The sequence below is a fragment of the Streptomyces sp. NPDC028907 genome (genome assembly GCF_055564995.1).
In genome coordinates this window covers 173,014-227,151 of the sequence record NZ_JBVHVE010000016.1, presented here as the reverse complement: position 1 = coordinate 227,151, position 54,138 = coordinate 173,014, and the positions used below count along the sequence as shown (strand labels likewise).

Annotated in this window: 51 protein-coding genes and 3 pseudogenes (1 of these 54 only partly in view); 22 read left to right on the top strand and 32 right to left on the bottom strand. The window is 72.0% G+C overall.

Annotated features, from left to right (window positions below):
* A pseudogene (locus tag ACZ4UU_RS37570) lies at nucleotides 1-126 on the top strand (sugar ABC transporter substrate-binding protein); the annotation flags it as partial.
* 72 nt (nucleotides 127-198) lie between these two features.
* On the opposite strand, the gene ACZ4UU_RS37565 reads toward ACZ4UU_RS37570, so the two are convergent.
* Complete coding sequence (locus ACZ4UU_RS37565; RefSeq protein ID WP_471907904.1) at nucleotides 199-1,200, bottom strand: LacI family DNA-binding transcriptional regulator; 1,002 nt, start codon at nucleotides 1,198-1,200, stop codon at nucleotides 199-201.
* Nucleotides 1,201-1,415: 215 nt separating this feature from the next.
* On the opposite strand from ACZ4UU_RS37565, the gene ACZ4UU_RS37560 reads away from it, so the two are divergent.
* Genes ACZ4UU_RS37560 through ACZ4UU_RS37545 form a run of 4 tightly spaced genes read left to right on the top strand, consistent with a single transcriptional unit; the run spans nucleotide 1,416 to nucleotide 5,748 of the window.
* Nucleotides 1,416-2,375, top strand: a complete 960-nt coding sequence (locus ACZ4UU_RS37560) for a TIM barrel protein (RefSeq protein ID WP_471907892.1) — start codon at nucleotides 1,416-1,418, stop codon at nucleotides 2,373-2,375.
* 11 nt (nucleotides 2,376-2,386) lie between these two features.
* The gene (locus tag ACZ4UU_RS37555; protein ID WP_471907891.1) at nucleotides 2,387-3,811 is read left to right on the top strand and encodes a sugar porter family MFS transporter; all 1,425 of its coding nucleotides are present in this window, start codon (nucleotides 2,387-2,389) and stop codon (nucleotides 3,809-3,811) included.
* A gap of 57 nt (nucleotides 3,812-3,868) precedes the next feature.
* Nucleotides 3,869-4,885 carry a Gfo/Idh/MocA family oxidoreductase gene (locus ACZ4UU_RS37550; protein ID WP_471907890.1) on the top strand — a complete coding sequence of 339 codons (1,017 nt, stop codon included), beginning with the start codon at nucleotides 3,869-3,871 and terminating at the stop codon, nucleotides 4,883-4,885.
* Nucleotides 4,882-5,748: a sugar phosphate isomerase/epimerase family protein gene (locus ACZ4UU_RS37545; protein WP_471907889.1), complete on the top strand. Its 867-nt coding sequence runs from the start codon at nucleotides 4,882-4,884 to the stop codon at nucleotides 5,746-5,748. The genes ACZ4UU_RS37550 and ACZ4UU_RS37545 overlap by 4 nt, the downstream gene beginning before the upstream one ends.
* A gap of 24 nt (nucleotides 5,749-5,772) precedes the next feature.
* On the opposite strand, the gene ACZ4UU_RS37540 is transcribed toward ACZ4UU_RS37545, so the two are convergent.
* Together ACZ4UU_RS37540 and tgmA are read right to left on the bottom strand one after the other, a co-directional pair.
* A complete protein-coding gene (locus tag ACZ4UU_RS37540) occupies nucleotides 5,773-6,717 on the bottom strand; it encodes an MvdC/MvdD family ATP grasp protein (protein WP_471907888.1) in 945 nt (314 codons plus the stop codon).
* 14 nt (nucleotides 6,718-6,731) lie between these two features.
* Nucleotides 6,732-6,923, bottom strand: a complete 192-nt coding sequence (gene tgmA / locus ACZ4UU_RS37535; RefSeq protein ID WP_048580735.1) for a putative ATP-grasp-modified RiPP — start codon at nucleotides 6,921-6,923, stop codon at nucleotides 6,732-6,734.
* 219 nt (nucleotides 6,924-7,142) lie between these two features.
* Between tgmA and ACZ4UU_RS37530 the strand changes: the two genes are divergently transcribed.
* Complete coding sequence (locus tag ACZ4UU_RS37530; RefSeq protein WP_471907887.1) at nucleotides 7,143-9,137, top strand: GDSL-type esterase/lipase family protein; 1,995 nt, start codon at nucleotides 7,143-7,145, stop codon at nucleotides 9,135-9,137.
* 370 nt (nucleotides 9,138-9,507) lie between these two features.
* Here ACZ4UU_RS37530 and ACZ4UU_RS37525 read toward each other — a convergent pair whose 3' ends face one another.
* The 4 genes from ACZ4UU_RS37525 to ACZ4UU_RS37510 form a co-directional block, all read right to left on the bottom strand.
* A complete protein-coding gene (locus ACZ4UU_RS37525) occupies nucleotides 9,508-10,986 on the bottom strand; it encodes an MFS transporter (protein ID WP_471907903.1) in 1,479 nt (492 codons plus the stop codon).
* 196 nt (nucleotides 10,987-11,182) lie between these two features.
* Nucleotides 11,183-12,601: a cytochrome P450 gene (locus ACZ4UU_RS37520; protein ID WP_471907886.1), complete on the bottom strand. Its 1,419-nt coding sequence runs from the start codon at nucleotides 12,599-12,601 to the stop codon at nucleotides 11,183-11,185.
* 116 nt (nucleotides 12,602-12,717) lie between these two features.
* Complete coding sequence (locus ACZ4UU_RS37515; RefSeq protein ID WP_471907885.1) at nucleotides 12,718-14,115, bottom strand: FAD-binding oxidoreductase; 1,398 nt, start codon at nucleotides 14,113-14,115, stop codon at nucleotides 12,718-12,720.
* A gap of 250 nt (nucleotides 14,116-14,365) precedes the next feature.
* Complete coding sequence (locus ACZ4UU_RS37510) at nucleotides 14,366-15,091, bottom strand: ankyrin repeat domain-containing protein (protein ID WP_471907884.1); 726 nt, start codon at nucleotides 15,089-15,091, stop codon at nucleotides 14,366-14,368.
* Nucleotides 15,092-15,499: 408 nt separating this feature from the next.
* Between ACZ4UU_RS37510 and ACZ4UU_RS37505 the strand changes: the two genes are divergently transcribed.
* The 3 genes from ACZ4UU_RS37505 to ACZ4UU_RS37495 are packed head-to-tail and all read left to right on the top strand — an operon-like array spanning nucleotide 15,500 to nucleotide 18,311.
* Complete coding sequence (locus tag ACZ4UU_RS37505; protein ID WP_471907902.1) at nucleotides 15,500-16,522, top strand: FecCD family ABC transporter permease; 1,023 nt, start codon at nucleotides 15,500-15,502, stop codon at nucleotides 16,520-16,522.
* Nucleotides 16,523-16,524: 2 nt separating this feature from the next.
* Nucleotides 16,525-17,307: an ABC transporter ATP-binding protein gene (locus ACZ4UU_RS37500; protein WP_471907883.1), complete on the top strand. Its 783-nt coding sequence runs from the start codon at nucleotides 16,525-16,527 to the stop codon at nucleotides 17,305-17,307.
* Nucleotides 17,292-18,311, top strand: coding sequence for an ABC transporter substrate-binding protein (locus ACZ4UU_RS37495; protein ID WP_471907882.1), 1,020 nt, complete (start codon nucleotides 17,292-17,294; stop codon nucleotides 18,309-18,311). The genes ACZ4UU_RS37500 and ACZ4UU_RS37495 overlap by 16 nt, the downstream gene beginning before the upstream one ends.
* Here ACZ4UU_RS37495 and ACZ4UU_RS37490 read toward each other — a convergent pair.
* The 12 genes and pseudogenes from ACZ4UU_RS37490 to ACZ4UU_RS37435 form a co-directional block, all read right to left on the bottom strand.
* Nucleotides 18,281-18,640: pseudogene (locus tag ACZ4UU_RS37490) on the bottom strand (L-tyrosine/L-tryptophan isonitrile synthase family protein); the annotation flags it as partial. The gene ACZ4UU_RS37495 and the pseudogene ACZ4UU_RS37490 overlap by 31 nt on opposite strands.
* Nucleotides 18,641-18,682: 42 nt before the next feature.
* A pseudogene (locus ACZ4UU_RS37485) lies at nucleotides 18,683-18,955 on the bottom strand (MFS transporter); the annotation flags it as partial.
* Between the two features lie 197 nt (nucleotides 18,956-19,152).
* Nucleotides 19,153-19,377, bottom strand: coding sequence for a hypothetical protein (locus tag ACZ4UU_RS37480; protein WP_471907881.1), 225 nt, complete (start codon nucleotides 19,375-19,377; stop codon nucleotides 19,153-19,155).
* Between the two features lie 29 nt (nucleotides 19,378-19,406).
* Nucleotides 19,407-20,249 carry an ABC transporter ATP-binding protein gene (locus tag ACZ4UU_RS37475; protein WP_471907880.1) on the bottom strand — a complete coding sequence of 281 codons (843 nt, stop codon included), beginning with the start codon at nucleotides 20,247-20,249 and terminating at the stop codon, nucleotides 19,407-19,409.
* Nucleotides 20,246-21,310 carry a FecCD family ABC transporter permease gene (locus ACZ4UU_RS37470; RefSeq protein WP_471907901.1) on the bottom strand — a complete coding sequence of 355 codons (1,065 nt, stop codon included), beginning with the start codon at nucleotides 21,308-21,310 and terminating at the stop codon, nucleotides 20,246-20,248. The genes ACZ4UU_RS37475 and ACZ4UU_RS37470 overlap by 4 nt, the downstream gene beginning before the upstream one ends.
* A 26-nt stretch (nucleotides 21,311-21,336) precedes the next feature.
* A complete protein-coding gene (locus ACZ4UU_RS37465; RefSeq protein WP_471907879.1) occupies nucleotides 21,337-22,413 on the bottom strand; it encodes an ABC transporter substrate-binding protein in 1,077 nt (358 codons plus the stop codon).
* Between the two features lie 112 nt (nucleotides 22,414-22,525).
* Nucleotides 22,526-23,206 carry a sigma-70 family RNA polymerase sigma factor gene (locus tag ACZ4UU_RS37460; RefSeq protein WP_471907878.1) on the bottom strand — a complete coding sequence of 227 codons (681 nt, stop codon included), beginning with the start codon at nucleotides 23,204-23,206 and terminating at the stop codon, nucleotides 22,526-22,528.
* Between the two features lie 235 nt (nucleotides 23,207-23,441).
* Complete coding sequence (locus tag ACZ4UU_RS37455; protein ID WP_471907877.1) at nucleotides 23,442-24,158, bottom strand: hypothetical protein; 717 nt, start codon at nucleotides 24,156-24,158, stop codon at nucleotides 23,442-23,444.
* Nucleotides 24,159-24,340: 182 nt separating this feature from the next.
* Nucleotides 24,341-24,907, bottom strand: coding sequence for a copper chaperone PCu(A)C (locus tag ACZ4UU_RS37450; protein WP_471907876.1), 567 nt, complete (start codon nucleotides 24,905-24,907; stop codon nucleotides 24,341-24,343).
* Entirely contained in the window at nucleotides 24,904-27,273 is a 2,370-nt protein-coding gene (locus ACZ4UU_RS37445; RefSeq protein WP_471907875.1) for a heavy metal translocating P-type ATPase, read from the bottom strand. The genes ACZ4UU_RS37450 and ACZ4UU_RS37445 overlap by 4 nt, the downstream gene beginning before the upstream one ends.
* Complete coding sequence (locus tag ACZ4UU_RS37440; RefSeq protein WP_471907874.1) at nucleotides 27,273-27,491, bottom strand: hypothetical protein; 219 nt, start codon at nucleotides 27,489-27,491, stop codon at nucleotides 27,273-27,275. The genes ACZ4UU_RS37445 and ACZ4UU_RS37440 overlap by 1 nt, the downstream gene beginning before the upstream one ends.
* 70 nt (nucleotides 27,492-27,561) lie before the next feature.
* Nucleotides 27,562-28,203, bottom strand: coding sequence for a DUF998 domain-containing protein (locus tag ACZ4UU_RS37435; protein ID WP_471907873.1), 642 nt, complete (start codon nucleotides 28,201-28,203; stop codon nucleotides 27,562-27,564).
* 218 nt (nucleotides 28,204-28,421) lie between these two features.
* Between ACZ4UU_RS37435 and ACZ4UU_RS37430 the strand changes: the two genes are divergently transcribed.
* Nucleotides 28,422-28,910 carry a hypothetical protein gene (locus ACZ4UU_RS37430; protein WP_471907872.1) on the top strand — a complete coding sequence of 163 codons (489 nt, stop codon included), beginning with the start codon at nucleotides 28,422-28,424 and terminating at the stop codon, nucleotides 28,908-28,910.
* On the opposite strand, the gene ACZ4UU_RS37425 is transcribed toward ACZ4UU_RS37430, so the two are convergent.
* A complete protein-coding gene (locus ACZ4UU_RS37425) occupies nucleotides 28,879-29,283 on the bottom strand; it encodes a hypothetical protein (protein WP_471907871.1) in 405 nt (134 codons plus the stop codon). The two genes, ACZ4UU_RS37430 and ACZ4UU_RS37425, sit on opposite strands and share 32 nt — an antisense overlap.
* Nucleotides 29,284-29,438: 155 nt before the next feature.
* Here ACZ4UU_RS37425 and ACZ4UU_RS37420 point away from each other — a divergent pair, with 155 nt between their 5' ends.
* Nucleotides 29,439-29,594 (top strand): hypothetical protein, encoded by a 156-nt coding sequence (locus ACZ4UU_RS37420; RefSeq protein ID WP_471907870.1) that lies wholly within the window; start codon nucleotides 29,439-29,441, stop codon nucleotides 29,592-29,594.
* Between the two features lie 42 nt (nucleotides 29,595-29,636).
* Here ACZ4UU_RS37420 and ACZ4UU_RS37415 read toward each other — a convergent pair whose 3' ends face one another.
* Together ACZ4UU_RS37415 and ACZ4UU_RS37410 are read right to left on the bottom strand one after the other, a co-directional pair.
* Nucleotides 29,637-30,551: a PP2C family protein-serine/threonine phosphatase gene (locus ACZ4UU_RS37415; protein WP_471907869.1), complete on the bottom strand. Its 915-nt coding sequence runs from the start codon at nucleotides 30,549-30,551 to the stop codon at nucleotides 29,637-29,639.
* The gene (locus ACZ4UU_RS37410; protein WP_471907868.1) at nucleotides 30,482-30,787 is read right to left on the bottom strand and encodes a hypothetical protein; all 306 of its coding nucleotides are present in this window, start codon (nucleotides 30,785-30,787) and stop codon (nucleotides 30,482-30,484) included. The genes ACZ4UU_RS37415 and ACZ4UU_RS37410 overlap by 70 nt, the downstream gene beginning before the upstream one ends.
* Nucleotides 30,788-31,190: 403 nt before the next feature.
* Between ACZ4UU_RS37410 and ACZ4UU_RS37405 the strand changes: the two genes are divergently transcribed.
* The 3 genes from ACZ4UU_RS37405 to ACZ4UU_RS37395 all read left to right on the top strand — a co-directional run bounded on the left by ACZ4UU_RS37405 (nucleotide 31,191) and on the right by ACZ4UU_RS37395 (nucleotide 36,881).
* The gene (locus ACZ4UU_RS37405) at nucleotides 31,191-31,694 is read left to right on the top strand and encodes a hypothetical protein (protein ID WP_471907867.1); all 504 of its coding nucleotides are present in this window, start codon (nucleotides 31,191-31,193) and stop codon (nucleotides 31,692-31,694) included.
* 163 nt (nucleotides 31,695-31,857) lie between these two features.
* Nucleotides 31,858-32,088, top strand: coding sequence for a response regulator transcription factor (locus ACZ4UU_RS37400; RefSeq protein ID WP_062725213.1), 231 nt, complete (start codon nucleotides 31,858-31,860; stop codon nucleotides 32,086-32,088).
* 119 nt (nucleotides 32,089-32,207) lie between these two features.
* Entirely contained in the window at nucleotides 32,208-36,881 is a 4,674-nt protein-coding gene (locus ACZ4UU_RS37395; protein WP_471907866.1) for a type I polyketide synthase, read from the top strand.
* Nucleotides 36,882-36,909: 28 nt separating this feature from the next.
* On the opposite strand, the gene pgm is transcribed toward ACZ4UU_RS37395, so the two are convergent.
* On the bottom strand, nucleotides 36,910-38,550 hold the full coding sequence (gene pgm / locus ACZ4UU_RS37390; RefSeq protein WP_471907865.1) for a phosphoglucomutase (alpha-D-glucose-1,6-bisphosphate-dependent): 1,641 nt from the start codon (nucleotides 38,548-38,550) through the stop codon (nucleotides 36,910-36,912).
* 144 nt (nucleotides 38,551-38,694) lie between these two features.
* On the opposite strand from pgm, the gene ACZ4UU_RS37385 reads away from it, so the two are divergent.
* The gene (locus ACZ4UU_RS37385; RefSeq protein ID WP_471907864.1) at nucleotides 38,695-39,381 is read left to right on the top strand and encodes a class I SAM-dependent methyltransferase; all 687 of its coding nucleotides are present in this window, start codon (nucleotides 38,695-38,697) and stop codon (nucleotides 39,379-39,381) included.
* A 190-nt stretch (nucleotides 39,382-39,571) separates the two neighbouring features.
* Complete coding sequence (locus tag ACZ4UU_RS37380; RefSeq protein ID WP_471907863.1) at nucleotides 39,572-40,471, top strand: S1 family peptidase; 900 nt, start codon at nucleotides 39,572-39,574, stop codon at nucleotides 40,469-40,471.
* On the opposite strand, the gene ACZ4UU_RS37375 is transcribed toward ACZ4UU_RS37380, so the two are convergent.
* The gene (locus tag ACZ4UU_RS37375) at nucleotides 40,465-41,142 is read right to left on the bottom strand and encodes a helix-turn-helix transcriptional regulator (protein WP_471907900.1); all 678 of its coding nucleotides are present in this window, start codon (nucleotides 41,140-41,142) and stop codon (nucleotides 40,465-40,467) included. The genes ACZ4UU_RS37380 and ACZ4UU_RS37375 overlap by 7 nt on opposite strands.
* A 92-nt stretch (nucleotides 41,143-41,234) precedes the next feature.
* Here ACZ4UU_RS37375 and ACZ4UU_RS37370 point away from each other — a divergent pair, with 92 nt between their 5' ends.
* Nucleotides 41,235-41,669, top strand: a complete 435-nt coding sequence (locus ACZ4UU_RS37370; protein ID WP_471907862.1) for a hypothetical protein — start codon at nucleotides 41,235-41,237, stop codon at nucleotides 41,667-41,669.
* 56 nt (nucleotides 41,670-41,725) lie between these two features.
* On the opposite strand, the gene secD is transcribed toward ACZ4UU_RS37370, so the two are convergent.
* The 4 genes from secD to ACZ4UU_RS37350 all read right to left on the bottom strand — a co-directional run bounded on the left by secD (nucleotide 41,726) and on the right by ACZ4UU_RS37350 (nucleotide 46,112).
* Nucleotides 41,726-43,984: a protein translocase subunit SecD gene (gene secD, locus ACZ4UU_RS37365; protein ID WP_471907861.1), complete on the bottom strand. Its 2,259-nt coding sequence runs from the start codon at nucleotides 43,982-43,984 to the stop codon at nucleotides 41,726-41,728.
* 82 nt (nucleotides 43,985-44,066) lie between these two features.
* Entirely contained in the window at nucleotides 44,067-44,471 is a 405-nt protein-coding gene (locus ACZ4UU_RS37360; protein WP_471907860.1) for a hypothetical protein, read from the bottom strand.
* Between the two features lie 4 nt (nucleotides 44,472-44,475).
* Nucleotides 44,476-45,159, bottom strand: a complete 684-nt coding sequence (locus ACZ4UU_RS37355) for a response regulator (protein WP_471907859.1) — start codon at nucleotides 45,157-45,159, stop codon at nucleotides 44,476-44,478.
* A 2-nt stretch (nucleotides 45,160-45,161) separates the two neighbouring features.
* Nucleotides 45,162-46,112 carry a HAMP domain-containing sensor histidine kinase gene (locus ACZ4UU_RS37350; protein ID WP_471907858.1) on the bottom strand — a complete coding sequence of 317 codons (951 nt, stop codon included), beginning with the start codon at nucleotides 46,110-46,112 and terminating at the stop codon, nucleotides 45,162-45,164.
* Nucleotides 46,113-46,439: 327 nt separating this feature from the next.
* Here ACZ4UU_RS37350 and ACZ4UU_RS37345 point away from each other — a divergent pair, with 327 nt between their 5' ends.
* The 3 genes from ACZ4UU_RS37345 to ACZ4UU_RS37335 all read left to right on the top strand — a co-directional run bounded on the left by ACZ4UU_RS37345 (nucleotide 46,440) and on the right by ACZ4UU_RS37335 (nucleotide 48,054).
* Nucleotides 46,440-46,751, top strand: coding sequence for a TraR/DksA C4-type zinc finger protein (locus tag ACZ4UU_RS37345; RefSeq protein WP_471907857.1), 312 nt, complete (start codon nucleotides 46,440-46,442; stop codon nucleotides 46,749-46,751).
* 47 nt (nucleotides 46,752-46,798) lie between these two features.
* Nucleotides 46,799-47,173 (top strand): TraR/DksA family transcriptional regulator, encoded by a 375-nt coding sequence (locus ACZ4UU_RS37340; RefSeq protein ID WP_471907856.1) that lies wholly within the window; start codon nucleotides 46,799-46,801, stop codon nucleotides 47,171-47,173.
* 311 nt (nucleotides 47,174-47,484) lie between these two features.
* The gene (locus ACZ4UU_RS37335; RefSeq protein ID WP_471907855.1) at nucleotides 47,485-48,054 is read left to right on the top strand and encodes an Rv1733c family protein; all 570 of its coding nucleotides are present in this window, start codon (nucleotides 47,485-47,487) and stop codon (nucleotides 48,052-48,054) included.
* Nucleotides 48,055-48,097: 43 nt separating this feature from the next.
* Here the strand turns inward: ACZ4UU_RS37335 and ACZ4UU_RS37330 are convergent, their stop codons facing one another.
* On the bottom strand, nucleotides 48,098-48,865 hold the full coding sequence (locus tag ACZ4UU_RS37330) for a class I SAM-dependent methyltransferase (protein ID WP_471907854.1): 768 nt from the start codon (nucleotides 48,863-48,865) through the stop codon (nucleotides 48,098-48,100).
* A gap of 109 nt (nucleotides 48,866-48,974) precedes the next feature.
* On the bottom strand, nucleotides 48,975-49,397 hold the full coding sequence (locus ACZ4UU_RS37325) for a secondary thiamine-phosphate synthase enzyme YjbQ (protein ID WP_471907853.1): 423 nt from the start codon (nucleotides 49,395-49,397) through the stop codon (nucleotides 48,975-48,977).
* Nucleotides 49,398-49,573: 176 nt separating this feature from the next.
* Between ACZ4UU_RS37325 and ACZ4UU_RS37320 the strand changes: the two genes are divergently transcribed.
* Nucleotides 49,574-50,701: an NAD(P)-binding domain-containing protein gene (locus ACZ4UU_RS37320; protein WP_471907899.1), complete on the top strand. Its 1,128-nt coding sequence runs from the start codon at nucleotides 49,574-49,576 to the stop codon at nucleotides 50,699-50,701.
* Nucleotides 50,702-50,978: 277 nt separating this feature from the next.
* Here ACZ4UU_RS37320 and mltG read toward each other — a convergent pair whose 3' ends face one another.
* Both mltG and ACZ4UU_RS37310 read right to left on the bottom strand, forming a co-directional pair.
* Nucleotides 50,979-51,833: an endolytic transglycosylase MltG gene (gene mltG / locus ACZ4UU_RS37315; RefSeq protein WP_471907852.1), complete on the bottom strand. Its 855-nt coding sequence runs from the start codon at nucleotides 51,831-51,833 to the stop codon at nucleotides 50,979-50,981.
* A 43-nt stretch (nucleotides 51,834-51,876) separates the two neighbouring features.
* Nucleotides 51,877-53,688, bottom strand: coding sequence for an ABC transporter ATP-binding protein (locus tag ACZ4UU_RS37310; RefSeq protein ID WP_471907898.1), 1,812 nt, complete (start codon nucleotides 53,686-53,688; stop codon nucleotides 51,877-51,879).
* A 94-nt stretch (nucleotides 53,689-53,782) separates the two neighbouring features.
* Here ACZ4UU_RS37310 and ACZ4UU_RS37305 point away from each other — a divergent pair, with 94 nt between their 5' ends.
* Nucleotides 53,783-54,138 carry the 5' portion of a MarR family winged helix-turn-helix transcriptional regulator gene (locus tag ACZ4UU_RS37305; protein WP_471907851.1) on the top strand. The gene runs 94 nt beyond the window's last position, so 356 of the gene's 450 nt are visible here — the first part of the coding sequence; it begins with the start codon at nucleotides 53,783-53,785; its stop codon lies off the right edge, out of view.

Below are 54,138 nucleotides of genomic sequence, written 5' to 3'. Positions count from 1 at the left end.
TGGCTCTACAAGACCAACGGCAACTTCAGCGGCGGCGGCACCGCACCCGTCCTCACCGGCCCCGCCTTCATCACCAAGGACAACGTCGACGCCGTCGCCGAATTCGCCGCGAAGGGCACGCGCTAGGCGCGTCCATGGACAGGCGAGGTCGGCCGTGGCCGCGACGGGGCACGGCCGACCTCGCCGCTGTGCCGAACCTCAGGCCCGCTCCTGCGGAGCCGGCCCGCTGGTTCCCCGGACGACGAGCTTGGGGTCCAACACGGCCTCTCGTGGCGCCAGTTCGGGGTTCTCCAGCCGGTCCACGGCGAAGCGGACCGCGTGTTCGGCCATCAGGACGGCGTCCTGACGGACGGTGGTGAGGCCTATCGGCATCAGGTGGGAGAGATGACTGTCGTCGTAGCCGACCACGGACATGTCGCGCGGGACCTCGACGCCCGCCCGGGTCAGGGGCATCAACAGGCCCAGCGCACAACGGTCGTTGCCCGCGAGGACCGCGGTGGGCAGCGGCAGCCCCTGGTCGCGTTCGGCCAGCAGCATGCGGCCCGTCTCGATGCCCGACTCCTCGGTGTGCGCGCCGGGGATGACCCGGACGTGGTCCGCCAGCCCGTGGCGGCGCATCGCGGCCCGGTAAGCGCGCCGCCGCTCGGCCGAGCCGGGTCCGCGGCCGCCGTCGATGTGCACGATCCGGCGGTGGCCCAGTTCCACGAGGTGGTCCATGGCCTGGCGCACGCCCTTGCCCTCGGCGCTGTGCACGAGGTCCACCTGGGCGCCGGGCGCACGCCGGGCGACCGAGACGGTCGCCGCACGGTGTCCGAGCTGGTCGAGGTAGCCGGGCTCGGCGTCGGGGGCGAGCAGGATCAGCCCCTCGCAGCGGTGGCCGAGCAGCGCCTCGACGGCCTTGGCCTCACCGCGGCCCGGGGTCGTCCCGGACAGCAGCACGTCGTACCCGAGCCGCTCGGCCTCCGGGTAGATGCCCGCGATGAGGTCCGTGTGGAAGGTCTGGTGGACCGTGAACATCACACCGAGGGTGCGGCTGCGGCCGCGGGCGAGCAGCCGGGCCGCGTTGTCCGGGCGGTAGCCGATCTCGTCGGCGACGCGCAGCACCCGCTCCCGGGTCTCGCGGCCGGCGCCCGGCAGATCACGGAAGATGATCGAGACGAGCGCTCGGGACACGCCGGCTTTCTCGGCGACGTCCGCCATCGTGGGCCGCTGCCGGCCTGACGCTTCCACCTGTGAACCCACCCTTCGACGCCGTTCACCTTAACGAGCTCTCGAAATCTCCCGGCAACAAGCTATTGACATGACATTTGGACCAGGGTCATCGTACTCGCACTAGAGCGCGCTAGTAGAGCGCGACAGAACATCCGTGGATACGTCCGCCGGCATCCGTCCCCTCCCTCCCCGAAGGACTTGTCATGGCAACGGCGCCAACCTCGCTCCGCACCACCGCGGGCAACCTGTGCCTGGGCTCGGCCCCCGACTCCTGGGGCGTCTGGTTCCCCGAGGACGACCAGCAGGTCCCGTACACCCGCTTCCTCGACGAGCTCGCCGCGGCCGGGTACGAGTGGCTGGAGCTCGGCCCGTACGGGTACCTCCCCACCGACCCTCGGCAGCTCGCGGAGGAGCTCCGGGCGCGTGGGCTCAAGGTCTCCGGCGGCACCGCGTTCGGCGCACTGCACCGGCCCGAGGCCTGGGACGGGATGCTCGCCCACGTCCGGCAGGTCGCGGAGCTGACCGCCGCCGCGGGAGCCCATCACCTGGTCTTCATCCCGCCCATGTACCGGGACGAGAAGACCGGCGCGTTCACCGAGTCGCCGGAGCTGACCGCCGAGCAGTGGGCGGGCTTCGGCAAGGCCGCCGACCGGCTCGGCAGGCTGCTGCTGGACGAGTACGGCGTACGGCTCGTCATCCATCCGCACGCCGACAGTCACATCCAGACCCAGCCGGAGATCGAGCGGCTGCTGAACGAGTCCGACCCGCGCTGGACGAACCTGTGTCTGGACACCGGGCACGTCGCCTACGGCGGCGGCGACAACGTCGACCTGATCCGGCGCTTCGGCGAGCGCGTCGGATACGTGCACATCAAGCAGATGGACCCCGAGATCCTCGCCCAGGTCGCCGCACAGGACCTGTCGTTCGGCGAGGCCGTCAAGCGCGGCGTGTGCGTGTCGCCGCCCGCGGGCGTGCCGAAGCCGGCCGACGTGGTGGCCGAACTCGCCCGGCTGGACGCCGAGTTGTTCGTGATCGTCGAGCAGGACCTGTACCCGTGCGCACCCGACGTGCCGCTCCCCATCGCGGTGAGCACCCGTGAGCACCTGGCGGGCTGCGGTCTGTCGGGTACCCGGCGCCCCACGCTCACGACGCGCGACCAGTGAGGAGACGGCCCATGGACGTCAGGGACGACGCGGCACAGCCCCCCTCCCCCGTCACGGACGACGCCCCGTCGGCGGTGTCCCGCAGGCTGCGGCTCATCACCGTGATCGCCACCTTCGGCGGACTGCTCTTCGGCTACGACACCGGCGTCATCAACGGCGCCCTGCCGTACATGACGGACGATCTCGGTCTGACCGCCGTCACCGAGGGCATGGTCACCAGCTCGCTGCTGCTCGGTGCCGCACTCGGCGCGGTGGTCGGCGGCCGGCTGTCGGACGCGCGGGGACGGCGCCGTACGATCCTCACGCTCGCGGTGCTGTTCTTCATCGGCGCGCTCGGCTGCACCCTGGCGCCCACGACCGCCGTCATGGTCGTCGCCCGGTTCGTGCTCGGCCTCGCGGTGGGCGGTGCCTCCGTCACCGTGCCGGTCTACCTCGCGGAGGTCTCCCCCGCCGAGCGACGCGGCGCGCTGGTCACCCGCAACGAACTCATGATCGTCAGCGGTCAGTTGCTGGCGTTCACGTCGAACGCGATCATCGCCCAGGTGGGCGGCGAGTCCGGCGGGGTGTGGCGCTGGATGCTGGTGATCGCCACGCTCCCGGCCGTCGTGCTCTGGTTCGGCATGCTGGTGATGCCGGAGAGCCCGCGCTGGCTCGCCTCCAAGACCCGCTTCGGCGAGGCCCTGGAGGTGCTCAAGCAGGTCCGGTCCAAGCAGCGTGCCGAGGCCGAGCTCGCCGAGGTGTCCGCGCTCGCCGTCAAGGAGGAGCAGGAGAGACTCGGCGGCTGGCAGGACATGAAGGCGACTCCCTGGATCCGCAAGCTGATGTTCGTCGGCTTCGGCATCGCGATCGTGCAGCAGATCACCGGTGTCAACACGATCATGTACTACGGCACCCAGATCCTCACCGACGCCGGCTTCGCGTCCGACAGCGCGCTGACCGCCAACATCGCCAACGGTGTGATCTCGGTGCTGGCGACCTTCGTCGGCATCTGGCTGCTGGGCCGGGTCAAACGCCGTCCGATGCTGATGGCCGGTCAGATCGGCACCACCGCGGCCCTGCTGCTGATCGGCGTCTTCTCGCTGGTGCTGCCGTCCGGTGACGCCCGTGCCTACGCGGTGCTCGCCATGACCGTCACCTTCCTCGCCTTCCAGCAGGGCGCGATCTCGCCGGTGACCTGGCTGATGCTGTCGGAGATCTTCCCGATGCGGATGCGCGGCTTCGGCATGGGTGTGGCGGCCGTGGTGCTGTGGCTGACCAACTTCGTGATCGGACTGGTCTTCCCGTCGCTGGTCTCCGGCATCGGGATCTCCAACACCTTCTTCCTGTTCGTGGTCGCGGGCGTCTTCTCGCTCGCTTTCGTCAAGCTCTACGTCCCCGAGACGAAGGGCCGCTCGCTCGAGACCCTCGAAGCCGAACTCCGGGCGCGCTACTCCTGAATCACCCCCCGTCCCCGGGTCCGTCGCGGCCGGGGACCGCAGAAAGGACCACCACCCATGACTGTGCGAGTAGGCGTCATCGGCGCCGGCTGGATCGGCAAGGAGCACATCCGGCGGCTGACCGACACCGTCACCGGCGCCCGTGTCACCGCGGTCACCGACATCGACGCCGTGCGCGCCGAGGAGGCGGCGGCACCGGTCGGCGCCCGGGTGCTGCCCGACGGGGCCGCGGTGGTCGCGGCCGACGACGTCGACGCCGTCCTCGTGACGTCCTGGGGCCCGACCCACGCCGAGCACGTGCTGAACGCCGTCGCCGCCGGAAAGCCGGTGTTCTGCGAGAAGCCGCTGGCCACCACCGCCGAGGACTGCCTGAGGATCGTCGAGGCCGAGACCGCCCACGGCCGCCGACTGGTCCAGGTCGGCTTCATGCGCCGCTACGACGCCGGCTACCGGCAGATGAAGCAGGTCATCGACTCGGGCCGGATCGGAGACCCGCTGATCGTGCACTGTGCCCACCGCAACCCCACCGTCCCCGAGTCGTACACCTCCGGCATGGCCGCCCTGGACACGGCCGTGCACGAGGTGGACGTACTGCGCTGGCTGCTGGACGACGAGATCGTCTCCACCCAGGTGATCACCCCGCGCGCCACGAGCAAGCGGTTCGCGCACCTGAAGGACCCGCAGATCATGCTCTTCGAAACCGCGAAGGGCGTCCGTATCGATCTGGAGGTCTTCGTCAACTGCCAGTACGGCTACGACATCCAGTGCGAGGCCGTGGGTGAGGACGGCCTCGTCCGGCTGCCCGACCCGGCCGCCGTCGGCGTGCGCACCGCCGCTCAGCACAGCACCGAGGTGCTCACCGACTGGGTGGGCCGCTTCCGGGACGCCTTCGACACCGAGTTCCGCGAGTGGATCGCGGGCATCGCCGCCGGCGAGGAGCCGACCGGGCCCTCCGCCTGGGACGGCTATGCCGCCACCGTCATCACCGCCGCGACCGTCGAGGCCCTGGAGTCGGGCCGCGTCGTCGCCACCGACCTCAAGCCCCGCCCCGCCTTCTACGGAGGTGCCGCATGAAAATCGCCCTCGACCCGTACATGTTCCGTATGCTCCCCATCGACGAGATGGTGCGCACCGTCGCCGAACTCGGCTACGAGTACATCGAGTTGTCGCCCCGCGACGACTTCATGCCGTTCTTCCTGCACCCGCGGGCCGACGACGAGCGGATCGCCGAGCTGAAGAACTCCCTGCGCGCGCACGGCGTTCAGCTGTCCTCCGTGCTGCCGCTGTACAAGTGGTCCTCGCCGGACGAGACCGAGCGGCAGGCGGCCGTCCGCTACTGGAAGCGGATGATCGAGATCACCTCCGACCTCGGATGTCCGCTCATGAACAGCGAGTTCAACGGCCGCCCCGAGCGTGCCGCCGAGAGCGAGGCGGCCTTCTGGCGCTCGCTGGAGGAACTGCTGCCGGTGTTCGAGCGCGAAGGCATCGCTCTGAACCTGGAGGCCCACCCGGACGACTTCTGCGAGGAGAACACCCCCGCGGTCGACCTGGTCCGCGCGATCAACAAGCCCTGGGTGAACTACCTCTACTGCGCCCCGCACTCCTTCCACCTCTCGGGCGCCGACCCGACGGCGGACATCGCGGCGATGATGCGCTATGCCGGGGACAAGCTCCAGCATGTGCACATCGCGGACTCCTTCAACCACAAGGGTTCGTCCGGTCTGCGCTACATCCTCAACCCGCCCGGCACCCCGGCCCGGATCCACCAGCACCTGGACATCGGGCAGGGCGAGGTCGACTGGGAGGCGTTCTTCGGCACGCTGCGCGAGCTGGACTTCGACGGCGTGGCCACGGCCTGCGTCTTCGCCTGGGAGGAGCGGGCGAAGGAGTCCTCGGCGTTCATGCTCGACCGCATCCGCAAGGAACTGGCCGCGTAGGCCGGCCAGCAGGTTCGAGCCGCTTCAGCGCGAGCGGCGGTCCGCCCTGTGCTGTGCCAGCCACAGGGCGACCTCCGCCGCGATCGGCTGCCCGGTCTCCAGCTCGACGAAGCCGAACTGGCCGCCCTGGTTGCACTCCAGGAACCACCAGATGCCGTCCGTGTCCTCGGCGAAGTCGAAGGCGGCGTACGCCAGTCCGGCCAGAGTGACGTACTCGTACACCGACTTGCCGATGCGGTCGGGTACCGGAACCGGCTGCCAGGCATGCCCGGTGTCGCCGTATCGCCCGTCGACCTGGCCGGGTTCGGCGATCTTGCGGGCGGCGAACAAGCGGGTGCCGACGCAGGTCAGCCGGATGTCCGCCCGTTTGGGGACGTACCGTTGGAGCAGCGCGGGCCCGGCCGCGACCGCCGCGAAGTCGGCGTCGGGACCGATCAGCGTGGTGGGCAGGGCCACCCCGGGGTGGTCGGGCGGCGGCCCCGAGGCGGACTTCACCACGACCTCCCCGTACTCCTCGACGAACTCCCGGGCCAGCCGGGGTGCCGTCGTGAACACCGTCGGCGGCACGGCGAAGCCGCTGAGGTGAGCGACCCTCAACTGCCAGGGCTTCAGCCGGGCCTGGTCGGCGTTGCGCGGATGGTTCATCCACCGTGCGGCGGCGGAGTGGAGCATCCCGTAGAGCGCCTGCCGGGTCTCGGCGGTCAGCCACGGTGAGGGGTCGGCCGCGTGGGCGGCCGGTTCGCCGGGTCTGCGCACCCAGATGGAGCGCAGCCCGCCCATGCTGAGCACATGTCCGTTGACCGACAGGTGCCCGTCGAAGTCGCCGTGTGCGTAGTCGGCGGACAGCACGGCCTTGCCCGGCAGATCGGCGGGGTCCAGACGCAGTACGGGTGTCCCCGTCCCGTGCAGTGCGGCGACCACCATGTCGGCGGTCACGTCCTCCTCGGACGTGAGGATCAGTACGGTCATTCGCGCAACGGTCGTCAGTCGTCGAAGTGGGTCGCGGATCCGGCGGTCGACGTCGTCGTGCCGACCGCGAGCAGCAGGTCCGGGTCACTGACGGCCGGGCGTCCGTCGGGCAGCACGTTCAGCTGGCGGGCCGGGTCGAAGTGATACGGCGTCACGGCGTTGGAAAGCCCTCTGGGAAAGGCGTAGTTGAGGGTGAACGGTCGCATGATGAACCTCCGATGCCATGCGTGTGAATTACCGTCACTTACGCACTAGTTGCGTAAGGAATTCATCACTTTCCGCCACATCGACGTGAAGGTCGTCACACCCTTCACCGGACTCCCCAATTCCGCACGGGGCTCCTTGACGCTGAACCGTTTCATTGCTTCTCTCGAAACACAGTTCTTCATGGGAGCGCTCCCAACCCCCACGTGAAAGGGATCCCCGTGCAGACACCCCCACACCCCAGACGCACCCTTTCCCTCCTCCTCACCGCCGCGCTCGTCGCCTGCCTGCTGTCGCTGTCCTGGGCGAGCGGCTCGCCGGCCCGGGCGGCGGCGGGCGACGGCTCGGTGACCGACCCGAACATCGTCTACGTCGGCCGCTGGGACACGAGTTCGGCCACGGCCGCCGTGCCCCAGTGGTCCAGCGCGTACCTTCAGACGGCTTTCACCGGCACCACGGTGAAGGTCCGGGCGAGGGACACGGTCAACTTCTACGCGAGCGTGGACGGCGGCCCCGACGTCTTCCACGCGGGTGTACGAGGGACGGTGAACCTCACTCCTCAGCCCCTCTCCCCCGGCACCCACACCCTGCGCGTCTCCTACCGGTCGGGCGACACCGTGTTCCAGGGCCTGGTCCTGGACCCGGGCGCGCGCACGGTCGGTCCCACGGTGCCGTCCGGGCTGGTCGAGTTCGTCGGTGACTCCATCACCGCCGGCGCCCTCACCGACCGGCTGGCGCTCGACTCGTACGCCTGGAAGACCGGCGAGCGCCTGGGGATGCGGCACACCCGGATCGCCCGCGCCGGCTACTGTCTGGTCGCCCGGTCCGGTTGCGTCGGCCTGAGCGACCAGTACTTCCGGACCGGCAGCACCGGCGACCAGGCCTGGGACTTCTCCCGCTACCGGGCGAGCGCGGTCGTCGTCAACCTCGGTACCAACGACATCGGCCACGGCGTGTCAGGGCCCGCGTTCCAGGCCGCGTACACCAAGTTCCTGAGCGATCTGCGGGCCAGGCACCCGGAGGCCCGACTCTTCGCCGTCCAGACGCTCAAGAAGCGGTACGTGACGGAGACCAGGGCGGCCGTGAGTGCCCGCACCAGCGCCGGCGACACCAAGGTGCACTACGTCGACACCGCGGGCTGGCTCACCGACGGCGCCGACTACGAGGACGGCAACGGCCATCCCAACGAGGCGGGTCACACCAAGTTCGCCGCCCGTCTGGCACCCGTCATCGCGGGCCGGCTCGGCGGCTCCGCCGAGGTTTCCACCAAGGCGGCGGCTCCCGGCCAACCCGGCGACCCCAACATCAAGTTCGTCGGCCGCTGGGACACCCGCAGCTCCAGCACGCTCTACACGCCGTACTGGGCCGGCGCCTACTACCGCGTCGGCTTCACCGGCCGCACGGTGAAGCTCAAGCAGCGCAACACCATCGACTTCTGGGCGCGCATCGACAACGGGCCCGTGAAGTTCTACGACGACGTCAAGGGCACCGTGAATCTGACGCCGTCGCCCCTGTCCCCCGGCAACCACACGCTCCAGGTCAACTACCAGGTGGTCGCGGGCTCCTATCGCGGCGACGCCGTCTTCCAGGGGCTGGCTCTCGACAGCGGCGCGACGACGTTCGCACCGCCGGCTCCGGCGAAGCTGATCGAGTTCGTCGGCGACTCCATCACGGTCGGCACCACCACCTCGCAGAACGCCCGGACCGCGTACGGCTGGCTGATCGGCGAGCGGCTCGACGCCGAGCACACCCAGGTCGCCCAGGGCGGTGCCTGTCTGGTCGCGACGGCCGACGGATGCGTGGGTCTTGAGCAGCAGTTCGGCAGACTCAACCCCAACTCGGCCACGCCCGACTGGGACTTCTCCCGCTACCAGGCGGACACGGTCGTCATCAACCTGGGCACCAACGACGTGGGCCACGGCGTGAGTTCGACCCAGTTCCAGTCGGCGTACAGCAGTCTGCTGCGCAAGGTGCGCGCCGCCTATCCGCGGGCCTGGATCTTCGCGCTGGAGACCTTCCGCGGCCGCTACGTCCCGCAGACCGAGGCGGCGGTCAAGGCGGCCGTGGCCGGCGGCGACACCCGCCTGTCCTTCGTCGACACGACGGGCTGGCTGGGCTCCGGCGATCTGACGGACTCCGTCCACCCCAACGACCGGGGCCACCGCGTCATCGCCGACCGCCTGGCGCCGATCATCGCGGCGCGCATCGGCGGCTGACCCCGCCGGTCGTCCCGGTCGGCGCCGGCCCGCAGCTCGCGAAGGAAGTGCGGTGCCGCCTCGGTCAGTTGATCCACCTGACTCTCGATCAACGGGAGGTGTTCGCCGAGCGAGCCGGCGGACACCTCCGGGATCTCCGGCAGGTAGCGGTAGCCGCACGGTGAGGCCGCAGCCCGCATGTGCCGGGCGTCCCGCCGTACTTGGCGAACTCACTCCAGCCGATGTGGGGTTGGTGCTCCAGGAACAGGTCGTACGCCAGCCTCCTGAGCCGGCCGGCGGCACTCCACAGGGCGACGGGCAGGCGTCGGGCGTCACGGTCGGCTGCGTCCACACGCCGGTCATGGAGGCGTGCCCTCGGGCCGGCCGCGTGTCAGGCCGTCGGCAGTCCGCCGCCCTGGAGTCGTTCGAGGTCGGAGGGGCGGACCTGGATGACGAGGAGGGCGATCACCGCGGCGATGGCGGTGAAGATCGCGGCCATGATGAAGGCGGCGGAGACCCCTGCGGTGAGGATCTCGTCGGCGTAGGGGGGCGGGAGCTGCCCGGTGCGTTCGAAGCGGAGGCGCTCCAGTGGGGTCGCCTGGGACAGGAAGGCCGGGATCTGTTCGTCGGCCTCGTTGTTGCTCGCCGTGCCGTACATCGTGACGAGGATGGACAGTCCGAGGGAGCCGCCGACCTGCTGGGTGGCGTTCAGCAGCCCGGAGGCGGCGCCGGTCTCCGGGGTCGCCACATTGGACAGGGCCATCAGGGTCAGGGACACGAACTCCATGCCCATGCCGAGGCTGAAGACGAGCATCGGGCCGAGGATGCTGCCGAGGTAGGTGGAGTGGATGTCGGTCAGAGTCAGCCAGGCGAGACCCGCGGCGGCCAGGATCGCACCCACCACCATGAACGGTTTGGGCCCGTACCTGGGCAGGTACTGGGACGCCAGTCCCGCGCCGATCGCGATGACGGCGCTCACCGGGAGGAAGGCCAGCCCGGCTTCGAGGGGGCTGAAGTCCAGCACGTTCTGCACGAAGAGCGTCAGGAAGAAGAACATGCCGAAGATCGCGGCGGCCAGGCTCAGCATCATGCCGTACGTGCCCGCCCGGTTGCGGTCGGCGAACATGTGCAGGGGCGTGATCGGCTGCCGGGAGCGCTGCTCGACCAGGATGAACAGCAGCAGGAAGACCACGGCCGCCCCGAACGCTCCCAGAGTGAGGGGATCCCGCCAGCCGTCCTGCGCGGCCCGGATGAACCCGTAGACCAGCAGCACCATGCCGATGGTCGAGGTCATCGCGCCCAGTACGTCGAAGTGCCCGGCGTGCCGCTCGGACTCCCGGATCCAGCGGGGTGTGGCGAGGACGATGAGCAGTCCGATGGGCACGTTGACGAACAGCACCCAGCGCCAGTTGAGCCATTCGACGAGCATGCCGCCGGCCAGCAGCCCGATCGCGCCGCCGCCGGCCGAGACCGCGGCGAAGACACCGAACGCCCTGTTGCGTTCGGGTCCTTCGGGGAAGGTCGTGCTGATCAGGGCGAGGGAGGTCGGGGAGGCGACGGCGCCGCCGACGCCCTGGAGGGCACGGGCGGCGAGGAGTTGCCACTCGTTCTGGGAGAGTCCGCCGAGCAGGGAGGCGAGGACGAAGAGCAGCACGCCGAAGATGAACACGCGCCGTCTACCGAGGATGTCGCCCATCCTGCCGCCGAGCAGCAGCAGCCCGCCGAAGGTGAGCGTGTAGGCGTTGACCACCCAGGACAGGCTGGTGGTGGAGAAGTCGAGCGAGCGCTGGATGTCCGGCAGGGCGATGTTCACGATGGTGATGTCGAGCACCACCATCAGCTGACAGGACGCGATGACGAGCAGCGCCATACCGCTGCCACGGCTCTCGCTCCGCTCCGTCTTCTGCGGGGTGGTCCGTGCTTCGGGCGTCGGCTCGGGGTTGCTCATGGCACTGTGCCGTGGGCGGGGGTTGGATGCTGGTTCCCGCCACCATTCGACCGTACGCCGGTGCCGTACGGCCCTCCAGTCGATCACCGGACCGCCGGACCGGTGTGTGAGGCGCAGGTCAGCGAGGACCGCGGATCAGTCCCGTCAGATAGCGCCAGAGCGACGAGCGCTGCCGGGCGGAGCGGTCCGGCAGCACCGGATCGGTGCTGTCCTGCGCCGGATCGAGGGTCGGCCGTGGCGCCACTGCCCGCTCGGGCATCGCGGCGAGTTCGTACCGCACGGGCAGCGAGCGCAGGCCGCGCATGAACGGCGAGGAGCGCCAGGGCAGTTGGTCGGCGGGGAGGGCGAGGTCCAGGTGGCTGAACCGCTCGAACAGCCGGCCGACCCCGACCGCGGCGACCGTAGAGGCGAGCTCGCGTGCCGGGCACTGGCGGCGGCCCGCGCCCCAGGACAGATGCGCCCGGGTGCTGATCGTGCTGCCCGGCGCCACGTGGTCGGCGAAGAGCGGGTCGGCGTGTGCGGCGGCGGAGGACACCCACACCGGGTCGCCCGCCCGGATCGTGTAGTTGCCGAGCGGAGTGTCCTCGGCGGCGAACCGCGGGACGAAGTTCACCAGCGGCGGCTTGCGCATGACCACCCGGTTCATGGTCTCCCTGATCATCCCGGCGGACAGGCTGGCGCGCACAGCGCCGTCACCGTCGCCGGAGATGACCTCGACCACCGTGTTGGACATGAGGATGCCGACGTGGTCGGAGGTCATGCCGAGCAGCATGAACAGCTCACGGGCGAGTTCGTCGAGCGAGAGGCCGGGATGGGCGGCGAGCAGGTAGGAGGGGAAGTCGTCGCCCGGCTCCTTGAGCTTCACGGCCGCGAGTTCCGCGAGCGTGGCGAGGAGACGTTCCAGGGCGGGCTCCGCGTCCGGCCCGGCGTCCAGCACACGCCACATGTCCATCAGGGCGTCGTCGCCCTGGGAGCCGGGGAAGCCGAGCAGATGACTGGCCACCATGAGCGGAAGTGGCCGGGAGAACTGGGCGGAGAGGTCGGCCACGCCGGTGCCGCCGCCCTGTCCGACCAGGGTGATCAGGTCGTCGGCGTAGGCGGTCACGGCCGCTTTGAGGCGCTTGGCCTGCGGGTGGCCGGGGTCCTGGAACGGCTTGAGTGCCGCGTCCCAAGCCGCGCGCAGCGAGCCGTATCCCGGGCCGCCCTGGATCAGCACGTGGTTGACCTCGAGGGACGGCCCGAGCGGCCAGTCCGCGGGGACCTCGCCCTCGGTGCGGGCCCGCCAGTTCTCCAGCCCCTTCGGCCAGGCGTCGTCGTCCTGGAGCACCTGGAGGGCCTCGCGGTAGCCGAGGACCAGCCAGGCGGGCACTCCGAGCAGGTCGACCGGGGCGACGGGCCCGTGTTGCTGGCGCAGCCGTTCGTAGACGAGCGAGGGGCGGGTCTCGTAGTCGCGGGTCAGCAGGGGTTGGGGCGTCAGCTCTTCCAAGCGCGTGTCGTCGACGTTCACGGATCCGCTCTCGCCCACCTGGGATTCCACCGTCCTGCCGCCCTCCGACACTCCCCGCACCGGCGCACTACCAGTCAGTAGCCGGCAACGCCGGTGACACTACCCCAGACGGTCCTCGCGGGTGAACGACGGGTGTGGCCGGGACGTCAGCCGGCCGCGGGCGGAATGTTCTGGTTGGCGTGGAAGAAGTTGTCCGGGTCGTAGGTGTGCTTGGTCGCGGCGAGTCGGTCGTAGTGGCCGCGGTAGGTCGACCGGACCCGGTCCGGGCTCTCGGCCTCGCCGAGGAAGTTGATGTAGGAGCCGCCCATGGAGTGCGGGTGCAGGTCGGTCCAGTAGTCGACGCTCCACTGCCGGATCAGGTCGGCGTTGGCGGGGTCCGGGTCGACCCCGGCGATCACGCCGGACCAGACGGCGTCGCGGTACGCCCAGGCCGTGTCGTCGGCGCCGACGTCGTGGGCCGCGGCGTCCACGGGATACAGGTGCATCAGGGACAGGGCGGTAGGGATGTTCTCGCCGTACTTGTGGTGAACCTCGATCGAGGCGTCGGAGATCGTGTCGAAGAAGTCACCGCGCCAGTACCACTGGTAGCCCTTCGGGATCAGAGTGTCGAACATGCTCTGGAGGGCGGGGTAGGGCATGGGAGTGGTGAAGTGGAAGGCGGACGGCGCCGGTTCGTTGACCGCGGTGAGCGTCTGTTCCAGGCGGTCGCCCGCCAGGTCGCCGGTGTAGCACCAGACGACGCCGCACATCTTCTGCCCGTGGATCGGCTCGGGGAACGGCGGTCCGGGCGGGATGACGAAGACGGTGAAGAAGCCGTACAGGTCCCGGGGCGCGGCGGGCAGGAACTCCCGGTACCAGCGCAGCACTTCCGGTGTGCGGTCGATCGGCCACACCGTCACGGCGACGCCGACGGTGTCCACGGGGTGCAGCCCGAACGTGAACGACGTGACGACGCCGAAGTTCCCGCCGCCGCCGCGCAGCGCCCAGAACAGGTCCGGGTGCTCCTCGGCGGAGGCGGTGACGAACGATCCGTCGGCGAGGACGACGTCGGCGGACTGGAGGCTGTCGATGGTCAGGCCGTACCTGCGGGTGAGGTAGCCGTGGCCGCCGCCGAGGGTGAGGCCGCCCACGCCCGTCATCGAGACGATGCCGGCCGGCACGCCCAGGCCGAAGGTGTGGGCCGCGTGGTCCAGGTCGCCGAGCTGCGCGCCGCCGGCGACCTGTGCCGTCCCGGCGCGCGGGTCGACGTGCACCCCGCGCATCGTCGACAGGTCGAGGACGAGGCCGTCGTCGACCAGGCACAGCCCGGGTCCGCTGTGCCCGCCGCCGCGCACGGCGAGCTCGACCCCGGTGTCCCTGGCGAAGGAGAGCACGGTGCGTACGTCCGCCACGTCCACGCACTGCGCGAAGGCCGCGGGGCGCCGGTCGATCATGGCGTTGTAGATGCTGCGGGCCTCGTCGTAGCCCGGGTCCCGCGGGGTGATGACCGGTCCCCGCAGTGTCTCGCGCAAGCCGTCGAGTGCCGTTCCGTCGATGCCGCCCATGGCCGGACCCCTCTGTGTGAAGACGTGAACCGCGGACGGATGACGGCGCCTGACGTCCGGGCGGGCAGCGGGGGCGTGGTGCGCGGATCCGTTCGCACCTCGTATCGATGTTCCGATGTGGTGATGTTCCGATGTGGCGATGTGGTGATGTGTCGATGTCGGCAGGGCGGGGGCGTACGGGCCCGGCCCCGCCACAGCCCAGTCTTCACCGCACGGTCGAGGATCGCACGTCGGGCATGCCGCGGCGGCGTCAGATCAACTCCGTGGCGGATCTCGCCCCCTGATCGCGCAGCCACGCGACCAGCGCGGGGTGCCCCGAGCGGTCGGCGGCGTCCAGTGCCGTCAACCGGTCGTGGCCGATCCAGTTGACGTCGCCGCCGCGTCGCAGCAGGTGGTCGGCCATCTCTCGCTGCCCGCCGTGGCAGGCGCACCACAGCGCGTTGGTGATGTCCTCGGCGGTGGGCGGATCGGTCTCGGAGGTGAGGTGGGCGGCGACGCGGTCGGCTTCGCCGAGGGCGGCCGCCTGCCACAGGGTGGTGCGGGCGCCGCGTTCCACCAGGCGTCGCGCGCACTGCCACTGTCCGAAGGCCACCGCGTCCGCCAGCGGCGTGCCGTCGCCGATGACCGCGCCGTCGGCCTCGATGTCGGCGCCCAGGTCGAGCAGGGCGTCAAGGACGGGGACGTCGTCGGTGCTGGCCGCCCAGTGCAGCGGGGTCTCGCGGTGGGCGCCGGTGAACCGGGCGTTGACGTCCGCGCCCGCGGCGACCAGCGCGGCCACCGTCGCGGGACCGCCCGGCAGGTGGCCGGGCCAGTCGGTGACGAGGTGCAACAGGGTGCGCGCGCTCCTGATGTCGCCGACCCTCGCCGTGGCCAGGCCCGGATGCGCGGTGAGCAGGTCCCGCAACGCCTCCACGTCGCCGCTCCGGATCGCCTCGCTCACGGCTCGGGCCGGCGGAGCGGTCGTGTCGATCAGCATCGGGCCTCCTTGTGTCCTCACCCGGACAGCGTCCTCACCTGGATAACACGGCCCACTGACAACCCCTCCTCCAGCACGGCGCGGCAGCCCTGTCCGGCGGCCGCCGACCCCCGTCTGTTACGCTCCCCGGGCCTCCCGCGGGGGAAGTCCGGTGAGAGTCCGGCGCTGACCCGCAACGGTGTGCGCGGGGACCCTGTGGTCCGTCGCGTGAGCCCGATCGCCCGTGGTGGGTGCGACCCGTTGACTGCTCGCCGTGGACTGCGAGAGGGGACCGCGCGGCCGGCACGGTCGTTCGGGCTGTCTCCTCGATCGAGGTTCACAGGCGGCCCCAGGCGAAGGACCCGCCCGCCCGTGCTCCGAAGCAAGACGCGGATACCGAGACCCGCATCCGTCGCCCCCCGTCTGTCCGTGCCACCGCTCGTCGTCGCGCTGGGGCTGCTCCTGCTCGGGTCCGTCGTGTGCGGGGTCGGGCTGGGAGCGGCCGGGATCGGGTGGGGCGATGTCTTCCGGCTGCTCGGGGCGGGGCTGACCGGCGGCACCATCGACGCCCGGGACGTCGCCGCGTACACCATCGTCTGGGAGATACGGCTGCCGCGCGTCGTGCTCGGGGCCGTCGTCGGGGCCGGGCTCGCGGCCGTCGGGGTGGCCGTGCAGGCCATGGTCCGCAACGCGCTCGCCGATCCGTTCGTGCTGGGCGTCTCCTCGGGCGCGGCGGTGGGCGCCAACGCCGTGATCCTGCTGGGCGCGTTCGCGGGGCTCGGTGTCTGGGCGCTGTCCCTGTCCGCCTTCGTCTCGGCGCTCGCGGCCATGACGCTGGTGTACGCCGTGGCCCGGTCGCCGCACGGGCTCACCCCGCTGCGGCTGGTCCTGACGGGGACGGCGCTGGCGTACGGCTTCGAGGCCGTGACCACCGTGATGGTGTTCGGCGCGGCCCGGGGCGAGGCGGCACGCTCGGCGATGATGTGGCTGCTCGGGAGTCTGGGCGGCGCGACCTGGGCCCAGGTGCCGCTCGCCGCGGTGACCGTGGCGGCCGGGTGGTCCTGGCTGCGGTGGCGGGCCGAGGCGCTGAACGCGCTGGCGATGGGCGACGAGACGTCGGCCGCGCTGGGCGTCCAGCCGGGGCGCCTGCGCAGGGAGTTGTTCCTCGTGACCGCCGCCGTCACCGGGACCGTGGTCGCGGTCAGCGGGGCCATCGGCTTCGTCGGGCTGATGGTGCCGCACGTCGTACGGATGCTGGTGGGCGCCGATCACCGGCGGGTGCTGGCCGTGGCGCCGCTCGTCGGGGCCGTGCTGCTGGTGTGGGCGGACCTGCTGTCCCGGCTGCTCCTCGCGCCAGCCGAACTGCCCGTAGGGGTGATCACGGCCGTGGTCGGGGTGCCCACCTTCCTGCTGCTGATGCGGCGCGGCGGCTACGCGTTCGGAGGTCGGTGACGATGCGGCTGGACATCGAAGGGGTCACGGTCGAGGCCGCCGGGGCCCGGCTGGTGGACGACATCCGACTCACCGTGGACAGCGGGGCGTTCGTCGGGCTCGTCGGTCCGAACGGCAGCGGCAAGTCCACGCTGCTGCGGTGCGTGTACCGGGCGCTGCGCCCGGCCGGCGGTGCGGTGCGGCTCGACGGGGAGGACGTACACGCGATGGCGCCCAGGGCCGCCGCGCGGGTGCTGGCCGCGCTGCCGCAGGAGTCGTCGGCCGAGTTCGACTTCACCGTCGCCGAGGTGGTGGCGATGGGGCGGCTGCCGCACCGGGAGCGTACGGCCGCGTCCGACCGGGAGATCTGCGCCGCGGCCATGGACCGCACCGGCGTCGCCCATCTCGCCGGCCGCGGGTTCCTCGCCCTGTCCGGCGGCGAGAAGCAGCGCGTGCTCATCGCCCGTGCGCTCGCCCAGCAGCCGCAGGTGCTGGTCCTGGACGAGCCCACCAACCACCTCGACATCGCCCACCAGTTGGACGTGCTGTCCCTGGTGCGGGCCAGCGGCCCGACCGTGCTGGCCGCCCTGCACGACCTCAACCTGGCCGCCGCGCACTGCGACGTCCTGTACGTCATCGCCGGGGGCCGCGTCGTCGCCTCGGGCGCACCGCACGACGTTCTCCGACCCGGCCTGCTCGCCGAGGTGTTCGGGGTCCGCGCCCATCCGGTCCGGCATCCGCAGACCGGCGCGGTCCAGCTCCTGTTCGACCTCCTCCCCCAAGGAACCACATGCGCAAGCTCGTAGCCACCGCCCTCTGCCTCGCCGCGACCGTCACCGCGACCGGCTGCGGAGCCACGGTGGACAGGACCACGGAGGCCAAGTCCACGGACGCCAGGTCCTCGACCGTCACGCTCACCAACTGCGGCCGCGAGGTGACCTTCGACAAGGTCCCCGAGCGGGTGGTCACCAACGACGTCGGCATCACCGAGCTGATGTTCGCCCTCGGTCTGGAGGACCGCATGGCGGGGTTCGCCATGCCCGACGACAAGGGCGACCTGAGCGGCGTGCCGTGGAAGGGCGGCTACGACAAGGTGAAGTGGCTGTCGAAGGACCAGCTGACCAAGGAGAACGCCCTCGACGCCCGCGCCGACCTCGTCTTCGCCGGCTGGAACTACGGCTTCCGTGAGGACAGCGGCTTCACCCCCGACGCCCTGAAGAAGCTCGGCATCCCGTCGTACGTCCTCACCGAGTCCTGCCACAACGGCCGTACCGAGTCCTCGCGCGGCATCATGCCGCCCCTGGACGCCCTGTACACCGACCTCACCAACCTCGGGAAGCTCTTCGGGGTCCAGCAGCGGGCCGCGACGCTCATCGCCGGTTTCCAGAAGGAGGTCGCGCAGGTGCGGGCGCAGGCCCCGGCGGCCGGCGACCGGCCGAAGGTGTTCCTGTACGACAGCGGGCAGGACCAGCCCTTCACCTCCGGCCGTTACGCCGCCCCCGAGCAGATCATCAGCGAGGCCGGCGGTGTCAACGTCATGCACGACGTCCAGGACTCGTGGACCACCGTGGGCTGGGAGAGCGTCGTGCGGCGCGACCCGGACGTCATCGTGATCTGCGACTACGGAGACGTCAGCGCCGAGCAGAAGAAGAAGTTCCTGCTGTCCTACGCGCCTCTGCGGAACGTCTCCGCGGTCAAGCACCAGCGGATCTTCGTCCTCGACTACGTCGACCTTGTCGAGAGCCCCCGCAACCCGTCGGCCATCGCCCGGCTCGGCGCCTATCTGCGGACGGTGGCCGAGAAGCGCTGATCGTCGGCACGTGACCGCTCGAAGTGGCTCGGTCTGCCGTCCCGGTGGACCAGGCGGCCGAGCCGCTGCGCCCTGGCGCGGGGCATGAGGGTCCAGGTGCCGTCGGCTTGGCGCAGGGCGGCGGAGTGCCACGGAGTGGTCCAGGCGTCGGGGCCGTCGAGGAGCCGGATGCCGAACTTGGGGGCGCCGGCCGGCTGGGGGTGGATCGACAGACGTACGGCACGCGGATGGTGGTCGGCGACCAGCCCTCCCCAGGCGCGGCTGCGCTGGATGACGCCGTACGCCCGTCTGCGGCAATCGCGTTGTAGCGCGGAGCGGGTGCCCGTGAACGTCGGGCGTACGGCGCGGATCGCCAGCACCGGCATCAGCACGAACAACACCGCCGCGCACGCGCCCTGCCCGGTCCGGGCCGCGATCAGCCACGCCGCACCGGGTGCGAGCGCGGCCAGGACACTGCACAGCGCGAAACCGGCGGTGGCCGCCAGCAGGGCGGGCCGGGTACCCGCGCCGTCCAGCAGGCGGCCGACCGGCAACAGCAGGGCGACGAAAGGGAGTTGGTATCCCAGCGCCGCCCACTGGGCCGTGGCGGCCGCGACGTGCAGTCCCGCCGCGATGTCGGCCAGCGCCACGTTGACGATGTTCATGTCGAGCATCGCCACGAACGACAGCGCGCCCGCCACGGCCACGAGAACCCAGCGGTCCCCCACGCTCGCGCCCCCTCCTGCTCACGGCCGGGCCGCCGGACAGCGGCCTCGTCCCAGAGGTCGGAAGGGACGGGGGCCGAGTTCCCGGACATGGCCGGAAATATGATGAATGCGGAGTCGGCCCCCGTCGCACGGCGTCAGGCCGTGGTGATGCCGTCCAGCTTGCCGGACTTGGCCTCCGCGACCAGCGACGAGAACTGGTCCGCGCTCATCTGCACCCGCTGCCCGAAGTCGTCCGTGAGGACCACCCGGCGCTCGGCGGGAGCCGCCGGGTCGACGAACAGCTGCGGACAGCCGCAGTCGCAGTTGCCGCAGAACGTCGCCACCGGCTCCAGGCCGGCCATCTGGTGGATGTCGCTCATAGTGCACAACCTTTCGCGATCGTGGGCGCTCACCTGCGTGACCGCCCGGGACCGGCCCCCAGCACATCGCTCGGGGCCGACAGAGGGATACCCGCGCCGTCCGCCGGGGCCCGGTGGTCGAAGGCGATCAGCGGGTCACCGGTCAGCGGATGGTCCACCACCGTCGCCCGGACGCCGAACACCTCGGCGAGCAGAGCGGGTCGCAGTACCTCACGGGGCGCGCCGGAGGCGACCACGTGGCCGTCGTGCAGGACGTGCAGCCGGTCGCACACGGACGCCGCGGCGTTGAGGTCGTGCAGCGACACCAAGGTGGTACGGCGACCTGCCCGGAGCAGGGCCAGCAGCTCCACCTGGTGGCGGATGTCGAGGTGGTTGGTGGGCTCGTCCAGGACCAGCACGTCCGGCTCCTGGGCGAAGGCGCGGGCCAGCAGGACGCGTTGGCGTTCGCCGCCGGACAGTTCGGTGAACCGGCGCCCGGCGTGGCACTCCATGCCGACGTCCGCGAGGGCACGGGCGACCACGTCCCGGTCGGTGGCGTCCTCCCCGGCGAAGGCCCGCTTGTAGGGCGTACGGCCCATCGCGACGACCTCGCGGACGGTCAGTTCGAAGTCGCCGCCCCGCTCCTGCGGGAGGGCCGCGACATGCCGGGCCGCCTCCACGGGGCTCAGTCGGCGCAGGTCGGTGCCGGCGAGCAGGACGCGGCCGGCGATCGGCTTGAGATGCCGGTAGACGGTCCGCAGGAGGGTGGACTTGCCGCTGCCGTTCGGTCCGACGAGCCCGGTGATCTCGCCCTCGGCCGCGATCAGGCCGGCGCCGGAGACGACCGTACGGCCGGCGTACGCGACGTGCAGGTCCTCGATCTCGATCCTCAACTCCCGCTCCCCAGGCGCCGGTCCAGCAGATACAGCAGCGCCGGAGCGCCGATCAGCGAGGTGACGACGCCGACCGGCAGCTCCTGCGTGTCCATGGCCGTGCGGCACACGATGTCGACGACGACCAGGAGCAGCGCCCCGAACAGCGCCGAGACCGGCAGCAGGCGGCGGTGGTCGCCGCCGACGACCAGGCGGCAGGCGTGCGGGACCATGAGCGCGACGAAGGCGATGGCGCCGGAGACGGCGACGAGTACGCCGGTCAGCAGGCTGGTCAGCGTGAACAGTTCCCTGCGCAGACGGGTGGCGTCGACGCCGAGTCCGGCCGCCGTCTCGTCGCCCATGACCAGCGCGTTGAGCGCCCGGGCGCGTGCCTGGAGCCACAGCAGGGTGAGGGGTACGGCCACGGCGGGCGCGGCGAGCAGGGGCCAGCTCGCGCCGCTCAGGCGGCCCATGAGCCAGAACAGCACGCTGTGGGTCTGCTGCTCGTCGCCGGCCTGGAGCACGAGGTAGCTGGTGAAGCCGGACAGGAACTGCCCGATCGCCACCCCGGCCAGCACCAGCCGCAGCGGTGCGAACCCGCCCCGGCGCCGGGCCACCGCCCACACCAGCGCGAAGGTCGCGAGGGCGCCGGCGAACGCCGCGCCGGACAGGCCGAGCCCGAGCGCGCCGCCCGTGCCGAGGCCGAGCACGATCGCGGCGACCGCGCCGAGGGAGGCGCCGTTGGAGATGCCCAGGAAGTACGGGTCGGCGAGCGGGTTGCGCACCAGGGCCTGCATCGCCGTACCGACGAGACCGAGCCCCGCGCCGACCAGGGCGGCCAACAGGGCGCGGGGGACGCGGAGTTGCCAGACGATGAGGTCGTCGGTGCCGGGGCGCGGGGCCTCGCCGGACAGGCGGCGCCCGACGACGCTCCACACCTCGCCGGCCGGGATCGACGTGGAGCCCCAGGACACCGCCGCGGTGAGGGCGGCGAGCAGGGCGAGGGTGAGGGCCAGGGCCAGCGGCGCGGCGGGCACGGAGCGCGTCCGCGCCGGCTCCTCACCGTCGCGCCGGTCCCGCACGCCCTTGCGGCGCACCAGGGTGTCGATCACCGTCGGCCGACCTTGCCCGGGTACAGGGTCTTCGCGATCGACTCGACCGTGTCGGCGTTGGAGACACCGGCGATGGTGGTCTGCTCGGAGCCGATGCGCAGGAAGTGGCCTTCCTGCACGGCCTTGAGGCCCTTGGTGGCGGGGTTCGACTCCAGCCACCCGCGTGCCTCGTCGAAGGCCTGGTCGTTCGCGCTCTCGCTGCCCCGGTCGCGCACGCCGAGCTGGATCCAGTCCGGGTTCTTCGCGATGACGTCCTCCCAGCCGACCTGCTTGTAGTCGCCGTCGCAGTCGGCGAAGACGTTGCGGGCCCCGGCGAGGGTGATGACCGCGTGGGCGACCTGGCGGTTGCAGACGGCCATGGGCTGTTTGGTGCCGGCGTCGTAGTCGAAGAAGAAGTACGTCGGCCGCTCGCTCTCGGGCGTGCCGCCCACCGCCTTCCGGACGGCGTCCACCTTCCCGCGCATCCCGTCGACGAGTTCCCTCGCCTTCGCGCTCGTGCCGGTGACGGCGCCGAGGGAGGTGATGTCGTCCTGGACGGCCGTGAGGTCGGTGACGGGACTCTTGCTCGTGGCGGCGCAGGCCGTGGACTTCAGGAAGGTGTGCTTGATTCCGGCCGCCTCGAACTCCTCCTCGGTCGGCGCGTCGCCCATGCCGCCGCCCATGTTCATCGAGGCGAACGTGTCGATGTAGAGGTCGGCGCCGGAGCCGAGGAGCTTCTCCTTGGGGATCACGGTGTCGCTGAGCACCTTCACCCGCTGTGCCCGGGCGTCGAGTTCGCCCGGCAGCGTGCCCTTGCCGGGCGGGAAGCCGGTGCCGAGGACCTTGTCCCCGGCGCCCAGCCGCAGCAGTAGTTCCAGGCTGGAGGCGTTGCTGGTGACGATGTTCTGCGGCGCCGAGGTGAAGGTGGTCTCGGCGCCCGCGCAGTCGGTGACGGTGACCGGGAAGCCGCGCGTGGAGTCGCCGTCCTTGCCGGCGGCGGAGCTCGCCGTGTCCTTGTCCGCGCTGCCGCAGCCTGCCGCCAGCAGGCCGCCGAGCACCGCGGCCGTCGTAGCCCGCCCCACACGAGAACACATCGAAACTCCCCTGGATCCACTGGACGCACGGGCGGATCTCCGCCGCCCGGTCCAGTAGTCGGGGCGGACCCGGTGTCAGTTCCCGGCGGGGGAACCGACACCGGGGTCCTGGTCAGGCGGCCACGACGTCGGGCACGGCCGCCGCCTCGACCTTGGCCTCGAAGACGGACTCGGCTTCGGCCTCGGTGAGCAGTTCGACGAGGGTCGCGCGGGCGCGGGCCACTCGTGAGCGGACCGTCCCGACCGGGCAGTCGCTCATCTCGGCGGCCTCCGCATAGGGAAGGCCCACCATCTGGGTGAGGACGAACGCCTCGCGGCGTTCGTCGGGCAGCGCGTCGAGCAGGCCGAGCAGCGCGATGCCGTCGTCGAAGCCGGGCAGGCCCGACGGCTGGGCGCGTTCCGCCGTCAGCGTCCAGTCGTCGGTGTCGTACAGCCGCGGCCGGGCGGCGGCGTACCGGTGGCTGTCGATCACCGCGCGACGCGCGATGGACAGCAGCCAGGCGCGCGCCGAGGAGCGGCCCTCGAACCGGTGCAGGCTGCCGAGCGCCCGCAGGAACGTGTCCTGTGCCAGGTCGTCGGCGGCCTGCGGATCGGCGGACAGATGCGCCACGTACCGCACGACGTCACGGTGCAGCGAACGGACGAAACGGTCCGTCGCGTCCGGGTCGCCACCGCGGGCGGCCAGCGCCCACGCGGTCGTCGACTCGTCGCAGGAGGCAGCTTTGGAGGTGTGGTCCGCCTTCGTGTCCCTCACGCGGGTCGCGCGTGAGGAGGGCAGGGCAGGAGTGATCACCTGAGTCCTTCTCGGGTAGTCCGGACACCGGCGCGGCGGCCGGGGCGACAGCGGGAGTGAAGACCTCGCCGTCGGGCGCCCGGGACGCGTACGGAAGCCGTACGCGCACGCCGTACCGGAGGAATCCGGGGGTGTCGGGGACACGGCCGTACGACAGGTACGGCCGGGGCCCGAGGCACGGTCGGCGTCGACGACTCGACGTCCGGGTCCGTACGGCCTCGGGAATCCGGCTGTCTCAGATGACAGCGATCCCCGGTGGAGGCCCCCGAGAGGTGATCGTGTGAACGAGCGGCAGCAGCCGCGGCGCCCGGTCGGAACGGCCGCGTCGTGGACGTAGCCGCGGCCGGTGCGGCGGTACGGGCAGGGCGAGCGACAGCCGCAGCGGGGCCGCCAGCCATCCGGCGACGGCCCGCAGGATGCGGAACGCGGCGCGCTCACCGTGCCCGAGCCACAGGCCGCACAGCAGCGCGGCGAGAGTGTGGGCGGCGAACATGCCGAGCGAGGACATGCCGGCCATGTCGTGGCCCATGTCCACGGGGCTCGTGCCCATGTGGCTCATCCCCATGTCGCCCGCACCCATGTGGCCAGAACCCATGTAGGGGGAGCCCATGTGGTGGGAGCCCATGTGGCTCCCGTCCATGTGGCCCATCCCCGTGTGGCCGGCGAACATCGAGCCCAGGTTCTGCCCGGCATCGGCGGAGGACTGCGCGAACTCGAAGGCCGCGTGCAGCCCACCCTGGGCGACGACCACGACGGCGACGACCAGCGGGAGTCCACGCTCCCGGCCGGCCAGGAACCAGCCGACGCCGCCCGTCAGGACGGCACCGGCCGCCAGCGTCCACCAAGGGACGGACGCACCCGACATCAGGACGTGACCGAGGGCGGCGAGCAGCACGCAGACGGACGCGAACATCGCGGCCCGTATCGTGCGCACACCCCACCCAGCAGTCATGACGGCCCTCATCCTCGCATCCTGGGCCCACTCGTCACGGGTGGGTACGCACAACACCCCCGTCCCGCACTCAAGCCCAGAATGGTGATACAGGACACATCGCACGGAGGGAACTGGGCGCGCACGCCGGCCGACAAGTAGGGCGTGTGAGGGCTGTCTTCAGGGCTGTCCCCGTGCCGCCGTCACTGCCGTCCACCCGGGCGGACCACCATCGCCTGCACCTCGATCCGCCCGCCCCGCTCGAAGTGGAGGGTGAACGGCACATAGGTGCCGGTCTGCCAGTCCGGATCGGCCCGCAACGTCACGTCCAGACCGAACGGGGACATGGCGAGGCCGCCGCCGGCCGGGACGCGGGCCGAGTCCACTGTCCGCGCGGACGCCGCGTTGCCGCTGGTCATACGGTGGCGGCTGAGCGACATGTCTCCGGCGACCTCGGACGAGGTGACCTTCAGCAGCCGGTCGTCCGCGCCCCCGGTGTTGGTGATCCGGAAGAACGCGGCCGTGTCACGGACGTCGCCGTACGGCAGGAAGACCCGCCCCCCGGTGACCGCGATCCGCGCCGGGCTGCCCGCGCTGCCGGAGCCCACCCATGTGGTCAATCCGCCCAGGGCGACGCCGCACGCGGCGATCGGGGCGAGTGCGGCGAGCAGGGCGTCGGTGATCCGGCGGCGGGTCGGGAGCCAGGCCCGGGCACGGGCGGTGGGGTCGGCGGTGCTCCCGGTCGTCCGTTCGGCGGTTGGTGCGGTCATCGGGTTCCTCCCCCGGTCGCGACGGGCCTCCGGCCCGGGACACCGGCCTGTTCACGGCCGCGCGGCACCGCCCGTGCGGGTGCCGGCCGCCAGGTCCGCAGGCGCAGGCTGTTGGCCACCACGAGCACGGAGCTCACCGACATGGCCACCGCGGCGACCATCGGGTTGAGCAGGCCGACCATGGCGAGCGGCACGGTCACCAGGTTGTAGCCGAAGGCCCACAGCAGGTTGGCGCGGATGGTGCCCAGGGTGCGCCGGGCGAGCCGGACCGCGTCCCCGAGCGCTTCGATGTCGCCGCGCACCAGGGTCACGTCGGCGGCCCCGATCGCGACGTCCGTCCCCGTGCCCATCGCGATGCCGAGGTCGGCGCCGGCCAGCGCGGCCGCGTCGTTGACGCCGTCGCCGACGACCGCGACGCGGCGGCCCCGCGCCCTCAGCTCCCGTACGAGCTCCGCCTTGGCCTCGGGAGTGCGGCGGGCGTAGACCTCCTCGATGCCGAGCGCGGACGCGACCGCGCGGGCCGGGGCCTCCCGGTCTCCGGTGGCAAGGACCGGGTGCACTCCGAGGCGCCGCAACCGGTCCACGGCCCGGTAGCTCCCGGGACGCACCACGTCCCCGACCTCGATCAGCGCCTGCGCCGCCCCGTCGACCCGGACTACGACCGGCGTGTGCGCGGCCGCCTCCGCCGCCCGGAGCGCGTCCGCCAGCACCGGGGGCAACTCGTCGTCCGGCGCGAGGACTTCGACCAGCCGGCCCGCGACCCGGCCGCGCACACCCCGCCCCGTCTCCGCCCGGAAGTCACTCACTTCGGGCAAGGGGCCGTGCTGTGACAGGGTCCTGCGGGCGTACGCGACGACGGCGCGGCCCAGCGGGTGTTCCGAGCCCTGTTCCACCGCCCCGGCCAGTCGCAGCACGGCTTCCGCACCGAGCCCGAGTCCCACCCCGAGTGCGCTGTCTCGGCCGGGTACGGCCGTCACGCGGGCGACGCTCATGTGCCCGGAGGTGAGGGTGCCCGTTTTGTCGAGGACGACGGTGTCGATGTGCTGGAGTCCCTCCAGGGCCTGCGGGCCCCGGACCAGGACGCCGAGCTGCGCGCCACGGCCGGTGGCGGCCATCAGCGCGGTCGGGGTCGCCAGGCCCAGCGCGCAGGGACAGGCCACGACCAGGACGGCGACGCATGCGGTGATCGCCGCCTGCGGATCGGCCCCGGCTCCGAGCCAGAACCCCAGGACGGTGACGGCCAGCGAAAGGACCACGGGGACGAATACCCCGGCCACGGTGTCGGCGAGGCGCTGGGCCCGTGCCTTACCCGCCTGGGCCTCCGTCACCAGCCGGGCGATCCGCGCGAGTTGGGTGTCCGCGCCGACGGCCGTGGCCCGTACGAGCAGCAGTCCGCCCGCGTTGACGGCGCCGCCCACCACCGCCGAGCCCGGCCCGGTCTCGACGGGCTCGCTCTCCCCGGTGACGAGCGACAGGTCCACGGCGGAGTTGCCCTCGACCACGTCGCCGTCGGTGGCGACCCGCTCTCCGGGCCGTACGACGAAGACCTGCCCGACCGTCAACTCCTTGATGGGGAGGAGGTGTTCGGTGCCGTCGTCCTCGCGTACCGAGACCTCCTTGGCGGCGAGGCGGCCGAGCGAGCGCAGCGCCGCCCCCGTGCCGTGGCGCGCCCGAGCCTCCAGGAACCGGCCGGCCAGCACGAACAGCGGGACACCCACGGCCGCTTCGAGGTAGACGTGGGCGGCGCCGTCCGAGGCGGACGGCAACAGGCTGAACGGCATCCGCATGCCGGGCTCGCCCGCGCCGCCGAGGAACAGGGCGTACACCGACCAGGAGAAGGACGCCGCGACGCCCAGGGAGACCAGGGTGTCCATCGTCGCGGTGGAGTGGCGCAGCCCGCGCAGGGCCCGGGCGTGGAACGGCCAGGCACTCCACACGGCGACCGGCGCGGCCAGCACGAGGCACAGCCACTGCCAGTTGCGGAACTGCCAGTCGGGCACCATCGACAGCACCAGCACCGGCACCGCGAGCAGCGCGGTGACGAGGAGCCGCTCACGCTCCTGCCGCGCGCCCTCGGGTTCCCGTCCGCTCGCCGGTTCCGGTTCACCACCCCGGCGCTCCCGCTGCTTCGGCGGCTCGGGCAACGCGGCCGTGTATCCGGCCTGTTCGACGGTCGCCACCAGTTCCTCGGGGCGGACGTCCGGCGGATGGCTCACCCGGGCGCGCCCGGTGGCCAGGTTGACCGTCGCGGTCACGCCCTCCAGCTTGGCGAGTCTCCTCTCCACGCGTCGCACGCAGGCCGCGCAGGTCATACCTCCGACGGTGAGATCCGTGGTGGTCATCGAGGGTGCCGGTTCCGTGGCCATCAGCCGCCGCTCCCGTGCCGCATGTCCATGCCCCCCGTGTCCCCCATGTCCTGGCCTCCCGGGTCCGTGCCCCCGCCGCCGTCGCTCGTCCCGGAGCGGTGCATGCCGGGCGCCACGGGCCCGGCGGCGGCTCCGACGGCGTACGACACCGTGAAGATCAGGGCGAGCAGCAGCAGAAACCCGCAGAGGGCGGGTGGCACAAGTTGGGGTGGTTTCATCGACGGCCTCCTGACGCACGTACCGCTCCAGGAGTCGGTCGTGGCGGGCCGGGAGTTCCCGGAATACGTCTCAGGCGGCCCCGTCGCGGCGGCGTGCAGCCCGGTTCGGCTCCGGAGGCGAGGGGGCCTCGGGGTGAGGATGGCGCAGGCAGGAGGCGACGACCACGAAGGGCCACAGGGACTGGAGGGCGGTCACCAGGCGTTCGGCGACACCGTCGGCGCCGCCCTGACGCATTTCGATCATGAACCAGGCCGCGGTGACGAGCATCAGTGCGGTGGCGGTGAGGGACGGTACGGGCCGCAGACCCCAGGGTGCGGTCCCGCGCCGGTCCGCGGCCAGCACCGGCCACACCGCCAGCAGCGCGAAGCCGACCGCGGCCGCCGAGCCGTGCCGCAGGGAACCCCCGCTGCTGGGCGGCGGGAGGAGGGCCACCACGAACGCGGCCGCGCCCCCCGCGCCCAGGGCCAACCGGCCGGGCAGCGCGGCCGGGCGCAGTCCCAGAGCTGTGATCATGTGGCAGACGCCCAGGGCGGCCAGTGCCCCGGTCATCACCCAGAAGCCGGCGGCGCCGTAGGCCGCCAGGACACTGATCGTCTGTGTGGCGGGGTCGTAGGCGGGTCCTTCGAGCAGCGCCGCGATCGTCCAGCCGCCGATCAGCACGACAGGCGCACATCCCGACGAAAGCAGGGCCCATCTTGGGATAGATCGCATCGAACCACCGTAGAACGCACCCTGGGTCCGTCAGCCGCTGCCACGCGTACGCCGCGTCGGCGGACCGAACAGTGCTGCGCTATTCGAACAAATCCACCGCAAACGCCACACTGCGCCACCCCTTCCGGCGCATAGAAATATCCACCAGCATGAAGGGCCCCGCCCGGGCAGGCGGACGGACGGGGCGGGCGGGGTCGGCGAGTGCTGGGGGTTGGGACATGCAGCGCACCATGGGGAAACAGGCCGTCGAGTGGCTCGCCGCGGCCGCCGCGGATCCTCGGTCGTGCAAGCGGCAGTGGGACCAGGGCGCGGACGCGGTGCTGCTGGAGGCCGGACGGCTCTGGGACGTGCTCAGCGTTCCCGAACATCTCGGCCTGGGCGCCCTGGATCTGCTGAGACGGGCGCGGCCGCGGGCGTCCGGACCCGTCCTGGTGAACTGCGGGGCGCGAAGAGTCGGCTTCTTCCTGCCGCCCGACCCCGTCACCGAGTGGTTCGGGCCCGGAGTGCGACATGTCGGCCGGGGGGCATGGGTCGCCGTGCCACCGCCGTACCAGTCCGCCGGATGGCGACTGGAGTGGCTCCTGCCGCCCGACGGAACCGGCGCGCTGTACGACCCCGCGGTCGTGGAACGCGCGCTGCGCGCGGCCGGCGGGGCTCGTGCCGCCCGGACGCGGTTCAGTCGGTCGGGCGCGGAACGGCGACGCTGACGCGTCCGGTCCCTCCGCTCCACTCCCACAGGCCCACCGGCCCGGGAAGGCCCCGGGGAACGACGACGGCCGGTACCCGTTCGGCCGCCCCGCCCTGCCGGTCGCCGGCCGGTTCGGCTTCGACGGCCCGGGCCGGCCCGGCGAACCGGCCGACCGCCCAGGAGGTGACGGTCTGCCCTTGTCCCTCGCCGGCGCCCACGGCGTCCCGCCAGGTGTCGCGGCGCTCCGGCACCGCACGGCCCTTGGCATGCCACTCCGCGACGAGCGCCGCGTAGATCGACGGCTGCCCCCGGAGGCCGGTGGCCGGTACGACGTACGACGCGGGTGCGGCATCGCCACCGAGGACACGCCGCGCCGGCTCAAGTCTGTCCATGCCGGGGCAACGCCGAGGCGCGCGCCGGTGGTACGCCCGCCGCCCCCGCTACCACCCAGTCGAGTGAGACCGTCCCCCGTATGGAGCCATGGAGTGCTCCATCTCCCCCTCCCTCCCGACATCGTCAGCCCTCGATCGAGACAGGAGCCGCTTCCATGGACCGAAACGACAGCGACGACACCGCCGACTGCCCGTGGTGCGCCGCACTGAGTGAGCCGAGCCCATCGCCGACGGCGCAGCCGTCCGTGGCACCGGGCCGACGGCACGACCCGTACGTGTCGGGGACACAGTACGAGGGAGACGACTGGTGACACCTGACGCGCGACGGCCGGGGCCTGCCCGGCGGACAGGCCCTAGTGATCGTGCGTCTCGTCGGACTGCGGGGCGTGCCGGCGCAGCCGGGCGGCGAGTACGGCGACATCGTCCTCGGCGTGCCGGGCGTCGAGGCGGGCGAGCGCCGTGTCGATGATGTCCTCGACCCCGCCGGCGGACGCGAAACCGACGCCGGCCAGCCGGTTCAGGGACTGCTCGATGTCCTCGCCGCGGTGCTCGACCAGCCCGTCGGTGAACAGCAGCGGGGTCTGGCCGGGGTCCAGCCGCCAGGTGCCCGGCTCGTAGCCGCCGAGGCCCGTTCCCAGGGGCGGGCCGACGGGCACCGGCAGCGGTGCGGCGCTGCCCTCGGCGTCGATCACGGCCGGGGGCAGATGGCCGGCGCCGGCAAGGGTCACCTGGCCACGGCCGGGGTCGACGCGGGCGATCAGACAGGTGGCCGGCCGGCGCTCCGCTTCCGCGGAGGCGATGTCGTCGAGCTGGCGCAGCACGCGGTGCGGCGGGAGATCGGCGGCGGCGATGTAGCGCAGCGCGGACCGGTACGCGGTCATGTCCACGGCGGCTTCCAGGCCGTGCCCCATGACGTCGCCGACGACGAGCAGCGTCCGGCCGAAGTGCAGCCGGACGGTCTCGCACCAGTCGCCGCCCACCAGGGTGCTCTGCCCGACGGGCAGATAGCGGATGGCCACGTCGAGGTTCGGGTGCGGACGGCCGGGCTCGGCGAGCAGCGCCCACTGGAGCTTGCCGACGATGCCTCGGACCCGGTCGTGCTCCCGGGCGTGCCGGATGTGGGAGGCGGCGCGTTCGGCGAGGAGGGCGAGCAGCCCGGCCTCCGCCGGGGTGAACGGCGTTCGGTTCCGGGCGCAGATCAGCATGCCGTAGGAGTGGCCGCCCGTGGCCAGGGAGACGCAGACCGCCGGCCGCGCGCCGTCGGACACCGGAGGGTCTCGTCTCCGTCCGAGCCGGCCGCCTCCTGGGCCGCCGACTCGGCCCACCGCACCGGGGGCAGCGTCGCCGGGTCGCCGTGGACGGCCTCGTACGCCGGTCCGGCCTCGCCGCCGACCCGTAGCACCGCCGCCGTGCCGCCCGCCTGCCCGGCGGCCTCCCTGGTCAGCTCCGCGCAGGTGGCGTCCTCGTCCAGCGTGGTGCCGATCCGGGCCAGTGCCGTACGCACCACGGTCAGCCGGGGCGAAACGCCGAGGTCCTGCCCGGGTGTGCCACGGGACGCGACGGGCCGTGCCCTCGCCGGTCTGTGAGACGTCTGGAACCAGCGCACCACACTGAACACCCTAAAGGCCGCCTAACCCACCCATCGTACGGACGGGGCAGGGCGCCGGCGGGCGAGGGCCGGGCGGCGGGGAGGCCACAGGGGCGGACGCGGGTGGGCACGACGGGGGCGGGCGCGGGCGGACACCCGGAGCACGGGGGCGCACGCGCTGCATATATCTGCCGGTTTGGCGCGCGGGCGCTCGCCCCATACGGGGAATTGAGCCCCCGCCCTATGGCCGCGACACCGGGCACCCGGTGCACTGAGGCCTCCATCTCTCGGTCGTCGGCGCACCACAGGGAGGCTCTTCATGGCACTCACGGAGTGGACGAAGTCAATGGAGTGGCTGGCAGCGGCATCGGAGGATCCCGGCGCCTGCAAACAGGAGTGGCAGAACGGCAGCACCGGGGTCGCACTGCTGGCCGCCGGCCGGTTCTGGGACGTGCTGATCGTGCCGGAGGAACTCGGGCTGCGCGTCGCCGACCTCCTGGAGGAACTGCCCCTGCTGGACCGCGGCCCCTGCCTCGTGGACACCCGACGGCGCAACGTCGGCTTCCTGCTGCCCCCGGAGCCGCAGACCGTGTGGATCGGCACCGGCGTACGCCTGCTCGGCGCGGGCACCTGGATCACCGCTCCCGCCCCGCACTGCCGCTGGGGCGCCCTGCGCTGGCTCGTCCCGCCGGACGGCAGCGGAACCCTGAACATGCCGGAGGTCCTGGAGATGGCCTTACAGCGCTGCGCGAGCGAGCTGTCCCGCACCCACGGGCACCCCGCGCCGGCCGCGTGCGCCGCAGGGGGCCGCGTACGGCCCTGACCGGCCCGGAGGTGTCGCTGTGACGCGGCTGTGACAGTCGACGGACAGCGCCATGACGTCCACCGACCAAAGTATTGGAAACGGACAAATTGCAGCTTTCGGACATCCATCGCTTCCGGTGATGTGAGCGGGGATGACCGAGTCGATCTGTCAGAGGACCCCCATGAGCTTCACCATCACCACCCCGCACGACGAAGCCACCGCCCCCGCGCTGGCCCCGCGCGAGAGGGAGACGCTCCAGCACATCGCCCGAGGCTGCACTTACCTCCAGGCGGCCCGGCTCATGGGACTGTCCAAGCACACGGTCGACGCCTACCTCCGTCGTATCCGCGCCAAGCTCGACATCAACAGCACCGCCGAGCTCACCCGGACGGCCATCGCCCTGGGTCTGTGACCCCGTCCGTAACCCCCGCCGCGCCCCGCGTCAAGTAACGAACAGCCGGGGCTGGGGCGTTCGTCCCCGGCGAGGGACTGTTGCAGTCCACCCCGCACACAGACCCGAACAGGTTCCCCATGAATGACATCGCCATCGTCGGACTCGGCTGCCGCTTCCCCGGAGCCGCGGGCCCCCGGGCGTACTGGAAGCTCCTCCTGCGTGGGGAACGGCAGTTCACCGCGGTTCCGAAGGACCGCTGGAACCATGACACGTTCCACCGGCCCGGCGACCCACAGGCCCCCGACAGCGCGTACACCGACCAGGTCGCCTTCCTCCGGGACGTGGACCGCTTCGCCGCGGGGCACTACGGACTGCCGCCGCGTCGTGCCGAGGCCATGGACCCGCAGCACCGTCTGGCGCTCGACGTCACCCGTGAGGCCCTCGACGACGCCGGGCTGGGCCGCGGCGGCTTCGACCGGGAGCGCACGGGCGTCTTCTTCGGCATCTCGGTGTCCGACTACCGGGAACTCGCCACCGCACGTCTCAGGGCCCTCGGACTCGCCGACGGATCACTCGGCGTGACCGCCGACGCCGACGCGCTCAACGCGCTGAAGGACGGTTCGGCCCGGGATCTCCCGCCCATCGGGACCTTCACCATGCCGGGCGTCCTGCTCAACATGGCGCCCGCCACGGTGAGCCGGCATTTCAACCTCGGCGGCCCGAGCTTCACCGTGGACGCCGCGTGCTCCAGCTCTCTGGTGGCCCTCGACCACGCGGTGGCGCAGCTGCGTCGCGGTAGCTGCAGGGCCGCGGTCGTCGGCGGGGTCTACCTGAGTCTCACGCCGGACAGTCTGGTCGGCTTCTCCCGGCTCGGCGCGCTGTCCGCCGCGGGGGTGTGCCGTCCGTTCGACACCAGGGCCGACGGCTTCGTCCTCGGCGAGGGAGCCGGCGCCGTGATCCTTCGGCCGCTGCAGGACGCCCTCGTCGACGGCAACCGCGTCTACGCCGTCATCAAGGGCATCGGCTCCGCGAACGACGGCGCCTCGGCGGGACCGCTGACGCCGAGCCCCGACGGACAGCTGCGTGCCATGCGCGGCGCGTTCGACGACGCGGGTCTGCCTGCGGATGCCCCCTCCTTCATCGAGGCGCACGGGACGGGGACCAGCGTCGGTGACCGCGCGGAGGTGGAGGCGCTGCGCCGGCTGCGCACCGAGGGCGGGGACCGGGCTCCGGGCCTCTGCTACCTCTCCTCGGGCAAGGCCCTCATCGGGCATTCGCTGTCCGCCGCCGGCATCGCGGGACTGATCAAGACCGCACTGGTGGTGCACCACCGCACGGTCGTACCGCAGCCCGACGTCATCCCCCATCCCGACCTGGGGCTGGACGCGGCCGGCCTGCGCGTGGCCGACACCGCGCGGGCCCTGCCGCAGCCGCGGTCGGCGGGTGCCGGACCGCTGTGCGCGGCCGTCAGCTCCTTCGGTTTCGGTGGCACCAACGTGCACGCGGTCCTCCAGCAGGCGCCCACCTCGACGTCCGTCCGGCGGCCCTCGGCCTCCCCCCGGACACGCGGCGCCGACACCGTCAGCGGCGCCGAGCCCCAGCTCGCGCTGATCTCGGCCGGCAGCCCGCGGTTGCTGCGGGAGCACATCGACGACCTCCTCAACCACTTGGAGCAGCCGGGCGCCATACCCTCGGTGTCGACGGCGGCGCTGGCCCACACCTTGACCGGGCGCGAGCCACTGCCGAGCAGGCTCGCGATCGTCGCCGGTGACACGGCCGAGTTCACCGAGCGGCTGCGCAGGGCACGCCGACAGCTGGCCGAAGGTGCCCGGGGCGACCTCGGCGACGGTGCCTTCGCCGCGGACGCTCCGCTGCGGCCCGCCGCGCGCCGGATCGCCTTCGTCTACCCGGGCCAGGGCAGCCAGCGCCCCGGCATGATGCGCGAACTCCATGAGCGCTACCCCGACTTCCGCGAAACCGTCGACGCCCTCGGCGCCGAAGCACGGCGGCACTGCGGCGTGGATCCGGCCGACCTGCTGTACGGGCCGGCGGCTGACTCGGCGGACGACGCCGGGCTCAGGCGCCGGCTCGCCCCCACAGAGGTGTGCCAGCCGCTGCTCGGCACCGTGCAGCTCGCCGCCACCGGGCTGCTTGCGGCGAGCGGCGTCGTCCCGGATGTCGTACTCGGCCACAGCGTGGGTGAGTTCGCGGCCGCGGCGACGGCCGGTGTTCTCCCGGCCGAGGAGACCGTGGCCCTGCTGGCCCGGCGAGGCGCGATCCTGCGGGACGCGGAGGGCGAGCCGCGCGGCTCGATGCTCGCCGTGCGGACGGACGAGGAGACCTGCCGACAGTTGGTCGAGGACGTCCGGGACGTGTGGATCGCGTGCCTCAACGAGCCCCGGCAGACAGTCGTCAGCGGCACCAGGGAAGCCCTCGACGCGCTGCGGCGCCGGTGCGCGGAGGGCGGCATCGCCACGAGGGCGCTCGAAGTCTCCAACGCCTTCCACTCGCCGCGGCTGGCGGCGGGCGACGAGGCCATGCGCACCGACCTCGAAGGGCGGACCCTGACCAACCCCCGCCTGCCGCTGGTCTCCTGCGTGAGCGGGACCGTGTGCGACGACCCCGACGAGCTGCGTCGGCTGTGGTCGCGTCACGCCTCCGAACCGGTGCGCTTCAGCGACGCCGTTCGCAGCGCCTACGACGCGGGCGCCCGCCTCTTCGTGCAGGTGACGGGCGGCAACTCGCTCCTCTCCGCCGTCCGCCGCAATCTCGCCGGGCAGGACGACGTCCACGTCGTCGCGGTCGACAACCCCGCTCCGGACGGCCGGCGCGGCTACCTCGGCGCCCTCGCCCGCCTCGCCGTCCTGGGCGTCGACGTGGACGTACGACGGCTGATCGAGCCGGCCGACCGCCAGCTGCTGGACCTGCCGACGGCCCGGCTGGAGACGCGGTCCTACTGGTGGGGGCACCGGCCGACAGCGACAGCCCACGAGACCCGCGCCGCGGGGCGGACGACTCCCACGCCCCCGCCGACCCCGCCGACCACATCAACCCCCGGTTACGCCCCCCGCCCCCGGACCTCCCTCGCCCCGACCAAGGACTACCCCATGCACGAACTGCTCGACCTGATCCAGCACCAGGTGACCCTCCTCGGCCGCCTCGGCGAGGCGCTGACCGACGCGACGCACTCGGAACCCGCCGAGCCAGCCGTGCCCACCGAGCCAGCCCAGCCCACCGCCGAAACAGAGGCAGTACAGGACGCGGTGTTCGAGCAGATAGCCCGGATCAGCGCATTCTCCGCGAGTGATCTGCACGCCGGTCAGCGGCTGGTGGACGACCTCGGTTTCGACTCGCTGATGCTGACGGACCTGTTCACGTCGCTCAAGCGGCGCTGGCCGTCCCTGACGGTCGACGAGAGGTGCGCCCGGCCGACGGTCGGCAGCGTCACGGCGATGGTGCGGGAGGAGGCGATGCCCGGCCCGTCGGCGGGCGGCCCGATCCCGCTGCCCCGGCCGACCGATCCCCCGGTCCCCGAGCCCACCCCCGCCAGCTCCTCGCCGCCGGTCGACCGGCTCCCGCAGGACCAGACCCGCATCGACCGCTTCCCCGAGGTGACCGCACACCGGGAACGCATGAGCCTGCTCGACCGGCTCGACCTGCCGAACCCGTACTTCCGTGTGCACGAGGGCGGCATGACGGACACCACCGTCGTGGACGGCCGTGAGCTGATCTCCTTCTCCGGCTTCAACTACCTGGGTCTGGCGAGCGACCCCCGAACGACCGCGGCGGTGGAGGAGGCCGTCGCACGGTGCGGTACGTCCGCCTCCGCCAGCCGGCTGCTGTCCGGCAGCCGTCCGCTGCACCTCCAGTTGGAGCGGGAACTCGCCGACACCCTCGGAACCGAGGACGCGATCACCCTGACCAGCGGACATGCCACCAACGTCACCGTCATCGGCCATCTCGTCGGGCCGGAGGACCTGATCGTCCACGACTCGCTCGCCCACGACAGCATCCTTCAGGGCTGCAGGCTCTCCGGAGCCACTCGCCGGCCCTTCCCGCACAACGACGCCGCCGCCCTGGACGCCCTCCTCACCCGGGTCCGGCACCAGTACCGTCGTGTGCTCGTCGTCGTCGAGGGCGTGTACAGCATGGACGGCGACATCGCCGACCTGCCCGCGCTCATCGACGTCAAGCGTCGGCACGGCGCGCTGCTGATGGTCGACGAGGCGCACAGCATCGGCGTGATCGGCGCCACCGGGCGCGGGATCGGTGAGTACCACGACGTCGATCGCCGGGCCGTCGACCTGTGGGGCGGCACGCTGTCCAAGGCGTTGGCCGGGTGCGGCGGCTACATCGGGGCCGACCGCGGTGTCGTGGAGTACCTGAGGTACACCGCCCCGGGCTTCGTCTACAGCGCCGGCATGACTCCCGCCAACGCCGCCGCCTCCCTGGCCGCACTGCGCACGATGCGTGCCGAACCCGAGCGCCTGACGCGCCTGCGGGAGAACTCCGCGCTGTTCGCGAGCCTGGCGCGCCGGGCCGGCATCGACATCGGCGCCAGCCACGACTCGCCGATCGTCCCGTGCATCGTCGGTGACTCGGCGAAGACCCTCCGGCTGGCCGAGGCGATGTTCCGGCAGGGCGTGAGCGTCAATCCGATCCTCCACCCGGCCGTGCCCGAGGAGCTGACCCGGCTGCGGTTCTTCGTCACTTGCGAGCACACCCCGGACCAGATCCGCCACACGGTCGGCGCACTGCGACGGCAACTGCCGTACGCCGACACCTCCATCGCCACGGGAGCAGCGGCCTGAGACCGGCCGGGGGGCCGGACAGGTCGGGTCAGCCGCCGAGCGCCGCCAGCACCACGGACCTGGCCTCCTCCTGGACCTGGCGCAGATGGTCCGGGCCGAGGAACGACTCGCCGTAGATCTTGTAGACGTCCTCGGTGCCCGAAGGGCGGGCCGCGAACCAGGCGTTGGCGGTGGCCACCTTGATGCCGCCGAGGGCGGCGCCGTTGCCGGGCGCCTCGGTGAGGACGGTGGTGACCGGCTCGCCGGCAAGGGTGTCGGCGGTGACCTGACGCGGGGACAGCTTGGCGAGCAGGGCCTTCTCGTCGCGGGAGGCCGGGGCGTCGACACGGGCGTAGGCGGGGGCGCCGAAGCGGTCGGTGAGCTCGGCGTAGTGCTGGGAGGGGGTCCTGCCGGTGACCGCCGTGATCTCGGAGGCGAGCAGGGCCAGGAGGATGCCGTCCTTGTCGGTGGTCCACACCGAGCCGTCGCGGCGCAGGAAGGACGCGCCGGCCGACTCCTCGCCGCCGAAGCCGAGGGTGCCGTCGGACAGGCCGTCCACGAACCACTTGAAGCCGACGGGGACTTCGACCAGTTGTCGGCCGACGTCCGCCGCGACCCGGTCGATCATGCTGGACGACACCAGGGTCTTGCCGATGCCGGCGCCCGCGGGCCACTGCTCGCGGTGCGAGAAGAGGTAGGAAATCGCCACGGCCAGATAGTGGTTGGGGTTCATCAGGCCCGCGTCCGGTGTGACGATGCCGTGCCGGTCGGCGTCGGCGTCGTTGCCGGTGGCGATGTCGAAGCGGTCGCGCTGCTCGATGAGGGAGGCCATGGCGTACGGCGAGGAGCAGTCCATGCGGATCTTGCCGTCCCAGTCGAGCGTCATGAAACGCCAGGTGGGGTCGGTGAGCGGGTTCACCACCGTGAGGTCGAGCCTGTGCTGTTCCGCGATACGGCCCCAGTAGGCGACCGAGGCGCCGCCCAGCGGATCGGCGCCGATGCGCACCCCGGCGGACCGGATCGCGTCGAGGTCCAGCACGTTCGGCAGGTCGGCGACGTAGGCGCCGAGGAAGTCGTGGCGGCCGGTGCCGGGGGCGGCCAGGGCACGGGTGCAGGGGATGCGGCGTACGTCCTTCATGCCGCCGGTGATGATCTCGTTGGCGCGGTCCTGGATCCAGGAGGTCGCCTCGGAGCCGGCGGGGCCGCCGCTCGGTGGGTTGTACTTGAAGCCACCGTCGGCGGGCGGGTTGTGCGAGGGGGTGACGACCACGCCGTCGGCGAGAGCGGACGTGCGGTTCCGGTTGTGGGTGAGGATGGCGTGCGAGACGGCCGGGGTGGGCGTGTAGCCGTCGGCCTGGTCGATGAGGACGGTCACGTCGTTGGCCGCGAAGACCTCGAGGGCCGTGATCCGGGCGGGCTCCGACAGGGCGTGGGTGTCGGCGCCGAGGAAGAGCGGGCCGTCGGTGCCCTGGGCGGCGCGGTACTCGCAGATGGCCTGGCTGGTTGCGGCGATGTGGTCCTCGTTGAACGCCGCCACGAGGGACGAGCCGCGGTGTCCCGAGGTGCCGAACGCCACCCGCTGGCCCGGCTCGGCCGGGTCGGGGTGCAGTGCGTAGTACGCCGTGACCAGGCGGGCCACATCGATGAGGTCTTCGGGCCGGGCCACCTGCCCCGCTCGCGCGTCCTGCATTTCCCCGCTCCTCCGCACAGTTCGACCGTTGGGTACGGCCCTCATTCTCCCCTGCCCGGGGCGTCGGGACGCGCATCGGGCCGCCGTTGTGGCACGCGTCCGACGGGTGCGACGATGCGGGCCGACGAGCGGAGGGACACCGACATGGGGCACGACGACGTGGGACACGAGAACGTGGGACACGAGGACGTGGGGTACCAACGGCCGCCCGCCGCCGTGCTGTTCGACGCGCTGGGTGCCGACTACGAGAAGGCGTTCGGCCGTGCCCCCGCGCACCTTGCCGCGCTGGAGTGGCTGATCGAGCGGCTGCCGCCCGCCGCGCGGACGCTGGACGTGGGCAGCGGCACCGGGCGGCCCACCGCGGCCGCGCTCGTCGGGGCCGGCCACTCGGTGCTGGGCGTCGACGTCTCCCCCGTCATGGTCGAACTCGCCGCCCGTCAGGTCCCCGAGGCCGAGTTCCGCCACGCCGACGTCCGGGAGCTGTCGTTCGAGGCGGACTCGTTGGACGGCGTGTGCGTGTTCTTCTCACTGCTGCAGATGACCCGGGCCGAGCAGTCGGCGCTGACGCGGCGGCTGGCCGTGGCGCTGCGGCCCGGCGGGCATCTGGTGCTGGCCACCGTGCCCGCTGACGTCGAGGACGTGGAGGTGGTCTTCATGGGCCGGCCGGTGCGCGCGACCAGTTTCGCCGAGGAGGACGTCGTCGGCATGGTGGAGGCGGCGGGGCTGACGGTGCTCGCCCGGCACAACGCCGCTTTCACGCCGGACCACCCCGACGGCGGACCCGAGCCCCACCTCTTCCTGTACTGCCGCCGCGACGAGACCGGCCGCTGAGACCCGCCCGGACCAACTGCCTTCTCCTGCCGGCCCCTTCGGCCGAAGGCCACCTACCCCGACCGGGCGCGGCCGGACACACTGAGACGTCGGCCGGCCTCGACGCGGCGTCGACGGGCAGTCCGTGGCCGCGTCCCGCGCGGCCGTGCGCCATCACTCGAACCTGCCCTACCGGCCTCGGGAGACTTCAGTGAGCACAGTGCGCCGTACCCCCGTCAGACGTCGTCCACGGCTGATCGCCTCGGTGGTGAGCCTGCTCGTGGCGGCGGCTCTCGCCATGTCCGACGCCGGCGCGGCCGCAGCGGTCACGGCCGGCGCCGCACCGTCAGCCGCGTCGGTGGCCGGCGCGGCGTCGGCCGTCGAGTCCCTGGGCATCGCCGGGACGACCTGGACCGTCGAGAAGCGCAGCGGCAAGCTGCGCATCCTCGCCGACTCCACCGTCACCGACTCGGACCTGGCCAGAATCCGGCGGGCCACCGGGCGCTTCCCGGGTGTCGCGACCCTCGAACGGCTCGACGGCAGGCTGCGCACCCTCCTGTCGGGCGGCGACGGCATCTACGCGGCCGGTTGGCGCTGTTCGGCGGGGGTGAACGTACGCAGCGGCACCACGTACTACTTCGTCACCGCCGGCCACTGCACCGACACCATGCCCACCTGGTACACCAGTTCCGCCATGACCACGACGATCGGCCCCACCACCGGCACCAGCTTCCCCGGCAACGACTTCGGTGTCGTCCAGTACTCCAATCCCTCCGTGCCGCGCCCCGGCACCATCGGCAGCATCGACGTCACCGGCACCGCGACGGCCTACGTCGGCCAGAGCGTCTGCCGTCGGGGCGCGACCACCGGGGTCCGCTGCGGCGTGGTGACCGCGCTCAACGCGACCGTCAACTACCCGGACGGGACCGTCTCCGGCCTGATCCGGACCAACATCTGCGCCGAGCCGGGCGACAGCGGCGGCCCGCTCTACGCCGGCGACAAGGTAGTCGGGATCCTCTCCGGCGGCTCCGGGAACTGCGCCTCGGGAGGGACCACCTACTACCAGCCGATCCAGGAAGTACTGAGCGCCTACGGGCTTTCCGTCTACTGAGTCGCCGGTTCGAGACGGACGCAGCAGTGGCCGTCGCCGGGTGCCAGACAGGCCTGGCGGCCGTGCTCGTCGAGCCCTTCGAGGACGCCGCGGAGCAGGTGGAGGTTCATGCCGCAGACGGTCTGCGTGTGTTCGCGGGCGAGCGCGTGGAAGGGGCAGTTGCCCAGCACGATCGCGTCACCGTCGTAGCGGGGTTCGAAGCCGTACCGCTCCAGCAGGTCGAACACGCCCGTGTGCCGGCCGGCCAGCCCGGCGCCGACCTCGTGGGCCTTTCGGTGCAGGACGGAACGCACCGGTTCGCCGGTGGCCTCGGACTCCTCCAGGGCCTGGGCCAGGAGCCGTCCGGCCAGCTCGTACTGCCGCTCCGGAAGGTTGACGCTGACCTGCTTCGCGGAGCGCCGGTACAGCTTGGCCGGCCTGCCCGCTCCCGGGCCGGTGCGGCCGCTGCGCCGTTCGTAGACGACGTCGAGGAGTGACTCGTCCGCCAGTCGGTCCAGATGGAAGGCCGCGGTCTGGCGTGCGAGCCCGAGCGCGGCGGCCGCTTCGTCACGGCTGACCGGTGCCTGCTGGCGCACGACATGGTCGTACAGCCTCCTGCGCGTCGGCTCGTCCAGAGCGGCGACGGCGGAGACATCGGGGCGGCTGGCTTCGTTCGGACGGTCCACGAACACCAGTGTAAAACCCATGCCCATTGACTTAAGAACGTCCAGGCGCTTCTATCGACAGTAAGAGTTGTCGTTAGAAGACGCGAAGGAACAACGCCATGTCCTCCACCACCACAACCACGTCGGCCGGGCCTCGGCGAGCCGCGCTCGCCGACCCCCGCTACCAGGCATTCGTCATCCTGCGCACCGGGTTCACCGTGGCGCCGATCCTGTTCGGACTGGACAAGTTCACCAACCTCCTCGTGGACTGGCCCGGCTATCTCGCGCCGTGGATCAACGACGTCGTTCCCGGCAGTGCCCAGGCGGCCATGTACGCCGTCGGTGTCATCGAGATCGTCGCGGGTCTCGTCGTCGCTCTTGCCCCTCGCTTCGGGGGCTGGCTGGTGGCCGGATGGCTCGCCGGCATCATCGTCAACCTCCTGACCATCCCCGACTACTACGACATCGCGCTGCGCGACTTCGGCCTGCTGCTCGGCGCGGTCGCCCTGGCCCGGCTCGCGCAGGGCTACCACCGCGAGGGGCCCTCACGCTGAAGCCCGGCGCGGCGACCGGTGCGTCACCCGCCCCCACCTGCCGGTGATCCCGGCGGTCAGGGGCGGGGTGACGGCTTCTTGCGGGGTGACGTTCGGCGGTGAAGCCGGATCGCGAGGGGCGCGGCGGTGAGGACGGAGGAGCAGGTGCCGACCGCGAGGCCGATGAGCAGGGCGAGGGCGAAGTCGGTGAGCGAGGAGCCGCCCAGCACGGCGAGGGCGGTGAGGATGAAGGCGGCGCCCATGCCGGTGTTCACGGTGCGGGGCAGGGTCTGCAGGATCGCCTGGTTCACGATGCCGGGGAACGGTGTCCGGGAGGCCTTGCGGGCCAGTTCCCTGACGCGGTCGAAGAGCACGACGGAGTCGTTGACCGAGTAGCCGACCACCGTGAGCAGGGCGGCCAGGAACACCCCGTCGACGGGCTTGCCCAGCCAGGCGAAGACGCCGAGCAGGATCACCACGTCCTGGGCGAGGGCCACCACGGCGGCGGTACCGAAGACCCAGCGGAAACGCACGGTGAGGTAGACGAGCTGCGCCCCGAGGGCCACGGCGAGCGCGATCAGCGCGCCTTGACGCAGCTCCTTGCCGAGGCTGGGACCGATCAGCTCGTCACGGACCTTGTCGGCCCCGCCCGCGACGTCGTCCACGGCACCGGTGACCTCGGCCACTTCGGCGTCGGTCAACGTCCCGGTGCGTACCGTCAGGCCCGCGTCACCCGAGGACTGCACGACGGCACGGGGCAGTCCGGCGTCGACGAGTGCGGTGCGGACCCGGTCGGGGTCGACGGGGCCGGCGGTGGCGTACTCGATGAGGCGGCCACCGGTGAACTCCACACCGAGGTCGACCCCCCGCACCGCGATCCCCGAGCCGGCCAGCACCAGCACCGCGGCGGACGTGGCCAGCCAGCGCAGCGGGCGGCGCATCAGCTGGGGGTTACGGCGGACCAGGCGGTCGCGGACCGGGCCGGTGGTGGCGATGCCGGTGAGGCGGGGGCGGCGGCGTACGCTCGGCCGGCTCGCCGCGAACTCGGCGAGGACACGGCTGATCACCAGGGCGCTGAACATGGCGGCGAGCACGCCGATGCCCAGGGTGACGCCGAAGCCGCGGACGGGCCCGGAGGCGAGGAAGAACAGCAGGGCGGCCGCGATCAGTGTGGTGATGTTGGAGTCGGCGATCGCGCTGAAGGCGTTGCGGAAGCCGGCCGCGAGCGCCGAGCGGGTGCTGGGGCGGCGGCGGGCCGCGTACTCCTCCCTCGCCCGTTCGAAGACCAGCACGTTGGCGTCCACGGCCATACCGATGGCCAGGACGAATCCGGCCAGGCCCGGCAGGGTCAGGGTGGCGCCGAGGGCGGCCAGGGCGGCGTAGGAGACCAGGCCGTAGCAGGCCAGCGCGACGGCGGCGAGGCCGCCCAGCAGCCGGTAGACGGCGATGATGAACAGCGAGGTCAGCGCGGTGCCGATGGCGGCGGCCCAGGCGCTGGCGGCGATGGCCTGCGCGCCCAGGGTGGGGCCGACGGTGCGCTGTTCGACGGTCTCGACGGGCACGGGCAGGGCGCCGCCGTTGATGAGCAGGGACAGTTCGCGTGCTTCCTCCGGGCTGAAGGAGCCCGTGATCTGGGTGGCGCCGTCGCGGATGCCGGTCTTGCAGCCGACGGACGGGTCGACCTGCGGGGAGGAGATGACCTTGTCGTCGAGGACGATGGCGACCCTTCGTGCCGGGTGGCCCGCCGCATGGCAGGCGGCCTCGCCGGTCAGCCGGGCCCAGCCGTCGCGGCCGGTGCCCTCGAAGTCGACGGTGACGTGCCATCCGGCGGCGCCCTGCTGGTCGAAGCGGGCGGCGGCCTCCTTGACATGCTCGCCGGTCAGGGCCGCGGCCCCGAGGCGCAGGGGCGTGCCGGACTCGTCCGGCAGGACGCGTTCCCGTGGTCGCTTCGGCAGGGGGCGGGTGCTGTCCTCGGCGCTGTCGGCGGTGCCGAGCACCTGGTGGAAGGTGAGCTGCGCGGTACGGCCCAGGACGTCGGCGGCCTTCTTCGGGTCCCGCACGCCGGGCAGTTCGACGATGATCCGGTTCTCACCGGAGTGGACGAGGGTGGGTTCGGCGACGCCGAGTGCGTCGACACGGCCGCGCAGCACTTCCAGGCTGCGGTCGGTGGCCTCGCGGTCGGCTTCGGCGGTGGCGGTGGAGCGGGTTTCGAGCACGATCTGCGTACCGCCGCGCAGGTCGAGTCCGAGCCGGACCGGCACGGTGACTGCGATGTACAGCGACACGGCGAGCACGGCGAGGGCGAGCAGCGCCCGTACGCGCAGGGAACGGTTCAACGGAGCCTCCGGCAGGCATGCCGCCGCGGCGGCCGGTGATGGCCGCGGCGGGGCGGGAGTGGATGGGGCGGGGAGTGGGGCGTCAGGTGCCGGAGAACACCGGGGGCGCCCGCCCGCGATCGTGGGCCGTGTGGGGCTGCGAGGACGGCGCGGGGAGCGCCGGGGCCGGGGGTCGTACGCCGTGGGACGACGGGGCGGCGTCCATGTCCTGGCCGCGGGCGAGGAGGGGGACGCGCGGGGCGGGGTGGTCGTTGTGCGGGTCGTGGCGGGTGGCCGCCCGGACGACGCAGGCGGCGTCGCAGTCGTCGGCGGCGTGCGGCCCGTCGCCCCGGTGCTGTGTGGCTGTCACGGGTGCGCCGACGACCGGCGGGGCGGCGGCGCCGAGGGTGGTCAGCAGCGCCAGGAGGACGGCTGCCAGCACTGCCACGGCGGGGGCACGTCGCACAGGCGGCGGGATGCCGGGGGCGATGCGCGCGGCGTCGTGCATGCGGTCAGGGCTCGATCAGGCCGGCGCGGATGGCGTAGCGGGTGAGGTCGAGGCGGTCGCGCAGGCCGAGTTTGTGCAGGAGGTTGGCGCGGTGGCGCTGGACGGTCTTGATGCTGATGAAGAGCAGATCGGCGATCTCCTTGGACGAGTGGCCCTCGGCGACCAGCTTCAGGACCTCTTCCTCCCGGGGGGTGAGGATCTGGTCGGGGGTCTCCTGGCCGTGGCGGGCCCGGTCGAGGTAGTTGCGGATCAGCGCGGTGACCGCGCCGGGATACAGGAACGGCTCGTCCCGCATCGCGGCCCGGCAGGCCGCGACCAGGTCCCGGTCGGCGACGGACTTCAGCACATAGCCGCTCGCGCCGGCCTTCAGGGCCTGGAAGAAGTACTGCTCGTTGTCGTGCATGGTGAGCATCAGGATCCGCAGCTCCGGCTTGAGGGCGGCCAGTTCACGGGCTGCCTGGAGTCCGGTCAGGCGTGGCATGGCGATGTCCAGCACTGCCAGGTCGACGTCGTGGGCGCGGGCCAGTTCGATGGCCTGAGCTCCGTCCCCGGCCTCGGCGACCACCTGCAGGTCGGGTTCCTGGTCGAGGATGAGCCGCACACCGCGGCGGACCAGCGCGTGGTCGTCGGCGAGCAGGATACGGATCGTGTTCGTCCGCGCCGCGGCGGTCGTGGTCGTTTCGGGCATGGTCAGTGCTTCCTGGATACGGGCGCGGTGAGCTGGACACGGGTGCCGGTGCGGGGGGCCGGTGCGATCTCCAGGCTGCCTCCGACGAGGAGGGCGCGCTCCCGCATGCCGCGGATGCCGGCGCCTTCACGGGCGGCCTCGACGCCGCGGCCGTCGTCGGTGACGGTCAGCACCGCGCCGTCGTCGCTGTGGCGCAGGGCGACGGTGACGTGTTCGGCGGACGCGTGCCGGGCGACGTTGGTCAGCGACTCCTGGGCGACGCGGTAGAGGACCAGTTCCGTCTCCGGTGCCAGGGCGGGCAGGTCGGTGTCGAAACGGCGGGTGATACGCAGCCCGGTGTGGGTGGCGAAGTCCTCGGTGAGGGAGGTCAGCGCGCTGATCAGGCCCAGGTCGTCCAGCACCCCGGGTCGTAGCCGGCGTACCAGGCGGCGGACCTCGTCCAGGCTCTCCCGGGTGATCTCCTGCACCTCGTGCAGGTCCTTGCGCAGGGGTTCCGGTGCGTCGTCCGCGGCGCGCTTGAGGCCCAGCAGGATCGCGGTCATGGTCTGGCCGACCTCGTCGTGCAGTTCCTGTGCGATGCGGCGGCGTTCGGCCTCCTGGGCCATCAGGGCCCGGGCGCTGCTGGTGGCCCGCTCCTGTTCGAGCCGCTCCAGCATCGCGTTGAAGGTACGGATCAGCTCGGCGACCTCGCGGCCGCCGGCGGCGGGCAGGCGCTGGCCGGGGCGCAGCAGGTCCACGGTGGTCATCAGCCTGGTCAGCCGGTCGAGCGGGGCCAGGCCGAGACGCAGCAGCGCGGCGTTGGCGACGAGCATGACGGCGAGACCGCCGACCAGGATGACGGCCTCGGTGAGCAGGACCGGCACGGACACGGTCACCGGAGCCCACAGCAGCAGTGCCGTGGCCAGGCCCAGCACCACGGCGTTCAGGGCGAAGATCCGCCAGAACAACGACACCGGCCCCACGCCTTCCCTTCCACCGCCTCGGTTCACCTCCACTGTCGGCCATCAGGCGGCCCACGGCGTGCGCGACTCCGGGATGCGTGACCGACCTGCGGCCAGGCTGCCTCTTCCCGAGCGCGCAGTCGATGGGCGCTGACCCCCATTTCCCCATACGCGCGCCACCCATGGAGCGGCCGTATGGGTCTCCCGTCCCGGGGTAGATGGAGTCCGCGACCGATAGGTATCCGCAGCGCGTCCGGCCAGGGTGGATGGCACCGGGGTGGATGACACACGACCACCCCGGCCCAGACAAGACAAGACGAGACGAGAAGGGCACCGATCATGTCGCTCGACGTCACCCGGGCCGAACCCTCTCCGCACGAGGCCCGTCAGCGCCTCGAACACGCCCGTGTCTCCCGGCTGGCGCAGCTGCACGCCCTCAGCGAGACCGGGCACAGCGCGGACGATCCGCTGCTGTCCGCGCAGTTGGCGGCGATGAAGCGGGTCCTCAAGGAGATCGAGGATGCCTTCGGCCGCATCGAGGACGGCACCTACGGAACCTGCGCGGGCTGCGCCAAGCCGGTCCCGGCGGAGCGGCTGGAGATCCTGCCGTACGCCCGCCACTGCGTCGCCTGCCAGCGCCGCGCCATCTGAGAAACCGTCCGTTCCGACCTCCTACGCCCTGCCGCAAAAGGGGTGACGTGGTGAACCACCAGACCATCGACGAGAGCACGACGTGTCTGTCGGCCGAGGACCTCGCCGCGCTGCGGGAGAACCTGCACGAGCAGCGGCTCTTCCGGCAGGAGCAACTGCGCCGGCTCACCGGACCGGACACCTCCCGCGCCGAGGACCGGATCCGGCGGCGGTCCGCCTCGCAGATCGAGGTGCACGTCAAGCTCGTCGCCTCCGCCCGCATGGTCCTGGCCGACGTCGAAGCGGCTCTCACGCGGATGAACGAGGGCCGCTACGGCGCCTGCCACCTGTGCCGGCGCCCTGTGGACCGGGAACGGCTGATGATCGTGCCGCAGGCCCGGTACTGCGCCCGCTGCCAGCAGGTCAAGGAGGCGGGCCGATGACCGGCACCCGCCTGCCGCGCACCACCCTCGCCCGGCACCGGCCCTGACCGCTGTGCCGGCGCTGCCGCGGCATCCCGCCGGACATGGGCAGTGCCCCTACCCGCGCCTGGATCCCCGGCAAGGAAGGGCACCTCGTCAGCGCGGATGTCCGTGCCGGGCCCGGCACCAGAACATGATCCGCCGGACAGCCCCCAGGCCGCGCCCCGCCCCGCGTCCGGTCGGCATTGCATCCGTGGCGTCCACCGCCGAAGGGAGGACCCTTGCCCGGCCGTACACCCCCGCCGCTTCCTCCGCAGGAGCTGCCACGGGTCATGTTCTGGCGCCTGCGCCGCAATCCCCTGCGCCGCCGCAGCGATCTGGCCCAGGCGTTGATCGGCCTCGGTCTGGCCCTGACGGTGTCGGCGGGCACCCCCCTCGCGATGTTCGTGGCCGGCGACGCCGCCCACCGCCACTACGCCCGTGCCGCCCAGCACCAGGCCGCGACGCGCCACCACACCACGGCCGTCCTCGTCGAGGACGCCCCGCGCCACCCCGAACCCGGCTCCGCCGAAGCCAGGAAGACCCGTTACCCCACCGCCGTCCGCTTCACCGACCCCGACGGAGACACCCACACCGCCGAGACCGATGTGCGGCCCGCCCTGCCCAAGGGCACCATCATCCGCGTATGGGCCGACACCGACGGGAAGGTCACCGACCCGCCCCTGACTCCCCACCAGGTCCGCAACCACGCCATGGGCTCGGCTGTCATCGCCGCCCTCGGCGTCCATGCCGCCGCGGCCGCCGCCTACGCCACCGCGGGCCGCGCCATCCAGCGCCGCAACCTCGCCGCCTGGGACGCCGCCTGGGCCGAAACAGCACCTCGCTGGACCACGTCTTTGTAGCCCGCCGCGCCTGGCCGTGATCTCACATCACCTCGACGGCCTGTCATCCTGTCAGCCGAGCCTTCCAGATCTCCTCGCTGGGCCACTGCTGGGCCCACGCAGCGGGAACTTCCGCGTAGTCCCGGTGTGCGGGCCGGGGTGCCCGGACCTCGATCAGGTCCTCGACGACGAAGCCGGAGGCCCGCAGCAGACGCAGCATCTCGCCATGCGGCAGGATGAACTGCACGTGATTCCCCCAGTCCAGCCGAGTCAGACCGAACTGTGCGCGAGACAGGGTGGTGGACGCCGCCCCCTCCGGCCGTAGGCACAGGGCGAACAGGGGTGAGTAGCGCATGAACACCAGCCGGCCTCCAGGAACGAGAAGCCGGGCCGCCTCCGGAATCCACTCATAGGGATCGCACCACAACGAGGCGCCGTACTCGCTGATCGCGAAGTCGAACGTGTTGTCGTCGTAGGGCACCTTCTCGGCCTGGCCCAGAACGAGGGGGAAATCGATGCCGAACTCCGCCTGCATCGCACGCGCAGTGGCGAGTTGCTTCTCCGAGAGGTCGATCCCGATCGGATGGGCCCCGGCTCTGGCCAGCCAAGCGGAAACATAGGCGGTACCGCAGCCCAGCTCGATGGTGCGCATCCCGCCTATGCCGTCGGGAAGGACGGAGACCTCCGTTTCAGGGGTGCCCCACAGGCCCCAACCCGGTTCCGTCCGTGCCCAGTGATCGCGGGCGAGCGGCTCGTGCCACGCAGCCGCCTCGTCATCCCAGTAGCGTCGGTTCTGCTCGACATGGTCCGCCTGGCCGTCATGAGCGTTCATGGCGGCATTCGATCGAAGACGCTGATGCTCCGGCAACGGATTTACCGACCTCTCCGGCGGCCGCCCGTCCGGGCAACAGCCACCAGCCGAGCCGGGGCGCAGATCATCCTCAAGCCAGGAAGCTCAATCGCACCTGCCGGTCGGGGTTGTCCCGGTTGGTGTCCACGAGGCACACAGACTGCCACGTCCCGAGCTCCAGTCGTCCGTTCAGCACCGGCAGCGTCGCGTGGGGCGGGACGATGGCCGGGAGGACGTGGTCGCGGCCGTGGCCCGGGCTGCCGTGGCGGTGCTGCCAGCGGTCGTCGGCGGGCAGCAGGGTGTGCAGGGCGGCCAGCAGGTCGTCGTCGCTGCCGGCGCCGGTTTCGATGATGGCGACTCCGGCCGTGGCGTGCGGCACGAAGATGTTCAGCAGGCCGTCGCGGCCCGCGGCCGCCTCCCGCAGGAAGGCCTCGCAGTCGCGGGTGAGGTCCACGACCCGCTCCGCGGAGCCGGAGGCGACGTTCAGGATTCGGGTGGTGAAGGCGTCTGACATGTACTCCATCCTCGCCCATGCACCGGAGTTCACGCGCTTACGGACGCCGACGGGCCACGTGTGGGCGGGCCTCCGGCTGGTCCGGGGTGGTGGAGTACCACGGGGACACGGCCCGGGCCGGGGTGCGGCTGCTCATCGCGAGCGGGCGCTGACGGTCGGGGCCCAGGGCGGGGAAGATCCGCACCCTCGAGGTCGTTAGTAGAAGCGTGAACAATATCGAGACGGTCGAGTCCGTCGACGTGGTCGTCATAGGCGCTGGTCAGGCAGGTCTCTCCAGCGCCTATCACCTGCGGCGCACCGGCTTCGAGCCGGACCGTGACTTCGTCGTGCTCGACCACTCCCCCGGTCCGGGCGGCGCCTGGCAGTTCCGGTGGCCTTCGTTGACGTACGGCAAGGTGCACGGGATGCACGCGCTGCCCGGCATGGAACTGAGCGATGCCGATCCCGAGCGGCCGTCGTCCGAGGTCATCGCGGAGTACTTCGACCGGTACGAGAGGACGTTCGACCTGCGCGTGCGACGCCCCGTCGACGTGCGTGCCGTGCGCGAGGGCCCGGACGGGCGGCTCCTCGTCGAGACCTCTGCGGGGATCTGGTCGACGCGGGCGCTGATCAACGCGACCGGCACCTGGGACCGGCCGTTCTGGCCGCGCTACCCCGGCCAGGAGACGTTCCGGGGGCGGCAGTTGCACACCGCGCAGTACCCCGGGCCGCGGGAGTTCGCCGGGCAGCGGGTCGTCGTGGTCGGCGGCGGGGCCTCGGGCACCCAGCACCTCCTGGAGATCGCCCGGTACGCGGCCGCCACCACCTGGGTCACCCGGCGTCCGCCCGTGTTCCGGGAGGGTCCCTTCACCGAGGACGTGGGCCGCGCCGCGGTCGCGCTCGTCGAGGAGCGGGTCCGGCAGGGACTGCCACCGAAGAGCGTGGTCTCGGTCACGGGGCTGCCTCTGAACGACGCGATCCGGGAGGGGCTCGCTGACGGAGTGCTGGACCGGCAGCCCATGTTCGACCGGATCACGCCGAACGGCGTGGAGTGGAAGGACGGGCGGCGCCTGGACGCCGACATCATCCTGTGGGCGACCGGCTTCCGAGCCGCCATCGACCATCTGACCCCACTGCGGCTGCGCGAACCCGGCGGCGGCATCCGCGTCGAGGGGACGCGCGCCGTCGCCGACCCCCGCATCCACCTCGTCGGCTACGGCCCTTCCGCCAGCACGATCGGCGCCAACCGAGCCGGCCGCGCTGCCGTACGGGACATCAGACGGTTGCTGGCGAAGGAGCGAGGGACCGAATCGGTCGCCGCATGACGTCCCGTCGGGGAGGGTGAGCCGCCGGGCAAGGTGCTGTCCCGCCAGGGCGCGCCGGGCCCGGCCGACGGGCAGGCTGGTCCACCGAGCTGGTCCACGCGTGGCGGCAGCGCCCGCCCGCGCCCGCCTGCAACGCCCCGGATCGGCCGCCGCGAGCAACCGGACGCACCAGCCCTCCCGCCGAGCGCCCGACCGCATGTCGATCGCCTTGCGGCCCTCTGTCTTCCTACTGCCCACCACCAGCCGCACCCCACGGGAATGTCGCCATCCCGGTGGCTCACTTCGTCGGCTTCGGGGACGCCTTCCGTTGGGCCTTGTCGAAGTCGGCGACATTGCGCTGGTGTTCCGAGTAGTCGGCGGTGAAGCGGGTGTCGCCCGGCTTGACGGTGACGAAGTAGAGCCAGTCGCCCGCGGCCGGGTTGATCGCGGCGCGCATCGCGTCCTCGCCCGGGTTGGCGATCGGCGTGGGCGGCAGGCCCATGCGCTGGTACGAGTTGTAGGGGCTCTCGATCCGCGTGTCGGCGTCGCTCGTCCTGAGCGTGCGGCGGTTCAGGGCGTAGTTGATGGTGGAGTCCATCTGCAAAGGCATGCCGCGTTCGAGCCGGTTGTAGATGACCCGGGCCACCTTGCCCATGTCGGCCTTCGTGTCGGCCTCGGCCTGGACGATGCTCGCGATGGTGACCGCCTGATAGACGTTCATCGCGTTGCGCTGCGCCCCGGCCGCGATCGGGGCGCCGCTGAACTTCTGGTTGGCGGCGTCGACCATGGCCGACAGCAGGGAGTCCGGCGTCGCCTTCTTTCCCGCGCGCTCCAGCGGATATGTCGCCGGGAAGAGATAGCCCTCCGGGTTGCCTTCGGCGTCGTTGGGCAGTTTGAGGTCGAGCTTCCCGAGGGACTTCTTGGTGGTCCCGGGCGGCAGGGTGAGGGCCTTGTCGATGGCCGCGTAGACCTGGCTCGCGCGCCAGCCCTCCGGGATCACCAGCGAGGTCGGCTTCGCCTCCTCGTCCTCGCCCAGACTCAGCAGCGGCACCGCCACGGCGGTGCCGGCCACGACGGCGCCGGCGGCGATCAGGGCGATACGGCCCCGGCGCGTCAGTCGAATCGTGCTCCGTGACGGAGTGTTCATGTGCATGCGGGCACGGTAACCTGCACATGCTCACAAACCCGGCATAACGTCACCCCGTCGGCTCCAGTTGGGCGTCACGACGAACCAGCGCCGCATAGCGCCCGTCCCGCTCCACCAACTCCTCGTGCGTACCCCGCTCCGCCACGCTCCCCGCGTCGAGCACCACGATCTGGTCGGCGCCCCGAACAGTGGACAGACGGTGGGCGATGGTGACCGTGGTGCGGTTGGCGGAGAGGGCGTCGATGGCTTCCTGGACGGCGTGTTCGGTACGGGTGTCCAGCGCGCTGGTCGCCTCGTCGAGGATCAGCACCGGAGGGTCGCGCAGGATGGTGCGGGCGATGGCCAGGCGCTGCTTCTCACCGCCGGAGAAGCGGTGGCCGCGCTCGCCGACGACCGTGTCGTAGCCGTCGGGCAGGGCCGCGATGTGGTCGTGGATCTGGGCCGCCTTCGCCGCCTCGTGCAGTTCCTCGTCGGTGGCGTCCGGCTTGGCGAAGCGCAGGTTGTCGGCGACCGAGGCGTGGAAGAGGTACGTCTCCTGGGAGACGACGCCGACCGCGCGGGCGAGGGTGTCGAAGTCGAGGTCGCGCACGTCGACCCCGTCGAGGGTGACCCGGCCTCCGGTGACGTCGTAGAGCCGTGGCACGAGATGGCCGAGCGTGGACTTGCCCGCACCGGTCGGGCCGACGACCGCGAGGCTGCCGCCCGCCGGGACGGTGAGGTCGATGCCGTCGAGGATCGGGCGGCTCTTGTCCTCGTCGCCGTCACCGTCGTAGCGGAACTCGACGTTCTCGAAGCGGACCTCGCCCTTCACCGCGTCGAGGTGGACGGGGTCCTTCCGCTCGGTGATGTCGATGGGCAGGTCGAGATACTCGAAGATGCGCTGGAACAGCGCGAGCGAGGCCTGGATCTGGACGCCGGTCGACAGCAGGCTGACGGCCGGGCGGAACAGGCCCTGCTGGAGCGAGACGAAGGCGACGATCGTGCCGATCGAGACCTGCGGGCCGCCGAGTTGGAGGGCCGTGCCCGCGGCCCAGTAGATGACGGCGGGCATCGCGGCCATGACGATGCCGATGACGGCCATGCGCCAGCGGCCGGCCATGTTCGACCGCACCTCAAGGTCGACCAGCCGCTCGGACTCGTCCGAGAAGGCCGTGGTCAGCGAGTTGGAGCGGCCCATCGTACGGCCGAGCAGAATGCCGCTGACCGAGAGCGACTCGGTGACGGTGGCGGCCATCGCGGCCATCTGCTTCTGCCGCTGGGTGGTGATCTTCTTGCGTTCGTTGCCGACGCGGCGGCTGATCCAGACGAACACCGGCAGCAGGAGCAGCGAGACGGCGGTCAGCCGCCAGTCGAGGGCGATCATCGCGACGATCGTGGCGATCACGCTGGTGAGATTGGAGACCAGGGAGGTCGCGGTCGAGGTGACGGTGGCCTGCATGCCGCCGATGTCGTTGGCGATGCGGGACTGCACCTCGCCGGTGCGGGTGCGGGTGAAGAAGGCGAGCGACATGCGCTGGAGGCGGCCGTAGACGGCGGTGCGCAGGTCGTGCATGACGCGCTGGCCGACCGTTGTGGAGATCAGGGTCTGCAGGACGCCGAAGACGCCGGACAGCATGGCGCTGAGGATCATGCCGAGCGCGAGCAGGCTGAGCAGGCCGGTGCGCCCCTCGGGGATGGCGACGTCGAGGATCGCCTTGAGGAGGAAGGGGGTGGCGACGCCGACGAGCGACGAGGCGCCGACGAGGAGGCCGACGACGGCCAGACGTCCGCGGTAGGGGCGGAAGAGTCTCAGGATGCGGCGCACCTGCCGGGGCTGCGGCTCGGCGGATGGCGTCCAGGAGGGTTCGTTGTCGGGGTGCATGGGCTCCTTCGGAGGTGTGGTCATGCAGGACTGACGGAGCTTAGCTCATTGTTACCTATACTCACAATGAATGTCGTCCTGATATTGTTCCCGTATGACCAGCCCCGATCCCGACGGCCCGCTCGCCGAGCAGCTGCTGCGCTTCACCCGCCGGGTGCACCGGATCCAGAAACGCCACCTGCTGGAGCGCGGCCTGGGGATCACCCCGGCCCAGTCACGCCTGCTGCGCACCCTCGCGCACTATGACTCACCGCCCCGGATGGCCGACCTCGCCGAGCGCCTGGAGGTGGTCCCGCGCGCGGTGACGACGCTGGTCGACGGGCTGGAGACGAGCGGGAAGGTGCGGCGGGTGCCGGATCCGACGAACCGGCGGGTGATCCGGATCGAGCTCACCGACGACGGCCGGGGGGCATTGCGGGAGCTGCACGGTGCGCGTCGGTCGGCGGCGGA

What these genes read in the sequence shown, in the direction of transcription:
- ACZ4UU_RS37565 (WP_471907904.1), bottom strand. Translation starts at nt 1,200, where the DNA reads ATGGCGGACGTCGCCGAGAAAGCCGGCGTGTCCCGAGCGCTCGTCTCG.
- ACZ4UU_RS37560 (WP_471907892.1), top strand. Translation starts at nt 1,416, where the DNA reads ATGGCAACGGCGCCAACCTCGCTCCGCACCACCGCGGGCAACCTGTGC.
- ACZ4UU_RS37555 (WP_471907891.1), top strand. Translation starts at nt 2,387, where the DNA reads ATGGACGTCAGGGACGACGCGGCACAGCCCCCCTCCCCCGTCACGGAC.
- ACZ4UU_RS37550 (WP_471907890.1), top strand. Translation starts at nt 3,869, where the DNA reads ATGACTGTGCGAGTAGGCGTCATCGGCGCCGGCTGGATCGGCAAGGAG.
- ACZ4UU_RS37545 (WP_471907889.1), top strand. Translation starts at nt 4,882, where the DNA reads ATGAAAATCGCCCTCGACCCGTACATGTTCCGTATGCTCCCCATCGAC.
- ACZ4UU_RS37540 (WP_471907888.1), bottom strand. Translation starts at nt 6,717, where the DNA reads ATGACCGTACTGATCCTCACGTCCGAGGAGGACGTGACCGCCGACATG.
- tgmA (WP_048580735.1), bottom strand. Translation starts at nt 6,923, where the DNA reads ATGCGACCGTTCACCCTCAACTACGCCTTTCCCAGAGGGCTTTCCAAC.
- ACZ4UU_RS37525 (WP_471907903.1), bottom strand. Translation starts at nt 10,986, where the DNA reads ATGGCGCTGCTCGTCATCGCGTCCTGTCAGCTGATGGTGGTGCTCGAC.
- ACZ4UU_RS37515 (WP_471907885.1), bottom strand. Translation starts at nt 14,115, where the DNA reads ATGGGCGGCATCGACGGAACGGCACTCGACGGCTTGCGCGAGACACTG.
- ACZ4UU_RS37510 (WP_471907884.1), bottom strand. Translation starts at nt 15,091, where the DNA reads ATGCTGATCGACACGACCGCTCCGCCGGCCCGAGCCGTGAGCGAGGCG.
- ACZ4UU_RS37500 (WP_471907883.1), top strand. Translation starts at nt 16,525, where the DNA reads ATGCGGCTGGACATCGAAGGGGTCACGGTCGAGGCCGCCGGGGCCCGG.
- ACZ4UU_RS37495 (WP_471907882.1), top strand. Translation starts at nt 17,292, where the DNA reads ATGCGCAAGCTCGTAGCCACCGCCCTCTGCCTCGCCGCGACCGTCACC.
- ACZ4UU_RS37480 (WP_471907881.1), bottom strand. Translation starts at nt 19,377, where the DNA reads ATGAGCGACATCCACCAGATGGCCGGCCTGGAGCCGGTGGCGACGTTC.
- ACZ4UU_RS37465 (WP_471907879.1), bottom strand. Translation starts at nt 22,413, where the DNA reads ATGTGTTCTCGTGTGGGGCGGGCTACGACGGCCGCGGTGCTCGGCGGC.
- ACZ4UU_RS37455 (WP_471907877.1), bottom strand. Translation starts at nt 24,158, where the DNA reads ATGACTGCTGGGTGGGGTGTGCGCACGATACGGGCCGCGATGTTCGCG.
- ACZ4UU_RS37450 (WP_471907876.1), bottom strand. Translation starts at nt 24,907, where the DNA reads ATGACCGCACCAACCGCCGAACGGACGACCGGGAGCACCGCCGACCCC.
- ACZ4UU_RS37445 (WP_471907875.1), bottom strand. Translation starts at nt 27,273, where the DNA reads ATGGCCACGGAACCGGCACCCTCGATGACCACCACGGATCTCACCGTC.
- ACZ4UU_RS37440 (WP_471907874.1), bottom strand. Translation starts at nt 27,491, where the DNA reads ATGAAACCACCCCAACTTGTGCCACCCGCCCTCTGCGGGTTTCTGCTG.
- ACZ4UU_RS37435 (WP_471907873.1), bottom strand. Translation starts at nt 28,203, where the DNA reads ATGCGATCTATCCCAAGATGGGCCCTGCTTTCGTCGGGATGTGCGCCT.
- ACZ4UU_RS37430 (WP_471907872.1), top strand. Translation starts at nt 28,422, where the DNA reads ATGCAGCGCACCATGGGGAAACAGGCCGTCGAGTGGCTCGCCGCGGCC.
- ACZ4UU_RS37425 (WP_471907871.1), bottom strand. Translation starts at nt 29,283, where the DNA reads ATGGACAGACTTGAGCCGGCGCGGCGTGTCCTCGGTGGCGATGCCGCA.
- ACZ4UU_RS37420 (WP_471907870.1), top strand. Translation starts at nt 29,439, where the DNA reads ATGGACCGAAACGACAGCGACGACACCGCCGACTGCCCGTGGTGCGCC.
- ACZ4UU_RS37405 (WP_471907867.1), top strand. Translation starts at nt 31,191, where the DNA reads ATGGCACTCACGGAGTGGACGAAGTCAATGGAGTGGCTGGCAGCGGCA.
- ACZ4UU_RS37400 (WP_062725213.1), top strand. Translation starts at nt 31,858, where the DNA reads ATGAGCTTCACCATCACCACCCCGCACGACGAAGCCACCGCCCCCGCG.
- ACZ4UU_RS37395 (WP_471907866.1), top strand. Translation starts at nt 32,208, where the DNA reads ATGAATGACATCGCCATCGTCGGACTCGGCTGCCGCTTCCCCGGAGCC.
- pgm (WP_471907865.1), bottom strand. Translation starts at nt 38,550, where the DNA reads ATGCAGGACGCGCGAGCGGGGCAGGTGGCCCGGCCCGAAGACCTCATC.
- ACZ4UU_RS37385 (WP_471907864.1), top strand. Translation starts at nt 38,695, where the DNA reads ATGGGGCACGACGACGTGGGACACGAGAACGTGGGACACGAGGACGTG.
- ACZ4UU_RS37370 (WP_471907862.1), top strand. Translation starts at nt 41,235, where the DNA reads ATGTCCTCCACCACCACAACCACGTCGGCCGGGCCTCGGCGAGCCGCG.
- ACZ4UU_RS37360 (WP_471907860.1), bottom strand. Translation starts at nt 44,471, where the DNA reads ATGCACGACGCCGCGCGCATCGCCCCCGGCATCCCGCCGCCTGTGCGA.
- ACZ4UU_RS37355 (WP_471907859.1), bottom strand. Translation starts at nt 45,159, where the DNA reads ATGCCCGAAACGACCACGACCGCCGCGGCGCGGACGAACACGATCCGT.
- ACZ4UU_RS37345 (WP_471907857.1), top strand. Translation starts at nt 46,440, where the DNA reads ATGTCGCTCGACGTCACCCGGGCCGAACCCTCTCCGCACGAGGCCCGT.
- ACZ4UU_RS37335 (WP_471907855.1), top strand. Translation starts at nt 47,485, where the DNA reads ATGTTCTGGCGCCTGCGCCGCAATCCCCTGCGCCGCCGCAGCGATCTG.
- ACZ4UU_RS37330 (WP_471907854.1), bottom strand. Translation starts at nt 48,865, where the DNA reads ATGAACGCTCATGACGGCCAGGCGGACCATGTCGAGCAGAACCGACGC.
- ACZ4UU_RS37325 (WP_471907853.1), bottom strand. Translation starts at nt 49,397, where the DNA reads ATGTCAGACGCCTTCACCACCCGAATCCTGAACGTCGCCTCCGGCTCC.
- mltG (WP_471907852.1), bottom strand. Translation starts at nt 51,833, where the DNA reads ATGCACATGAACACTCCGTCACGGAGCACGATTCGACTGACGCGCCGG.
- ACZ4UU_RS37310 (WP_471907898.1), bottom strand. Translation starts at nt 53,688, where the DNA reads ATGCACCCCGACAACGAACCCTCCTGGACGCCATCCGCCGAGCCGCAG.